Annotated in this window: 40 protein-coding genes, 1 tRNA gene and 1 pseudogene (2 of these 42 only partly in view); 24 read left to right on the top strand and 18 right to left on the bottom strand. The window is 67.9% G+C overall.

What is annotated here, in order from left to right:
• Positions 1-2624 carry the 5' portion of a penicillin acylase family protein gene (locus ACFW3L_RS01860; protein ID WP_378735394.1) on the bottom strand. The gene continues 253 nt to the left of window position 1, outside the view, so the window shows 2624 of its 2877 coding nt (coding positions 1-2624); the start codon lies at positions 2622-2624; its stop codon lies beyond the left edge, outside the window.
• 317 nt (positions 2625-2941) lie between these two features.
• Between ACFW3L_RS01860 and ACFW3L_RS01865 the strand changes: the two genes are divergently transcribed.
• Entirely contained in the window at positions 2942-3451 is a 510-nt protein-coding gene (locus ACFW3L_RS01865) for a hypothetical protein (protein WP_378735237.1), read from the top strand.
• Positions 3452-3979: 528 nt separating this feature from the next.
• Positions 3980-4055, top strand: a tRNA-Arg gene (locus ACFW3L_RS01870).
• Between the two features lie 67 nt (positions 4056-4122).
• On the opposite strand, the gene ACFW3L_RS01875 is transcribed toward ACFW3L_RS01870, so the two are convergent.
• Complete coding sequence (locus tag ACFW3L_RS01875) at positions 4123-4338, bottom strand: hypothetical protein (protein ID WP_378735239.1); 216 nt, start codon at positions 4336-4338, stop codon at positions 4123-4125.
• Positions 4339-4705: 367 nt separating this feature from the next.
• The gene (locus ACFW3L_RS01880; protein WP_378735241.1) at positions 4706-5062 is read right to left on the bottom strand and encodes a hypothetical protein; all 357 of its coding nucleotides are present in this window, start codon (positions 5060-5062) and stop codon (positions 4706-4708) included.
• Between the two features lie 674 nt (positions 5063-5736).
• Here ACFW3L_RS01880 and ACFW3L_RS01885 point away from each other — a divergent pair.
• From ACFW3L_RS01885 to ACFW3L_RS01895, 3 genes are read left to right on the top strand one after another with little or no spacing between them, the layout of a single operon-like run.
• Complete coding sequence (locus ACFW3L_RS01885; protein ID WP_378735243.1) at positions 5737-6411, top strand: hypothetical protein; 675 nt, start codon at positions 5737-5739, stop codon at positions 6409-6411.
• Between the two features lie 48 nt (positions 6412-6459).
• A complete protein-coding gene (locus ACFW3L_RS01890) occupies positions 6460-7425 on the top strand; it encodes a NaeI family type II restriction endonuclease (RefSeq protein WP_378735245.1) in 966 nt (321 codons plus the stop codon).
• Positions 7422-7913 (top strand): very short patch repair endonuclease, encoded by a 492-nt coding sequence (locus tag ACFW3L_RS01895; RefSeq protein WP_378735246.1) that lies wholly within the window; start codon positions 7422-7424, stop codon positions 7911-7913. The genes ACFW3L_RS01890 and ACFW3L_RS01895 overlap by 4 nt, the downstream gene beginning before the upstream one ends.
• Here the strand turns inward: ACFW3L_RS01895 and ACFW3L_RS01900 are convergent.
• On the bottom strand, positions 7869-9008 hold the full coding sequence (locus ACFW3L_RS01900) for a DNA cytosine methyltransferase (RefSeq protein ID WP_378735247.1): 1140 nt from the start codon (positions 9006-9008) through the stop codon (positions 7869-7871). The two genes, ACFW3L_RS01895 and ACFW3L_RS01900, sit on opposite strands and share 45 nt — an antisense overlap.
• Before the next feature lie 256 nt (positions 9009-9264).
• On the bottom strand, positions 9265-10104 hold the full coding sequence (locus ACFW3L_RS01905) for an HNH endonuclease (RefSeq protein ID WP_378735249.1): 840 nt from the start codon (positions 10102-10104) through the stop codon (positions 9265-9267).
• Positions 10105-11299: 1195 nt separating this feature from the next.
• Between ACFW3L_RS01905 and ACFW3L_RS01910 the strand changes: the two genes are divergently transcribed.
• Entirely contained in the window at positions 11300-12112 is an 813-nt protein-coding gene (locus ACFW3L_RS01910) for a Hachiman antiphage defense system protein HamA (protein ID WP_378735251.1), read from the top strand.
• Positions 12109-15057 carry a DEAD/DEAH box helicase gene (locus ACFW3L_RS01915; RefSeq protein ID WP_378735253.1) on the top strand — a complete coding sequence of 983 codons (2949 nt, stop codon included), beginning with the start codon at positions 12109-12111 and terminating at the stop codon, positions 15055-15057. Before ACFW3L_RS01910 ends, ACFW3L_RS01915 begins: the two co-directional genes overlap by 4 nt.
• A 1799-nt stretch (positions 15058-16856) precedes the next feature.
• Here ACFW3L_RS01915 and ACFW3L_RS01920 read toward each other — a convergent pair.
• From ACFW3L_RS01920 to ACFW3L_RS01930, 3 genes and pseudogenes are all read right to left on the bottom strand, one after another.
• A pseudogene (locus ACFW3L_RS01920) lies at positions 16857-17213 on the bottom strand (tyrosine-type recombinase/integrase); the annotation flags it as partial.
• Between the two features lie 544 nt (positions 17214-17757).
• The gene (locus ACFW3L_RS01925; RefSeq protein WP_378735256.1) at positions 17758-24009 is read right to left on the bottom strand and encodes an RHS repeat-associated core domain-containing protein; all 6252 of its coding nucleotides are present in this window, start codon (positions 24007-24009) and stop codon (positions 17758-17760) included.
• 466 nt (positions 24010-24475) lie between these two features.
• Entirely contained in the window at positions 24476-27973 is a 3498-nt protein-coding gene (locus ACFW3L_RS01930; protein ID WP_378735258.1) for a LamG-like jellyroll fold domain-containing protein, read from the bottom strand.
• 442 nt (positions 27974-28415) lie between these two features.
• Here ACFW3L_RS01930 and ACFW3L_RS01935 point away from each other — a divergent pair, with 442 nt between their 5' ends.
• Positions 28416-30161, top strand: coding sequence for a stealth family protein (locus tag ACFW3L_RS01935; protein ID WP_378735260.1), 1746 nt, complete (start codon positions 28416-28418; stop codon positions 30159-30161).
• Positions 30162-30657: 496 nt separating this feature from the next.
• Here ACFW3L_RS01935 and ACFW3L_RS01940 read toward each other — a convergent pair whose 3' ends face one another.
• Positions 30658-30903: a hypothetical protein gene (locus tag ACFW3L_RS01940; protein WP_378735262.1), complete on the bottom strand. Its 246-nt coding sequence runs from the start codon at positions 30901-30903 to the stop codon at positions 30658-30660.
• 214 nt (positions 30904-31117) lie between these two features.
• Between ACFW3L_RS01940 and ACFW3L_RS01945 the strand changes: the two genes are divergently transcribed.
• The 3 genes from ACFW3L_RS01945 to ACFW3L_RS01955 are packed head-to-tail and all read left to right on the top strand — an operon-like array spanning position 31118 to position 33470.
• A complete protein-coding gene (locus tag ACFW3L_RS01945; RefSeq protein WP_378735264.1) occupies positions 31118-31690 on the top strand; it encodes a copper resistance protein CopC in 573 nt (190 codons plus the stop codon).
• Positions 31687-32250 carry a copper chaperone PCu(A)C gene (locus ACFW3L_RS01950; RefSeq protein WP_378735266.1) on the top strand — a complete coding sequence of 188 codons (564 nt, stop codon included), beginning with the start codon at positions 31687-31689 and terminating at the stop codon, positions 32248-32250. Before ACFW3L_RS01945 ends, ACFW3L_RS01950 begins: the two co-directional genes overlap by 4 nt.
• The gene (locus tag ACFW3L_RS01955) at positions 32250-33470 is read left to right on the top strand and encodes a Dyp-type peroxidase (protein ID WP_378735268.1); all 1221 of its coding nucleotides are present in this window, start codon (positions 32250-32252) and stop codon (positions 33468-33470) included. Before ACFW3L_RS01950 ends, ACFW3L_RS01955 begins: the two co-directional genes overlap by 1 nt.
• 134 nt (positions 33471-33604) lie before the next feature.
• On the opposite strand, the gene ACFW3L_RS01960 is transcribed toward ACFW3L_RS01955, so the two are convergent.
• Together ACFW3L_RS01960 and ACFW3L_RS01965 are read right to left on the bottom strand one after the other, a co-directional pair.
• Entirely contained in the window at positions 33605-34537 is a 933-nt protein-coding gene (locus tag ACFW3L_RS01960; RefSeq protein ID WP_378735269.1) for a DUF2797 domain-containing protein, read from the bottom strand.
• 331 nt (positions 34538-34868) lie between these two features.
• Positions 34869-35714, bottom strand: a complete 846-nt coding sequence (locus ACFW3L_RS01965) for a universal stress protein (protein WP_378735271.1) — start codon at positions 35712-35714, stop codon at positions 34869-34871.
• 410 nt (positions 35715-36124) lie between these two features.
• On the opposite strand from ACFW3L_RS01965, the gene ACFW3L_RS01970 reads away from it, so the two are divergent.
• Together ACFW3L_RS01970 and ACFW3L_RS01975 are read left to right on the top strand one after the other, a co-directional pair.
• Positions 36125-36544, top strand: a complete 420-nt coding sequence (locus ACFW3L_RS01970) for an Hsp20/alpha crystallin family protein (RefSeq protein WP_378735273.1) — start codon at positions 36125-36127, stop codon at positions 36542-36544.
• A gap of 65 nt (positions 36545-36609) precedes the next feature.
• Positions 36610-38976 carry a glycoside hydrolase family 65 protein gene (locus tag ACFW3L_RS01975; protein WP_378735275.1) on the top strand — a complete coding sequence of 789 codons (2367 nt, stop codon included), beginning with the start codon at positions 36610-36612 and terminating at the stop codon, positions 38974-38976.
• Between the two features lie 78 nt (positions 38977-39054).
• Here the strand turns inward: ACFW3L_RS01975 and ACFW3L_RS01980 are convergent, their stop codons facing one another.
• On the bottom strand, positions 39055-40089 hold the full coding sequence (locus ACFW3L_RS01980) for a universal stress protein (protein WP_378735277.1): 1035 nt from the start codon (positions 40087-40089) through the stop codon (positions 39055-39057).
• Positions 40090-40401: 312 nt separating this feature from the next.
• Between ACFW3L_RS01980 and ACFW3L_RS01985 the strand changes: the two genes are divergently transcribed.
• The 3 genes from ACFW3L_RS01985 to ACFW3L_RS01995 all read left to right on the top strand — a co-directional run bounded on the left by ACFW3L_RS01985 (position 40402) and on the right by ACFW3L_RS01995 (position 42926).
• Positions 40402-41082: a helix-turn-helix domain-containing protein gene (locus tag ACFW3L_RS01985; RefSeq protein WP_378735279.1), complete on the top strand. Its 681-nt coding sequence runs from the start codon at positions 40402-40404 to the stop codon at positions 41080-41082.
• A 162-nt stretch (positions 41083-41244) separates the two neighbouring features.
• Positions 41245-41916 (top strand): response regulator, encoded by a 672-nt coding sequence (locus ACFW3L_RS01990; protein ID WP_378735281.1) that lies wholly within the window; start codon positions 41245-41247, stop codon positions 41914-41916.
• A 110-nt stretch (positions 41917-42026) separates the two neighbouring features.
• Complete coding sequence (locus ACFW3L_RS01995) at positions 42027-42926, top strand: universal stress protein (protein ID WP_378735283.1); 900 nt, start codon at positions 42027-42029, stop codon at positions 42924-42926.
• A gap of 84 nt (positions 42927-43010) precedes the next feature.
• Here the strand turns inward: ACFW3L_RS01995 and ACFW3L_RS02000 are convergent, their stop codons facing one another.
• Positions 43011-43766: an HAD family hydrolase gene (locus ACFW3L_RS02000; RefSeq protein ID WP_378735285.1), complete on the bottom strand. Its 756-nt coding sequence runs from the start codon at positions 43764-43766 to the stop codon at positions 43011-43013.
• An 85-nt stretch (positions 43767-43851) separates the two neighbouring features.
• Positions 43852-44862, bottom strand: coding sequence for a zinc-dependent alcohol dehydrogenase family protein (locus ACFW3L_RS02005; RefSeq protein WP_378735287.1), 1011 nt, complete (start codon positions 44860-44862; stop codon positions 43852-43854).
• Between the two features lie 145 nt (positions 44863-45007).
• On the opposite strand from ACFW3L_RS02005, the gene ACFW3L_RS02010 reads away from it, so the two are divergent.
• Positions 45008-45862: a universal stress protein gene (locus ACFW3L_RS02010; protein WP_378735289.1), complete on the top strand. Its 855-nt coding sequence runs from the start codon at positions 45008-45010 to the stop codon at positions 45860-45862.
• A 119-nt stretch (positions 45863-45981) separates the two neighbouring features.
• On the opposite strand, the gene ACFW3L_RS02015 is transcribed toward ACFW3L_RS02010, so the two are convergent.
• A complete protein-coding gene (locus ACFW3L_RS02015) occupies positions 45982-46944 on the bottom strand; it encodes a universal stress protein (protein WP_378735291.1) in 963 nt (320 codons plus the stop codon).
• Between the two features lie 417 nt (positions 46945-47361).
• Here ACFW3L_RS02015 and ACFW3L_RS02020 point away from each other — a divergent pair, with 417 nt between their 5' ends.
• Genes ACFW3L_RS02020 through ACFW3L_RS02035 form a run of 4 tightly spaced genes read left to right on the top strand, consistent with a single transcriptional unit; the run spans position 47362 to position 50913 of the window.
• The gene (locus ACFW3L_RS02020; protein ID WP_378735293.1) at positions 47362-47748 is read left to right on the top strand and encodes a universal stress protein; all 387 of its coding nucleotides are present in this window, start codon (positions 47362-47364) and stop codon (positions 47746-47748) included.
• A 31-nt stretch (positions 47749-47779) separates the two neighbouring features.
• Positions 47780-48790 (top strand): Bug family tripartite tricarboxylate transporter substrate binding protein, encoded by a 1011-nt coding sequence (locus ACFW3L_RS02025; protein WP_378735295.1) that lies wholly within the window; start codon positions 47780-47782, stop codon positions 48788-48790.
• Between the two features lie 25 nt (positions 48791-48815).
• Complete coding sequence (locus tag ACFW3L_RS02030) at positions 48816-49361, top strand: tripartite tricarboxylate transporter TctB family protein (protein WP_378735297.1); 546 nt, start codon at positions 48816-48818, stop codon at positions 49359-49361.
• Between the two features lies 1 nt (position 49362).
• Positions 49363-50913, top strand: a complete 1551-nt coding sequence (locus ACFW3L_RS02035; RefSeq protein ID WP_378735299.1) for a tripartite tricarboxylate transporter permease — start codon at positions 49363-49365, stop codon at positions 50911-50913.
• Between the two features lie 74 nt (positions 50914-50987).
• On the opposite strand, the gene acnA is transcribed toward ACFW3L_RS02035, so the two are convergent.
• Complete coding sequence (acnA, locus tag ACFW3L_RS02040) at positions 50988-53750, bottom strand: aconitate hydratase AcnA (protein ID WP_378735301.1); 2763 nt, start codon at positions 53748-53750, stop codon at positions 50988-50990.
• An 81-nt stretch (positions 53751-53831) separates the two neighbouring features.
• Between acnA and ACFW3L_RS02045 the strand changes: the two genes are divergently transcribed.
• Positions 53832-54512, top strand: a complete 681-nt coding sequence (locus tag ACFW3L_RS02045; protein WP_378735303.1) for a GntR family transcriptional regulator — start codon at positions 53832-53834, stop codon at positions 54510-54512.
• 222 nt (positions 54513-54734) lie between these two features.
• The gene (locus ACFW3L_RS02050) at positions 54735-54929 is read left to right on the top strand and encodes a hypothetical protein (RefSeq protein WP_378735305.1); all 195 of its coding nucleotides are present in this window, start codon (positions 54735-54737) and stop codon (positions 54927-54929) included.
• A gap of 415 nt (positions 54930-55344) precedes the next feature.
• Here ACFW3L_RS02050 and ACFW3L_RS02055 read toward each other — a convergent pair whose 3' ends face one another.
• On the bottom strand, positions 55345-55635 hold the full coding sequence (locus ACFW3L_RS02055; protein ID WP_378735307.1) for a hypothetical protein: 291 nt from the start codon (positions 55633-55635) through the stop codon (positions 55345-55347).
• Positions 55636-55810: 175 nt separating this feature from the next.
• On the opposite strand from ACFW3L_RS02055, the gene ACFW3L_RS02060 reads away from it, so the two are divergent.
• Positions 55811-56839, top strand: coding sequence for a LuxR C-terminal-related transcriptional regulator (locus tag ACFW3L_RS02060; protein WP_378735309.1), 1029 nt, complete (start codon positions 55811-55813; stop codon positions 56837-56839).
• Positions 56840-56858: 19 nt separating this feature from the next.
• Here the strand turns inward: ACFW3L_RS02060 and ACFW3L_RS02065 are convergent, their stop codons facing one another.
• A protein-coding gene (locus ACFW3L_RS02065) for a BTAD domain-containing putative transcriptional regulator (protein WP_378735311.1) crosses the window boundary here: on the bottom strand, positions 56859-57671 show its 3' portion. 9 nt of this gene lie beyond the right edge of the window; only the last 813 of its 822 coding nucleotides appear in the window; its start codon lies off the right edge, out of view — the gene reads right to left on this strand; its stop codon occupies positions 56859-56861.

Below are 57671 nucleotides of genomic sequence, written 5' to 3' on the forward strand. Positions count from 1 at the left end.
GTGCCGTCCACCTCCTGGCCCAGGACCGAGCGCAGGTCCTTGTGCACGTAGGACCACCAGCCGTACTGGAACGCCGAACCCCGGTGCGCCTGGCTCTGGTTGACGCTGCCGGGTTCCCCGCCGCCGATCGCCCCGGAGGGTGACTCGTCGGTTTGGGCGGCGCGGGTCAGCTGCGTGTACAGGTCCTCGCCCAGACCGGGCTCGAACTGCGCCCGGACCAGCAGCGGCCACCAGGCGTCCAGCACGCGGATGGCGTCCGCGTGGTCGTAGTACCCGGCGTCGCGCCGGGGTTCGCGCCGCAGGGAGCCGGACTCGGTCCAGGCCCGCAGCGACTCGACCGTCCCGGCCAGTTCCGGATCGTCCACGGCCTCGGTGTCGATGACCTCCAGGAGCAGGGGGAGGACCTGTTCGGCGCGCAGGTCGGCGACCCCGGCCTCCATCATCGTGGCGGTGAGCGAGGCGGGCGTGAACTGGTGCCCGTCCCCGATCAGCCCGGCCACCCGGCCGTCCAGCAGGTCGTTGCGGTGCACCGACCCCGTGGACCAGCCCGACGTGTACCCCTGCGCGGGCTTGTTGTTCCAGTTGACGATGTAGTCCGGATTGATCTCCTGCGGGTGGTCGGACTGCGGGTGGTACTCGGCCTCGTTCGTGGCCGGGTCCCAGCCGGACCAGCCTGAGCCGGAGTAGGCGTCGATCGGCAGGGTCGGGTTGGTGCCCGCCAGCCGGACCGGGTTGGCACCGGAGTTGATGAAGGCGATGTCCGTGTCGTCCACGTAGTGCCAGTTGAACGCGTACCCGATGTCCTCCGCCGCCTCGGTGAAGGTCGCGGCGGACGTGACCTGCTCGGGGTCGTTGAACCGCTGGAACCCGAGGATGGAGTCCACCTCGCGCATGTAGGTGGACCGCAGCTCGGTGAAGGCCACCGGCGCGCCGTCGACCGTGGCGAACGACCGCACCAGCCCGAACTCGGACCGCAGGGAGGTCAGGGTGTAGCCCCCGGCCGGAGTCCCGTCCGCGATGGTGGGCGTCCAGTCGTTGCTGACGCTCAGCTCCTCGAACTCCGAGCACCCTCCCGAGGAGTCCACGTAGGCACGCGACGAGGTCGACGGGGCGGAGCCGTCCGTCTCACACAGCTCCACCGCGAAGGTGTCGGTGATGTCCTGGCCCGCCGAGGTGGCGCTCCAGGCGTAGTCGGCGCCGCGGCCCATCTGCACGTAGAAGCTCACGCCCGCGAAGGAGGCGCCCCGGGCGCTGATACCGGGCCCCTGGAGTTCCTGGAGCATCAGCAGCTGCGGCGAGAAGTAGCCGGTCTGCGGGCCCATCACCGCGACGGGGTTGCCGCTCTCGGTGTGCTGTCCGGAGACCAGCAGGGCGTTGGACATCCCGCGCGGGTCGAGGAAGCCCTCCGGCAGGACGCCGTCCTCGAAGATGCCCTCGGCGGCGGACAGGTCGCCGTCCTCGACCATCTGCTCCAGCTCGGCCCGCTGCTCGTCGGAGAGCTCCTCCACGGTCGGGGCGTCCGCGCCGGGCGCCTCGCTCTGCTCGGCCTCGGCCCTCTGCGCCGTGGCGGCGGCGGACCCGTACTCGTCGTGGACGATGCTGTAGGGCTCGACGGAGCCGTCGTCCGGGACGACCTCGCCCACCGGGTCGTCCGGGGTCTGGGCGTAGGGGAACTCGCCGTCGACGCTGACCACGGCCTCGGGGTCGTTCTCCATGCGCCAGGCGTGCCAGAGCTCCAGGCCCTCCTCGGCGCCGTAGCGGTCCTGGAAGTTGGCCAGGACGACCGCGGCCTGGACCTCCCCTCCCCCGCCCCCGCCGAAGATCCCGCCGACCATCGCGGCGATGCCGACGACGTCCGTGGGGGTGAAGGGCTCGATCTCCCCGCCGTTGGTTATGGCGTCCTTGTGACCGGTGAGGACGTACTCGCCGGGGAAGTACCGGCCGCTGTCGGCCTCGTCGATGTAGGCGTTGACGCCCGCGAGATAGGCGTCGACGTCGGCCAGTGCCTGGGCGCCGCGTTCACCGCTGTCCGCGACCCGGTCGATCTGGGCCTGCTTGTCCTCCTCGGTGTAGGGCGCGGTGCCCCACAGGTCCTGTTCGAGCCCGCGGTTGCCCTCGGCACCGCCGGCGAAGGAGGTGAGCTCGCCCCGGCCGACCCGGCGCAGGACGTCCATGAGGAAGAGACGGTCCTCACCGGCCGCGTACCCGGCACCGAACATGGTGCCCTCGCGGGTGGTGCCCTGGACGTGCGGGATGCCGTGCTGTCGGTCCCGGGTGATGGTGACGTCGTCGCGCGGCTGGTAACGGCGGTCGACGTCGCCCTCGTCGACACCGAAGGTGGCGTCGATGAAGAAGTCGTCGAGGCTCTCGTCCGTGAGCCCGTCGTAGTGGTGGACGAGGTTGTCGTACATGTCGAGCTGGCTCGACGAGTGCTTGGGCCGGGTGCCGAAGACCTGGTGGCCGAGGATCTCCACCAGGGTGGCGCTGCCGTTCTGGCCCGGCGGCAGGATGTCGAGGCAGGCCCCGGGGGCGCAGTAGTCCTCCGGTGCGGCCAGGGCGGGGGTGGCGGGAAGCGCGGCGACCAACGAGGCGGAGATCGCGAGGGCCGCTCCCGCGGCTCCCATGCGGAGCCGTCGGGGCGGTGCGGGTCGGAGGTACGGGGGCATGTGGGGTCACCACCTGGGGGTGCGGGCGATGGATCAGCCGCATGGTACGTAGAGGGACGCAAAGTGCGAAAGACTTTCACGTTTTTCCACAGAAACTGGACCCCGGTACCCGAGGAGTCGGGTTTGCGGTGACCCAGGCCACACCTGCGGAAACCCGTAGGAGCACCCTGCACCGCCACTGACACACACCGTGGACACTGGCCACATCCGGCCACAACCCGTCGCCCGCCCGGGCGGACACCGGACACGGCCACGTCCTTTGACACAATCGGCCCATGAACCAGTACCCCGACCCCCATCAGGGTGAGCCCTGGCAGCAGCCCAGTGGCGGCACCCCCGGGTGGGGCCCGCCCCCCGATCCGCACACCGGCGGCCAACTGGAGCCCTACGGCACACCGACGGGCGGATACCAGCCCTTCGGCGGCGGCACGCCGCACGAACCCACCCTCGACACCATCGGGGACATCGCGATCACGCAGAACACGGTGATCACCCCGTCCGGCCGTTTCCCCATCCAGGGGACGGTGTGGACCGTCAGCGACATGAGCCGCACCGAGCGCAGCACCCCCGTGTGGGCGATCATCGTCGCCATCCTCATCTTCTGGTGGACCTGCCTCCTCGGCCTGCTGATCCTCCTCGTCAAGGAGGACCGGACCACCGGGCACGTCCAGGTCACCGTGCAGGGCGCGGGCCACTACCACTCCACGCAGATCATGGTGAGCAACCGGTCCTACGTGCAGCACGTCAACCAACAGGTCAACTACGCGCGCGGTCTCGCGGCCTGACCCGCCAGGATCGGCCACCACGGCGGCCGATCCTGGATTCCAACCCCACCGGCGTTCGAGCACCCTCCGCCGGCCAACACGTCACCAAACCCCGGCAAACCCATGTTTGCCACGCATTGTATTCGCTCATACACGTAGAGCAGCCTAGAGTCTTTCCTGAAGGGGAGCGCATGCTGTTCACGGTGGCGTCGCTCGCGATCCTGCTCGGCCAGTGGTGGATCTTCTGAACCGGGGCACCCCGACGGGGCCAAGAACCCTGGAGTTCACGAAACGCCCGCCACACAGCAGCACACCAGGGGTTAATCACCGGTAACGTGGTGCGCGAAGCCCATAGCGCCCGGTTTGGTGGAACACACGTGGTAACGAGACGCAACTACGAATCACCGTAGTTGGTCAGACTTTGCCCTCTCTTGGGTGACATCCTCCGAATGCCCTAGGATGTCTCCCCGAGGGCAGCAGCCACGCAGGTCGCCACCCCCGGGTCACGATCCGGGCACACAGCGCGACCAGGCGCTACAACTTAAGCGAGCACCCATAGCTCAGTGGATAGAGCATCGGACTTCTAATCCGACGGTCGCAGGTTCGAATCCTGCTGGGTGCACCATAAACCCCCAGGTCAGAGCCTTATCTGAAGGTGTCCTAGCCTCGGCACTCCTGTGGTCGGACCAGCGTCAAGCCCCGCCGACCGGCCCTACCCCGCCCTGCCGACGAATCCGGCCCGCGTCCCGCAACACCAGCGAGGCCGTGCATTCCGCTGCCTCGCGCGCCACCTGCGGCAGCACGCTGGTGTAGGTGTCCGCGGTCAGCACGATGCTCGCGTGCCCCAGCATCGCCTGGACCACCTTCAGCTCCACCCCGGCCGCTAACGCCAACGATGGCCGCACCACGGCGTAGATCGTGCAACCGGACCGGCGGCAGGCCGCTGGAGGTGTTCAGCTTCCGAAACTAGCGCGAGAGCCGCTCCGGGGCCAACACCCCGCCACCCACCGCCGTGAACACGTACCCGCCCCGGTCCCACACCTGGCCGTGATCCCCAGCTTCCTTCTGTTGACGCCACCGGTGGCGGCGTGACACACCCACCGTGGTGTGGTCCACCATAAATGTGCGACGGCTCGCCATACTCTTGGGCGCCATCTCCACCAACCCCGCACCGCAGTGGGCCTAGAGCTGACGCACGACCCGCACCATTCCCCGCTCCAGGTCGACGTCCTCCCACCGAAGCCCCACGATCTCGCCCCCGGCGCAGCCCTGTCATCAACGCCAGGTGAAACAGTCGTACAACCGGTCCTGGGACACCTGATCCAGAAAAGCGCGGGTCTGCTCAACCGTCCACACCGCCACCGCCGGCCGCACACCGCTACTGCGCCAATCCGCGACGGCCTGCTCGGTCCACACCACCGGCCGCGCATTCTGCCCGCCCTCCAGCCGCAACCCGTTCGCCGGATTAGAAGGCAGCAACCGCTCGCGCACGGCGGTGTTCAACGCCGTCCGCAACGTGGCCCGCACCCGCTGCACCGTCGCCGCAGCCACCCGCTGACCCCTGGGCGTGACGCGCCCGGCGATCCCTTCGAAAGTCGGCTGCACCCGGACGGGCGTCAATTTCTCCAACACCGCCTCACCCAGATGCGGGACCAGGAAGCGGGCGATGTGCTCCTAATAGCTCACCCTGGTATGCGCCCGCAACCGGCTCCGCCCGTCCAGCCAGCCAGTGCTGCAACCAGGTGGCCACCGTCCACACCACCGGCTCCCCAGACCCAGCCTCGTCGCCTCGGGCCCTGTGCAAGGCCGCACGCGAGACTTCACGGGAAGCGAACCCGCCCCGCCGCACCCGACACCGACCACTCACGGCCCGCTCCGACTCCAGCAAGAAGTACCAACTCCCATGCCCACGGGAGCGCAACCGCGGACAACCACTCCCCCACCTGCTCGATGACCCGGCCGCCCAGCACCCGCACCGCTTGAAAACCGAACCCGACCCGAACATCTCCGCCACCTTCAACCTCGGTCTCACCCCGAAGAATCGGTGTACATCAGGGAGGGGTAGCGATCCCATCGCAACAGGGACAATCCAGCGCGCTTGGATGTAAGAGGCCGGTGTTGTCCGCGGAATGCTCTAGAGTCCCGCTCGGCAGGCGAACCCCTATCTCCCGGGAGCCCTCATCGTGCCGGATCCGAGACCGACCACCACAGCCCAGGATGTCCTCGACCACTTCGCCCGTACCCCAGGAACCGAACGCAAGTACAGAGCCTGGGCCGGATTCAAACCACGTGTCACCGAGCGCGTCATGGCCCACAGCACCCGCGCCGTCTACGGCGTCTCGTCCTCCGACGTGGAGAAACTGACCTCCGACCATCCGCTCGGTGACATCAAATCCCGGAACGCCTACAAGTTCGAAGGCGTCGCCGACTGGCGGCCCGACTTCGCGTTCGCCCACCTCTTCCACTTCGCCCTGGAGCAGATCGGCGGGGTCTTCTCCTTCCAGGACTTCCGCACCTGGGCAGGTGATCCGGACAAGAGGTGGATGATCTGGGACCCCGCACACCGAGTAGTCAGCGAGGAGCAGCAAAGGACCGGCGCCGACTGGTATGAGGTCCGCGACGCCATGAGCTGGCGGGTGGGCCTTTTCTACTACTCGTTCCTGCGCGAGCTCTACACGGTGGCGCGCCTGCGCGAAGCCGGGCTGGACATGCGCGTGCACCCCTTGGCCGACGCACTCTTCCGAGTCGACGCCTGGCACGGCCGCGTGGTGTTCGAGATGTACGTAGCCAACAAGAGGTACCGCTCCAGAGGCGCAGGACGCAAGAAGAGCGCTCAGGACATCCTGGCCCCCGGGCGCCCGGACCTGAGGTTCGTCCCCTTGGAGATGGAGAAGCAGCGCACCTACGGGCGTGTTCACCTACCGGAAGAGGCACAGCTGCAGGAGTGCGCTGAGCAGATCCGGGCGTTCACGGCATCCTGACTTTCGCCCCTCCCCCTTTGCCCCCGGGGAGCGGCTAGCCTTCGAGGCGTGCACGACTCCGAACTCCCCTTCCAAGAACCCCCACCGCCGACCGCCCACTCCCCCGGCCTGGACGGCGACCACGAGCTGGAGAAAGTCGTCGGCCACCTGACCTCGCTGGACCCCGACGGCAGCCGGATCGCTGCAGCGCTGCGACGGACCTTCGACATGCTCCTGGACGGACAGCACACCGGCCGCTACCGGTGGGAGCAGCTCTACAAGACCGAGAAGACCCACTTCGGGACCCTGGTGGAGATCAACCTCCAGCGAGAGTTCGACTTCCCCGGCGGCGACGTGCTCGACTACCGCATCAGCGGCACCGAGGTCGACTGCAAGTACTCCCAGGACCTCGCCCGCTGGATGGTACCCCCGGAAGCGGTCAACAGGCTCTGCCTGGGGCTGTGGGCCAGCGACAGCAAGTCCCTCTGGTCCGCGGGGCTGTTCCGCGCTGAGGAGCACCTGCTCGGCAGGGGCGGAAACCGCGACGCCAAGCGCACCCTGTCCAAAGAGGGCCGAGAGACCGTGCGGTGGCTCTTCTACGACAAGCCCCTGCCGGTCAACGTGCTGCTGCACCTGCCCCCGGGGGACGTGGAAGCGGTCTTCGCCCCGGACTCGGGATCCGCACGCGTGCGCGAACTGTTCCGACGCGCCCAGGGCCTGCCCGTACGCAGGGCCGTGGTGGCCACCGTGGCCCAGCAGGAGGACTACATGAAGCGCGTGCGCGGCAACGGCGGCGCCCGCAGCACCCTGCGCGCCGAGGGCATCGTCATCCTGGGCCAGTACAACACCCACTGCGCGATCGCCCAGGCCCTCGGGCTGGTCGAACCCGGACCCGGCGAGTTCGTCTCCGTCCGCCTCGCCCCCGCAGACAGCGACACAGCAGAGGTCCGCCGGGCTTTCATCGACGGGGCCTGGTGGCGCCTGGCCCGAGCCGAGGACCCCGTCACCCGCGCCCCGCTGCTGCCCAAGGTATGAGCCGACCGGACGAAACCGCAGGGGCCGGAGGGTGGGCGGCTCCGGAGGGGTCGTGGGCCTCCTCGGCTGCGAACAGGCGCAGCATGCGCGGCAACCGCAGCCGTGACACCAAGCCGGAGGTCGCCCTACGCCGTCTGGTGCACGCAGCCGGGCTGCGTTACCGGGTCGCGGCCAAACCCCTGCCGAAGATGCGGCGCACCGCCGACCTGCTCTTCCGCCCGGTCCGGGTGGCGGTGTTCGTGGACGGGTGCTTCTGGCACGGCTGCCCCGACCACTTCGTGCTGCCCAAGACCAACCCGGCGTATTGGGAGGAGAAGATCGCGGGGAATACCCGCCGCGACCGCGACACCGATACACGCCTGCAGGAGGCCGGGTGGCTGGTGCTGCGCTTCTGGGAGCACCAGGACCCGGCCTCCTGCGCCGCAGCCGTGGTCAAGGGCGTTTCAGCCCGTAAGGCTGAGCTGGCGCGGCCCCGCCTCGACCAGTAGCCCCTTCGCAACGCTCTCCGGCGGCTCCTGCCCGGCATCGGCTGCACGCAGCGCGCTGATGATCGCCTCCCCCACCGCCCGGGCCACCGGCGGCGGGAAGGCGTTGCCGACCTGCCGGTAGGCAGCCGTCTTGCGGCCCTGGAACTCCCAGTCGGCGGGGAACCCCTGGATGAGGGCGGCTTGGGCCACGGTCAGCTTCGGCCCGAGGTCGCCGAACAGGTCCCGGTCCTCGTCCACGGTCTCGCCCAGCGCGTTGGCCACGCCCATGCCGTCTACCCCCAGTGCGGCCCAAGCGCGCTTGGCGCGGGTGGGCCCCAAGTCGGCGCCGCCGTGCTTCTTGGACCCGCCGACCAGGGTCGGTGCGACCGTGCCCCGTTCCTCGGCCTTCTTCTTCCACCTCAGGTAGTAGTCCATGGCGTCGGGCCTGTTCGAGGCCAGGTAGCGCTCCTGCATGGAGGCGTCCAGGGCCTCGGCGACGGTGACCTCGTGCTTGACCCCGCGGGGCGCCTGGAAGTACAGGGCCTCGGGATCGCGCATGGCGACCAGGATCGAGCGGGGGCGCAGCTGCGGCACCCCGTAGTCGCGGGCCTCCAGCACGTCCCAGCCCAGGATCCGGTACCCCATCGCCTCCAGGCGGGCCTTGATCCTGTCCCGGTAGGGGGCGAATTTGTGCGCGGGCTCGAGCAGTCCGCGCACGTTCTCGATCATCACCGCACGCGGTTTCAGCTCCTCGGCCATGTCGAGCATGACGGGGAACAGGTCGCGCTCGTCGTCCTCTCCGAGCTGCTTGCCGGCCAGGGAGAAGGGCGGGCAGGGAACCCCTCCAGCCAGGAGGGCCGGGGTTTCCTCCCGCAAGACCTGCTTGAGGTCGCCCATGTCGAAGTCGGTCAGGTCCCAGGAGAGGATGGCACAGTACTCGTCTTTGCTGTTCTTCCAGTCGGCTCTGCGGGTGTTGTGCTCCAGGGTGCGGACGGCGTGCGGGTCGACCTCGATCAGCGCGCGGTGGCGGAACCCGGCCTCGTGCAGGCCTACGGCCTGCCCGCCCGCTCCCGCGCAGATCTCCAGGGACGTGTACTCGCCCTGCTGGTCCGGCATCCTTGTTCCTCTTCCTGTCCTGGTCGCCCCACCGGCCGCGCACGCGGCCGACGATCCGGCAATGATCGAACACCTGACCGAAGGGCGGTGTCCGACGACGATCGTGCCATGGGTCCGTGCCGACCATCCAGCGCTTCGGGGAAGGTTCGCGCCACAGATCCAGGGGTGGCCCACCAGGGGCGATTCTATGTGCGGAAACGGGCGGATATCCGCTTGTCCACAGGCCCGTTTCCGGGCTTGCTGTCCGTACAGGTGCTTAGCCCGACCTCTGCTTCTTGCTGCGCCTGCGCTCGTTCTCCGCTCTGCGGACCACCGGCCCGGGACCTTCGTCCGGCCAGAGCTCGGCGTGTTCGAGGGTGTAGTAGGAGAGTGTGCGCTTCCCCTCCCTCTCCTTGCGGACCGTGACGGTCCATCCGAGGATGCGGAGCTCGCGCAGCCGCCGGGTGGGGTCCCCGCGGTTCTCCTCCCGGGCCACGAGGTTGATCAGGTCGATCGGAACCTCGGTTCCCTTCAGGGCTTTGAGGAGTTCGCCGATGCGAAGGTGGACGTCATCGTGATTGATCGCCTTGCTTATAGCTTCGGCGCGGTCCTTGTGCTCGGCGAAGCGCGCCTGTTTGGCGTGGTTGTCCTCCTCGCACAGCAGCTGGCAGTTCTCCTCCCTGTCGGGCCCGCCCAGGTCCAGGGGCACGATGTGGTCGACGACGATCTTGACCTCATCCTCCTTCGGCGTGCGCCCGCACCAAGCGCACCTGGCCCCGTATGCCTGGAAGACCCTCGCCCGGGCGGCGGCCGACAGGCCGCCCCTCCTGTCCCGGGGCTCCGATCGGCGCCCCTTGAGGAGGTAGAAGTGCGTCCTGCCCTCCTGCCAGGACTCAACATCGAATACGTCCCGCAAGTCGCGCACACGCCGGTCGGTCTGGGAGTGGCTCGTGCCGTCCAACGCGGTGACGCGCTCACGGATCTGGTTCATCGTCAGGGGCTCGCCACGGCTCTCGAACAGGACCCGGTATACGGCCCGCAGACCATTGCGGGTCAACAAGCTGGCGAGCTCGTCACTGTCCGGCAGCGGGAGGTCTTCCCCGGAAGGTGGGGTCATGGGCTCTACTCCGTGTGCGAGGTGTGTTCCAGAAGCGGAGTCGCAGACTAGCCGCGCCGGAGGACTTTCCGAGGCGAACGCCGGGGGACGACAGGGACGGGCCTGCAGAAGAACAGCGGCCTGCCCTTCCTTCCGCCCGGCATGCACCGGAAGGACACCGTTCCAGTGCAGGCGCCGACAGAGGAGGGCTGGCTGTATCTGCAACGGACTCTGCCCGGTGCGCCCTGTTCCCCGTGTGCTCCAGGGCTCTTGACTGTCAGACTGCGATGAGTTCGCTGTCCCTCCTGCTCTCCCCTCCACCAGCTTTCGCGGGCTCCGGGGCGAGCCACTGACTGCTGTGGATGGATCGTCCTGCGGCAGTCCGAGCACAGCAGGGCCCGGTCGGCTAAGCGGGTCTCGCTCTCACCGATGTGGTGCAGGGGAACGACGTGGTGGCACTCGATGTACCCCGCACCGTGCGGACCGTATAAGCGCTCGGAGTCGAACTTACAGACCTCGCAGGCGATCGCAACCCTTTGTCGCCTTCTTGGGCCTCGGATCACGCTGACGAACCTGTGCGCTCGAAGGAGGGGGCGCCCTTCCATCGCATTACCCTCCTCGGACTACTCTGGGCGGCTGACCAGTTGCTTCTCCCTGAACTCGTCTACCCGCGCGCGTATAGCCAACATCCTCTCCGGTTCCCTCCAGAAAGCGAACACGGCCCCTGTGTCCAACTTGCCGCCCCCTGGTCTTGGCCCCGGAGTATCCAGGCCAGCGGTGGCCAGATCGGTGGTCTTGCCGAAAACGCTGGTGGCCCCCGGAACGCTTCAGATCTCACATTCCGCGTGTGCAGGGAAGTCCGCGCAGGAAAGCCGACAGCTCGGCCGTCCCACTGGTCCCATCAGCTCTCCTTCGCACCGCGCAACTGTGGGGCTCTTACAGCAGTCCGTTTCGACCTTGCTAGTCCCGGTTCGAAGTCCGGATCCGACGGACCCGGTCCCGCCGATTCGTCAGCGAGGGGCAGGGTTGTCCCAGTACGGCGCGAAGATATCGACACTGGTCACAGCCCCGCAGCGGTCGCACTCGCCAGGCGGATGACGGGAGGTGGGCCCGGCATACGCCGCAGCCTCCACCAACCTCGATACGAGACACTATCGTGGTGACGGCGGCTGGCAGATAGCGAAGCCGGTCCTGGTTTGGGAATAGGTGAGTCACGGTGCAGGAACTGGATGTTGACCTCGAGTCGTTCGGGGATATCTTCGCCACAATCCAGAGTTCTCCGTTCATTCTCGTTGAGGTCGAAGCCGGTCAGGTTTCGCTTCTTGCGAAGCAACTCGGTGTACCGGTCCGCCGTTGCTACATCTCAGATGAGAGGCTCCAAGATCGGATAACGCGGACGTCGGCCTCTGCCCAGGAGATCATCGCCGCGAAGCTGCCGGATCGGGGCTCCACGATGGCTGGCGACTTCGGTGAGATACTCACCGCGCTGTTTCAGGCCGCTCGCGAACACCCGAACGAAGTCCTCGACCCTAAGAAGTGGCGGCTCAAGCAGGACCGCACCAAGGCTGCGCCGTACTCCGACGTTGTGCAGATGATCTTGCCGCACTGGCCGGTGGCATCGGATGAAGATCGCATCATCTGTTCCGAGGTCAAGACCAAGTCGACAAGTGGCCACTCGGAGCCGATCACGAGCGCGATCGAGGACTCAAAGAAGGATAGTTCTCAGCGTTTCATCAAGACGCTCAACTGGCTGAAGGAACGGGCCCTGGATACGGGCCTCTCAACTGTGTCAGTCGACCAGCTGGACCGCTTCATCCGCGCGATCGACCACCCGACGGCGCACCGCGAGTTCCGGGCGGTGGCGGTCATCTCGACCAGCCTGGTGGCAGCCGAGATCCAGGATGTGGTGGCCCCTCCACCGGATGAGAGGGCGCTGATCGTGATCTCGGTCCCCGACTTGAAATCGAACTACGAGTCGGTCTATAACGCGGCACTGCTGAGCGCTGACGAGTCCGAGGCTGTGGCATGAGGGAGACGCTGGGGCGATGGATCGCGGACGCGGAGACCCACTACGCCATCGAGGACTTCAAGCTTGCAGCGCATCTAAGCCAGCTCGACTACCTCGACGGCCGCACCATGGACCTGTACTACTCCCTTGTCGGGGAGTTGTTCGACATGGTGCGGAGTGGGGACGCCGATCCGGCGGACTGGGCTTCCCTCGGCCGCGCACTGGACTCAGTTAGCCGGGAACTACAAGCCGGTGCTCGAGCCGATGCCTTGTTCTTCGCCTCGGTCGCGTTCTATTTGGGTGGGTACCCCGCGTCGGCGGTGATGACGATGCGTCGCACTGGCCCTCAATATTGGGAGACGGACGAGCAGAGGGCAGCACACGAGTTGCTAACCCGCTCTGCGAGCCCGGCTTCGGCTCTCACCCGCACGCTGGTCGCCTCGCTTCGGAGTGGGAACGCTCAGGTCATCGATACGGCAGTCGCCACAGCCGAACTCGGCGCGGCGCGAGCGCTTGAAGTCGGACCGGAGGAGTGGGTGTCGCACCGCCTCTACCTGGCGTTGCTCCAGCGATTCCGGCAAACCCACCTGCGAGCGATTCTGCCAGACGGCGCGACCCGCAGATGGGATCCGCTTGTCGAGTCATTCCTCGATCGATGGCAACCCGTCTGGGACTTCTTCCCCTCCCAGATCGAGGCCATCAATGCTGGGCTGCTCACCAGCGCCCACTCGTACTCGCTGCAGATGCCCACAGGTGCAGGCAAGACCGCGCTGACTGAGACGCTCATCTTTGACCACCTGACACACTCAGCTGAGCGCAAGGCTGTACTCCTGGTCCCGTACCGCGCGCTGGCCCGTGAGCTGCGAGGAAGCGTCGGCCGACACCTCACCAAGATGGGCCTGCGCTCACGGACTGTCTACGGGGGCACAGTGCCGGGCATCGAAGAGAGCGAGGACCTCGAGGACGTCCGCGTCATCATTGCGACACCCGAAGCACTGACCGGCTTGATCGGCTCCCACCCCGAACTCCTGACAGCGATTTCCCTCGTCGTCTGCGACGAAGGACATCTCCTCGACAGCGGGGCTCGAGGTGTAGGTCTTGAGCTTCTGCTGGCCCGACTGAAAGCACGGAACCCAAGCCCGCGGATCGTGTTCGTCTCCGCGATCGTGCCGAACGTCGAGGAGATCAACACATGGCTCGGTGGATCCGACACAACCGTCGTTCGCAGCGACTACCGACCGTCGATCGCTGAGTTCGCGGTGCTACGATCTAACGGCTCCGGGAGCCGGGCCACGATCGGGCTAGAGCTGCACGAACCATCCACCTCGGTACCGGCCCACACGCTTCCAGAGTTCCTACGCCCTGCGGATTTCCAGTTCACGAACCCGTCCACCGGTCGACGCAACACCTACGCCTACTCCTCGACGAAGACGCGAGCTGTAGCGGCCGCGCGTAAGGCGCTCACCCTCGGTCCGGTCGCGATCTTTGCCACCGAAAAAGGGGGTGACCGTGGGGTCGTTGGGTTAGCGAGCGAACTCCTCAGGCAGATTGACTCGGGACTTAGCCTTCCCCTGCCTCAGAACTACGTTAAGGACACTGCTCTCGTCGACTCCGCAGTGGCTTATCTCGCCGGTGAGTTCGGAGACGATTGGGTGGGCACGAGATTGCTTCAAGCGGGGGCGATCGTTCACCATGGCGATGTGCCGCAGGAGACCCGCGAAGTTCTCGAGGAGCTCGTTTCGGATCGGAACGTCCCGATGGTCATGTGCACCAACACGCTGGCTGAGGGTGTCAACCTCCCGCTTCGAACGATGGTGCTGTACTCCGTGAAGCGAAGCTCGGACGGGAGCGCTCCGCGGGCAATGCTGGCCCGCGACATCAAGAACCTCGTCGGTCGGGCCGGCCGGGCTGGCAGCTCTACCAGAGGCCTGGTGATCTGCGCCAACCCCGACGACTGGGCGGCGGTCAGCCCGGTTGCCGCAGGCCAACCCGGCGAGCCAGTCGAAGGCGCAGTCATCGAGCTGATCCGCCGACTCGAACGAGCATTGGTCAGCAACCGGTTGCAGCTCACCAACGAGGTGATCGAACAGAACGCGCCGCTCTTCCCGCTGGTTGACGGCGTTGACTCCGCGCTGATCGAGCTCATCCGCGACGAACTTGGGGCCAACGAGTTCGCGCAGATCGCACAACAACTGGCCGCCGAGACGTTCGCCGCGACAAAGGCGAACACTGGCGAGCAGGAGCTGCTCCAACATGTCTTCGAGCTCCGGGCGCGTCGGATCGTTGATATGCGGTCGTCAGGACGCCTTGCGCTGGCGCGGACGACCTCCGCTCGACCTCGACTCGTGGACCAGGTGATCGACAATCTTCTCCCGCGCTACACGGCCTGGAACACGGCAGACTCGCCCCTAGATCCGGATCTTGTCCGCGTCCTCGTGGATTGGGCCCTCGAGCAGCCGGGGTTTACAGAGGAGGCCCAGGCCGCTTACCGCCGCACCCAGGTGACCGACATCGGAACCTCCCTGTCGCAGCTCGTGCTGGCGTGGCTTGAGGGTCGCACCTTCAGAGACATCGCGCAGCGCGTCGGTATCGACATCGACGCCCTACTTCGCATCCACGCGAAGATTGTCCTGTTCGACCTCGTGACACTTATCGAGCAAGCAGTCGCGCTAATACAGGAGCACACCACCGAAGCGGGCAACGAGCTTCCCCCAGCGATCGCAGCATTCCCGGATTTTCTTCGCTTCGGGGTCCCCACGCCCGCCGCGCGGGAGCTGATGGCGCGCGGGGTGCGGCACCGCTTGGCAGCGATCGCGCTCGGCTCCGATCAGGCGATGGAGTCAACCACAAACATCTTCGCCACCCCGTGGGTGACCGCACGAGACCTGCTGACGGATGAAGACACCTGGCTTCCTCGCCTAGGTGAACTCGTTTATCAGCGCACCGTCGCTGATGTAGCAATCTGAAGATCCGTCTAGTATTGCAACGACATCTTTCAAAAAAGATGGCCACAGAGGGCAAATAACCGTGTGTGGCCATCACTGACCTCGGAACCTGGTCACGGTCCTTCTCCGAGTTCACCTCGTCCTTCGTCCACCACTTCTCCCGCGTTGAGTCCCGCAGACAGGCCACTTCCTAGCTACGCGGACTCCTCAGCGAACTGGAGCGCAAGAACGGGTAGACCCCGGCCAAGATGTAGCGGCGTTCACAAAGAACAAGAGAGCAATCGCCCAAAGATCTCGCCATCGACCATCGGACGCCGCCAGGGGCCAGTGTGTGCTCCGTTTGCGCTCCGCAGTTTTGGACCGGGGCGTCGTCGGGCGGCACCCCTTGACACGAAACGACAGCAGTGATCGGATGGATTGGGACGAAACGGCACCCTGCGACACGTGCGGGAACGAAAGCATCGGACTTCTAATCCGACGGTCGCAGGTTCGAATCCTGCTGGGTGCACCACAAAACCCCAGGTCAGAAGGGGTACACGAGGACCTCCGAGGAGGTCCTCGCGGCGTTTCCGGGGCTTGTGTGCTCCTCAGTACAAAGGGTCAGGCCCAACGCCTGTGCGATGCGCGGGGGTCAGCCCCTCACCTGAACGAAATGCCACCCAGAACCGCTGCGGAGATCAGACGCCTGTTTCGCAGGTCCACTTGTTGCACGCTTTGAGCTTGATCTCCAGGCAGGAGCTTTGCCACGCCCATAGTGCCTGAACGTCTCGCTACACCCCCGGGAGGCGTCCCTAATCCACCAGCTAACCGCCACCGCTGAGTGCCGCTCTAGCCACGTGACTAGGCCATGGGACACCCGGGTGCGATGACCTCCATCGCCCATACAGCATGAGGTAGACAGGACTGACATGACGGAGATCACTTTTTGGCGAGTTTCCCGTTCATGCCAAGGGGAGGATGCACATGAAGAAACCCACGACCTGCACCTTTAAACACTCGACAATCCGGGTGCGTGTGAGGAAAAACACATCCAAATAGGCTTGACCCAGTCAAATGGCAGGGTAAAATTGAGGAGAGATACCTCGCTACCCACATCTTTGGTATCGTCGACGCAGAGGCAGACGCCTCTGCGTTTTTCTGTGTAGCACCTCTGCAAACACGAAAGGCGACGGCTGCGCCGTCGCCTTCGGCCCGTGCACCTGCGCCAACAGGACACGGTCAAGCAGATGAACCACTGCATTGGTTCTATCAAGGTGATCAGGAGTCACATATTGTGTGAAGCCCCAGCCCCTCGCATGAGCGGCTCGGAACACAACGATAACCAAAAACTGGCTACTCAGTCAACAAAAAAGACGCAGGTCACAGCAACCCTGCTCAACAGGCCTCATGGCCGCCTTCTCTTTCGATGCTGCGGACTACGTCATCGTCTGTCTGGTCGGGGGAACCCTACTCTCGATTCTCTTGGCATGGGCCGTCCTGATGACAGCTCAGGTGATGCCAGCGGACTCAGCTCATCGAGTCGACGTCTTCCGCATGATCATGGAAAAACGACGCCAGCGTAGGCGCAAGCGCAAGCGCTAATTCGAGGCGCGATCCACAAGGTGTGGGGTTGGTGTTTTTACGCACCGACCCCATCAGATTGTTCCAGGTTCAGAAGCTCTCTGTGCGAAAAGCCTGGAATCTTCGATCACAGCGGACCTTTGATCCGATGGTCAACACGCCTTGGGCACGAGGAAACCCCAGGCCAGGACGGGCGAACCCGTGTCCTCACCTGGGGTCGAAGCGCCTCGGGGTGCTCCTGGCGTACCCCCCTGAACCGGCTACTGCACCGGCACCAACCCACCCGCCTCAGCAGGGGCCGAATCACCGCGTAGCAGGGCGGCGGTGGCCTCGGCTGCCGCTTTGGCCACGTCCGGGAACACCGTTTGGTAGGCGTCCTGGGTGAAGTGCGTGGTGGAGTGGCCCAGCTCGGCCAAGACCACCTTCACGTCCGTTCCCGCCGCCAACGCCATCGAAGCCGCCCCGTGCCGCAGCCCGTGCAACGTGATCTGTGGGAGTCCGGCTGCTCGGGCGATGCGGGTGAACCAGTCGCTCACGTGCGAGGGGTGCCACCCTTACCCGTTCTGGCGGGTGAACACCAACTCGGAATCCACCCACTCCGGCCCCGCCTTGGCTCTCCTCACGGTCGCACCTCGGTTGCCCCAGCACCGTGCTCCTTCCTCTCCATCGAATAGCGATGAAGGAGCACGCGGAGGTTAATCAACTAAGCGACCAAGGGGGCCTCGAGACTCTTCAAAGAGTCTCGCGCGACCTTTTCCTTCTCATGATTTCAAAACCAAGAAGAAGGACCGAGGACAAAAGCACGAGAACTGCAACAATAAACAACACAACAGCAATCCAACTTGAGCCCAAGTACCAGAACAACCACAGTGTTACAGCAAGCAGAGAGACGACAATCAAATAGATGAATACATAAAGCAACCAAAGCCACCCTAGAGCCTTTTCCCTGAAAGGTATCACCACAAGAGCAGTGGCGATCATCACAACGGCAAATACAGCTAGAGCCGCAGCTAGTACCACATCCGAAATCCCGCCTCGATACTGATATTGAGCAAGACTAGACGAAGCGAGAAAGAGGACCAGAGACGCAGTCGCCAAATTTAACGGCCTCAATTTATTCCTTCACAAAACGAGTGGAGCCGTGAACACAGAAAGCATATATCAGAAAGCACGAATCAAGGCACAAGCCCCCATCCCTCCCCCGATTCCCAAGCCCGCACCGATTCCTGCCCCAGCAGCAGCGCCAGCCTTGGCGCCGGCAACTCCACCGACAGCACCGCCCACTGCAGCACCCGGAGGCCCGGCGATTAGACCGCCGCCCGCAGCTCCAGCTGCACCACCACCGAGAGCACCACTAACACCCCCGTAAATGGTAAACACGAAAGCCGTAGCTCCCCCAACAATGGCGCCATTTGCTACACAGTCAAAGTGATAATGGCCGTTCTTGTTAGAAAAGCGATCTGCAAAGGTGTCGCCTTCCGGCCTTGAAGGTATAGCTTGCCTTCCAGGGCGATCTCTTCTGGGTCCACCGTCTCGACTCATGAAACCACCCCCTGGCCTTCTCGCTCCAAGACTGTCAGGCCAAGCGGGACCGTCATAGGGACCCAAGTGTCTGGGCTCATCGTTTCCCGTGTACGGACCCAGGGGCCGGGGGGTCGCTCGCGGACCATCGTGCAATACACGCGCAGCGAGCCTTCTTCGCACTTCGGCAGCTCGAGCTGCACGTTCACGCGCAGCTCTCTGCGCTGCTGCTCTACGAATGGCAGCCGCCCTCATCGCCGCTGCCCTGCGCTGGGCCGCACGGATGCGTGCCGCGCGAATCTGGGCTGCACGGATACGAGCTGCGCGGATCTGTGCTGCGCGGATTCGTGCGGCGCGAATGGCGGCCTGTCGGATGCGCCAGGCGCGGATCGCCGCCATACGGACCTGGTAGGCACGGATCGCGGCCTGGCGGGCGCGCTGCGCCGCCCAAGCCCTGGCACGGGCGAAGGTCCTGCGCAGGAACAAGCCGTCGGGGTCGGTGAAGGACACAGGGCTGTTGTTCGCGTAGGAGAACGCGTGCATCTGCTGTGAGTCGCTGTAGTCGATCACCGGGTCGGGGGAGATGAACGAACCCAGCTCGTCGTCATAGGAGCGTGCGCCCAGGCGGGTCAGTCCCGTCCCTTCGTCGACCACTCCGCCGACGAACCCGCGGGAGTTGGGCCAGGTACCGCCAGTGGTACCGCGGTCCGTACCGAACGCCGTGAACCGGCGGCGGATCGGTTCGCCGGTGACCGAGTCCAGGGCCAATTGGCCGGTGTTGTGGTGATCCGAGAAGGTCCAGTGCACGTCCCCCGTGGAGGACCGGCTCGCGACGACCTCGTCGTTGTGCTCGTAGAACCGGGTCCCGTTGAAGACCAGCTCGTCCTTGCTGTAGCTGATCTCCGTACCGGGCAGGAAGAGGGTCACGGTTTTGTCGTCGTTCCGGATCAGGCGCTCGCCCTCGGCGTCATAGATGAACGACGAGGTGTGTCCCTCCTGACTGACCTCGACCAGCTGTCCTTCGGCGTCCCATTCGAGGTTCTGCGAGCGGTTGGCGTTCTCTCGGGAGACCATGTTCCCGGCCTCGTCGTAGGCGTAAGTTGAGGTCCCGTTGCTCCCGTTGGAGTCGACCTGGGTGACGGCGTGCGGCCGAGCCTCGCCTCCCTCGGGGCGCTGGAAGGTCCTCACCACGTCGTCGCTCATGATCCCGTGCCGGGTCTCACCGGTCCGGTTGCCGAGCGTGTCGTAGGTGTAGTCGTACCAGTAGGGTGCGGTACCGCCTACGTTGTCGGTGGAAGGCCCGGAGGCGCAGGCGTCCTCACCCTTGTTTCTGGAGGTCCACTCGCTGGTCAGTCGGCGCATCTCGTCGTAGGCGAAGCACTGAACGTCCGTCTGGTCCACTGCGGTGGGCTCGTCACGGATGCTCAGTACGTTGCCAGCTGCGTCGTAGGAGTAGTGCTGTTCGACCAGTGAACCCTGGCCGATCTCGTGGTGGACTCGGGCGCTGAGGATCCGGTTGGTGGCGGGCTCGTAGGTGCGAGTCGACCAGGTGCGTTTGGGAGAGGCCGAGCCGTCGGCGCGGTGGAACTCGCGCTGCAGGATCAGGCCCAGTTTGGAGTAGGCGGTGTCGTTGACGTAGTACAGCGACTCGATCTCGGACAGTCCGCGAACCCGGGTGGGCATGCCCAGCTCGTTGTAGGTGTAGCTCACCACTTCTTCCGGGAGCCCACCGATGGCAGGGAAGGTGTTGGTCCTGATGGTGCCGTCGGAGTTGTAGGTGGTGCGGAAGCGGTAGGAACCACTCAGCGCGCCCAGCCCCTCGTCGGAGGGGATGGTGTAGGTGGTCGAGGTCGGACGCCCCAGGGAGTCGTAGGAACCGATCGACGTGGAGTAGGCGGCCCCGTCCACGTAGCGTGTGGCGCGGGTCAGCTCGCCCAGGGAGACACTGTCGAAGGCCCAGGAAGCCAGCAGCGGCCCGTCCGTGTCGCCTTCGTGCTGTGCGACCTTGCGTCCCAGCGCGTCGTGGACCTGCGTGACCGTCTTCCCACGGGCGTCGGTGGTCGACACCAGCTGGTCGGCGTTGTCGTAGACGTAGGTGGACGTCCCGCGGTCCGGGTCCTCCGTCTTGATCCGTCGACCACGCATGTCGTAGTGGTTACGCCAGACGTTACCGTCGGGGTCCGTCACGGTGTCCAGCTGGCCGTTGGGCGTGTACGTGTAAGTGAGGGCGGTGTAGTCGGCCTCCGGGGTGTCGCCCTCGTGTTGGCGAAGCTCCACGGTCTGACCACGCACGTTCTTGATGGTGGTCGTGGGGATCGCGCCCTCCGCCGGGGTGACCAGCTGCCGGTCCCCGCGGTCCTCGGACGTGGTCCGCCACAGCTCCCTGCCCCTGGAGAAGGTGATGACCTGGGTGGGACGTTCGGCTCCGTCACGGATCGTTTCGGTGTACCGAGGGATCTCGTCCTCGTTGTTGGCCACGAACAGGGACTGTCCGGGGTCGGTCTCGTTGTAGTAGGAGTGACGTGCCTTGGATTCCAGGCCTCGACTGTCGTAGAAGGCCTCAGAGATGACGCGTCCGCCTCCCGGGGCGGGGTTCTGGACCTGGCGTTCACGGAGCAGACCGTCGTAGATCTGGTAACCGGATACGTAGGTACCGTCGTCACGCCGGGTTCGGGTGATCACGACCGAGGGCTGCTCGTTGCTGATGTGGTATTCGAACCGCATGGCGGGGTCGGCGCCGTGGGAACGCTGGTTGTCGGGGGTCCACACCTCAGTGAGTCGACCGAACGGGTCGTAGGCGAGGTCCGTTCTATTGCCGTTCGCGTCGATCTCGGTTGTCGGAAGCCCGCGGGCGGGTTCGTGGTTGACGGTCTCCGTGTGGCCGAGCGGGTTGGTGGTGACGACGGACGTGGCGGTCCCACCGGGAACGTCCGTCTCGTAGACCGTCGTGCTGGTGTTGCCGAGCGCGTCCGTCTCGGAGACGGTGCGCCCGTACTGGTCGTGTTCGCTCTCCGACAGCACCTGGTAGACCGGGGTCGTCCCGTCGTGGTCCTTGACTCGTTGTTCGACAGTCGTCAGCCCGCGGGTGGGTGCGTCCCCGAAGGCCCCTCCGTCGAACAGCGTGCGCTCATCGCTGAGCACGTCGTCGATGGTGGCCTCCACACCACAGCCCACCGAGACCTTCCGGCTGCGCGACACCGCATCCAGGATGTGCAGGTCGAGATTGTCCGCGTAGGTGTGACTCACACACTGGTCGTCATCTGGGTCGCCGGGGTCACCGTGGTCATGGACCTGGGTGATGCGTCCCAGCGAGTCGTACTCGGCGGTTTCCCGGCTGCGCATCCACCCACTGTCCACCGCCGTGTACTGGGTGCTGTCGGCCATGGCCGTCATGCGAGCTTCGAGCTTGCCCCAGGAGTAGGTGCGCTCTCCGGTGACCTGGCTCCAAGGGAGGTTGATGGTCTTCTCCACCACGTCCCCGCCGGGCCCGTTGAGAGTGGTTTCCTCCAGGGTGAACCCGTTGTACTGGTTGTGGTCGGTGTGCTCACCTCCCTCGGAGTCCTTCACCTTCACACTGCGAGTACCGCTGGGCAGCTTGTCACCGTGCATTCCCCGGAAGAAACGATGTTCGGTCTGGGATTGGGTCTGGTTGGGAAGTCCTTCGGTGACCAGGACCCGGCCGTAGCCACGCCAGTCGGACCAGGTCCGGTACTTCTCCTGGCTGACACCGTCCGCGTCACGGAACCTCCAGGCAGGGTCTCCGGCGTACTCGTAGGTGACGATGTTCTCGGGCTGGTCCGTCACCAGGTCGAGCTCGCTGACCTGGGTTACCGCGTACTTGTGGAACCAATCCGTGTACTCGCTCTTGCCGTCGGCGGTGGAGTTGATGACGGGGAAGCAGCGCGTTCCGTTGGAGTGCGGGGCAGGGAAATCGCCAGGGTCGCACTCACCTCCGGAGTAGCTGACGTCGATCTGAGCGCCGCTCTCAGTCAGGATCGAGGTGATGCGCCACTTCATCATGGGCGCGAATCCGTCATCCTGGGTGTCGACCCGGTTTTCGAACTGGGTCCCCCCGAACTTCAGGGTGGGCATGCTCTCGCTGCCCCCGACATGGCCCTTGTGGACGATGGACTCCAACCAGAGGTCGGGCGGGGTCCCGTCACCCGTGCGCGGGTAGCTGTGCTCCAGGTTCCAGGAGTCGACGCTCTGGTAGGTGGATCCGTCGTGAATCTGCGTGGTGACGGAGTCCAGCTTCTTCCGCGTCCAGAACGTGGGCGCGAGCCTGTTGGTGCAGTTCTGACCGGACGCACAGTGTCGGTCGAAGGGGGCGTCGGGCCAGTGCTTGGCGTTGGCGCTCGTGTACTTGTCGGGGGCGCAATCGAAGGAGTCCGTGGGGATGCAGCGCTCGCTGACACCGAAGGTCACCCGCGCCGGTGCGGTGGCGTGGACGTCGTCGGCCCGCAAACCGTAGTCGATACGTCGCAGGTATCCGCCGCGGTCGTAGGACGTCGGGGAGTTGGCCTGGCCATTGCGGCCGTAGTGGTTGCCCTCCTTGGAGTAGTGGAACGTCATGGCGTTGCCATGCGGGTCGACCACATAGTCGAGGTTCCACCTCCAGCCCTGCTGGCACCAGGAGTTGGCGAAGTTCGATCCGTTGCAGGGGTCACCGGACTTGCGGCCGTAGACCGGGACCGTCCAGGTGGAGTTGGTCTCGGAGCTTCCGCTCTTGTGTCCGGGGAGACGGTTCAGGCCGAAGAAGTACTGGATGCCATCGGTCGTGGTGATCTTCCAGTGTTCACCGTCGTTGTCGCCGTTGGTGGCTCCGGTCAGGCGTTCGATCTTGGAGGCGTCGTCATGCCTCATCCTCCAGGTGCCGCCCTCGTCCTGGAACATCTCGCCGGATCGACCGTTCAGGGAGAAGGTGGCGTTCTGGTGTGACCAGCACAAGTCGCCGGTCTTGGCGGCGTCGGGCTGTTCGTCCGCGCAGGGTACGTACTTGCGCTCGATGAATCCCGGTGTGTAGCTGAATCCCTCTCCCGCCCAGGAGGTCTGGTTGTTGGAGGAGGACACCCTACCGTCGACCGAACCGGAGGAGTAGGCCAGCTCGACGCTGGGGGTCAGGTCGCCCGCGATCGGGGGCGTGTCCATGGGGTAGGTCCAGGAGAAGTCTCCCGTCTGGAGGCCCACCTCCCAGCTCGCGGAGGCCGACAGGTCGGTGGCCTTGTAGTCGCCGTTGGAACCGTCTCCGTCAGCGGCGACGGCTAGCAGTACTCCGGTTTCGCCCGACGTCAGTACCGTCGCCGTGACCTGTTGGGTGAGTACGTCGTTGTCGCTCTCCGGTTCTCCGAAGGTCGACTCCTGGCATTCGACGGCGTCATCCAGGAGGCATTCATCCATCTCGACGAGTTCGAGGCGGCCTCCGTAGTCACCCCCGTACGCCTCAGCGAAGTCCGAGTAGTCGACGGTGACGTCGATCGGGCCGGCCACGGTCTCGTCGTCGGCCCTGGTCACTCTGAGCAGGAGTCCCTCGACTCCCGCGTCCTCCGCGAGGGCCTGATCGAGCACCTCCACACGTACCGCGTCGACACTCACGCTGGCCGACGCGGACTCGGTGTTCTCGACGTCCTCCACCTCGTCGGATTCCTCGATCAGCGGAGGATCTTCCCGAGCGGCTTCGGGCTCCGTCTCCTCAGCGGCCTCCGTGTCGTCAGCCTCTGCGGTCTCGGCCGGGCTGGAGTCCTCCTCCGGCGCGGATTCGTCGGTCTGGTCGTCCGTGTGATCAGGTTCGGCGACGTTCTCCGAGTCCTCAGGGGAAGCATCGGCGAGGATCTCCGTCCATTCCGCCAGGACCTCCTCCGACACCCGGGAGACACTGACCGGGCTGCCTGCCACAGGGATCTCCGCGCCGGGTTCGGAGAGACTGACCTCGTCCTGGGTAGCAGAAGGCCATTCCGCGGCCATGGGTACGTCCACGGCTGCTTCAGCGGTGTCTCCGACGGTGGAGACCTCCGTCGAGGAGAGTGCTCCCTCAACGTCATAGCCAGTAACCGATTCTTCGTCCACGGCCTCCGGGCGGACGTTGAAACTGGTGGACGAGGCGGGAACCGTCTGGAGCAGGGTCCCCACCATAAGGAGGACCGTCGCGTAGGCCCCGGGACCTTTCAGGATGCGGATGACCCGGCTGTTGGCCATGGTGCGGGTACGGGGAACTTCCGGTTCCGCGGTGTCGGGTGGAGGCGGTCCTTGCTGCGAACCAGTCGACCCTTGAGGGGTTTCGGACACGAGAAGCCTTTCTGCTGGCAGCCCCGAAGGGCGCCTGAACAAAAATGGGGGAATCAGGCGAATCGCAGGAACTACGTCAGAGGGACGGCGCGGGAGAAATTCCTTCCAGTACCGTTCGGATCTCGTCCTCGTCGAGGACACCCTGGTAGAGGTGGACATCGCTGATGTCACCGGACCAGGGATCGAAGAACGACTTCTCGAACTGCGCGCCACCGATCACGACATCGCCATTGGCGTGCCAGGCCGTGGGAACCGCGACCGGTTCCTGAGCGATCCCGTCAACGAAGAGCGTGGCCTCTCCACGGGTGTGGTCGTAGGTGGCAGCCAAATGGGTCCAGCGCCCGAACTCCACGGTCTGGTTGGAGAGCGATCGGTGCCAGCCGACGGCACCGGTCCGATCCCGCGGCGGCAGCTTCATCACCCAGTTGTCGTGATCGAGAGTGTGCTGGTAGCCGAGGTAGAAGGCGCTCTGTTCCTCACCTTCCTGGGCGATTGCCGTCGAGTTGTGTCCGACCTCGTCCAGACGCACCCAACTCGCGACGGTGTAGCTCCGGTCGGTTCGAACAGCAGGGGCGTCCGTGCGGACGTGCTCTTCCCGTGTCGCGTCCAACGTGACACCAGGAGCGAGCGTCACCTCGTTAAGCGTCTCGTTCCAAGCAGTGAGGGGGTCGGCGTGCAGGGTGGCGGTCAGGCCGTGGTCGGACGAATCCGCCACAGCGGTCCCCTCGGTCTCATCGAGCCTCCAACGGCCTTCCAGGGCGAGGGGACGATTGGCCAGGCGCCACACCTCCGACTGTTCACCGTCGGTGGCGAAGTGCGCGTCATCCGTCAGAACGCGGTCCCACACACGTACGTCATCGATCCCGCCACGCCAGTGTTCGGTGTTGTTGGCGGAGGTTCGGCCACCACCGACCATGAGAGGGCCTTCGGCCTTCCAAGGAGTACTGAGGTGACCGGTGGCTTCCTGTCGCACTCCGTCGACGTAGAGGACGAGGTCCCCGGTGGCAGCGTCGAAGGTACCAAGTAGATGTGTCCACATGCCGGTCTGTGCGGGTTCGTCCGAGAGTGCACGGGACCAACCACTCGCACCAGTCACGTCAGAGGGTGCCATCTTCAGTACCCACCGGTCGTGCCCGAGTGTCTGTTGGTATCCGAGGTAGAAGCCGCTGTTCTCCAGGCCCGTCTGCGCGACGGCGCTTCGGTTGCGGTCTTTGTCGTCCATCCGTACCCACGTCGAGACGGAGAACGACTTCGACGTGTCGATCACCGGCTCATCCGAGACGAGGCGAGCGTTCTCCCCATCGATGTCGATCGCCGCACCCTCGAGCCGGTGCCCACGCTGGGCACGCTCGGCCACGCGCCCGCGAGTCCAGGAGAACTCGCCGGTCGCCGTCAGTACGCGGTCGGAGTTGGCGGAGTCCGCGACGGTGTCACCCTGCCCCTCCCCCAACGGGAGATGGGAGATCGGGCTACTCGGTGGAGCTACGAGGAAGTAGTAGGCGAGCTCACACTCGGACGAGTTGCCATAGGCGTCCACCGTTCGCGCGTAGATCATGTTGGCGCCGCCACGACTGGGAGTGATGGGAACAGTCGAGCTGGCTCCGGGTTGATCGAGCTTCACCTCGGTCGTGCAGGAGGTGTCGTTGAGGCTGTAGTAGTACGAGGTAGCTTCTTCGACCCCGTTGTTGTCGAAGGTGAAATCACCCGTGCGTCCGACGCTGCCGTGCAGGTCGTCGTCGGCGGGATAGGCAGTCGAGGTCACCTTCGGACCCGTGTCGGGTTTGGTGGTGTCGATCTTGATCCAGCACCAGCCGGACCAGGAGGGACTCCATGCGACCTCGTCGTGTGCCATCGCCCGGTACCCCAGGAGCTGGTTCTCTGGGAGGCCGGAGACGGTGACCGCCCGTTCCGATCCCTCAGGCCAATAGCCGACATCGGCATAACTGGAGTCCGCGTTTCCGAGTTGGTCACCCTCGCCGTCGGCCCACCAGGCGACACGCGCCTTGAGTTTCTGGCCGCCCCAGGCCGCCCGAGCGTCGTAGTCACGAACGGTGGCACGGAAGGTCGTCGTGGTGTTGTTGATCAGCCGTGGCTTGGACTTATCGGTGGAACACGCTCCGCCAAGAGAGTCGGACATGGTGGCGGTGCTCACCTGTGCCGGCGGATTGTTGTAGTTGACGACCAGAACCGGCGGCTTGCTCTTGGTGTTGAATCGGCGCCAGGCGGCGGTGCCCTGTTCGTCCCGCTCCTTGAGCCGCAGATAGATGTGCGAGGCGTTGTTGTTGACACCCCATCGATAAGCGGATGTGGCGTCGAACTCCACCCCGCTGCTCGACGGACAGGTCGCCCATCCGCCCCTCACGTTCTGGGTGTCCACCACCCCGCCCTGAGTCGCGGGCGCGTTCCTCCATGTGGAGTTGCGGTTGAAGGCGCTGACTCGCTGCAACTGGATCCGGGAGTCGCTGTTGCAGTTGTAGGCCCAGTCGACCTCGGTGCGCAGGGTCGCGGAGTTGATGGTGGTGTGCGCCTGGTTGGTGCGAGCCATCACCGTGAACTGGAAGAACGCACGTCGAGTGAACGTTCCCTCAGGCCCCGAGTAGCGGCCCACGCCAACCGAGTCGCGGGAAGGGTTGAAGTAGGACTGGTTCACGTAGGCGCTGTCCACGTAGCCCCAATTGGGGCGGCTGGCGTTCACCGAAGGATCGATGTAGACCGGGAACTCGGTCGCTTCGTCCACGAGCATGCCCTGGTCCGGAACCAGACGGATGGCGTCCACCGTCACTGAGGTATCCACGGACTGCACCCGGGCTCCCAGCGGAGCCGCGACCGTGGGGTCGTCGGCTCCCTCTTCCTCGACCGTCGAGTCCCACATGGCCGGCGCCTCGGCGGAGAAGACACTCTCTCCGCCCAGATCACCGACCGCGTCCAGATTCCCGTGCTCGTCCGCAGTCATCGTCACACCCGTGGTGTCCAGCGGGAGTTCGAGCTCAGCCAGTTCAGGCAGCTGTGCGGCCTCTGGGGTGTTGACGACCAGAACCTGGGTGAAGCCCTCCACCCCTGCGGTCAACACGAGGTCCACGTCCGGCAGAACATCGGGATAGGTGGCCTGATCACCGTCCAGCACCGGCTCGGGGAGATCCCCGATCCAGCCCAAACGAACGCTGTTGGAACCGATCCCGATGTGGACCATCGCGTCGTCACCACCTCCGGAGAAGGCGATGTCCATACCTGCGGCACGTGGTCGAACCAAACCGTCATCGGACTGGGTCAGGGCGGTGTCCACATCCATCCAGCCGCTCTCGGAACGAACTCGGACCGGCAGCATCGAGGCTTCCGCAGTGAAGGTGCCGTCCGGATTCGCGAAGTGCTGGGTCTTCTCGTCGGTCAGCCCAGGGATCGCGACGGGCTCCCCCGTCTCCTTGGCCACCTCCAGCGCGTCCATATCCTCAGTCGCTTCGTCGACCGTGCTGTCTGGTGGATCAGGATCAGCCGCCGCTGGGGGCGCGAAGAGCAACGAAAGAGCCAGAGCGACAGCGGTGGAGACCGCTGTCGCACGGGTCACGGAGCGACGCATGGGGGAGACCGTTCAGTTTTGAGGTACGGGGGATGTGAGGACCACCAGCACTGATTCACTGTTGCGATCCGAAAGGGACGCTAACCAAGACATTCATCCCACCACAAGCAAGAAAGGCGCAGCACCGAGACCGCTCGCGAGAAATGGAACCGGGAACCATCATTGACATGCATGTCTCTGATTTGGCCACATCTGGCCAGGCCAACCGGTCAACCAAGCTGACGTTCCCTCTCGACGACACCACCGGACACCCCTTGACCTTGCCGGTAACACACCTGGTCAGAGCATCCTGACGGAACGTAGGAGACGAAACCGTCTCGATGCCAGAAAACAGACAACGGACCATCCGACCAACCCGTCTTCGTGCTGATCCCAGACGGAACCCGGTACCGCCGCGTTCCACGTCCACAAGCGCGCAGCACACACAGGAGGGTCGAGGTCCATGCCCCTGGCATCTCGTATCAAGAGCACCGGAGAACGTCTCCTGCCCCAGGCAACCCGGGAACGCCTGGAGACCGATCGTCAGGACGCCGCTGCTCGTGTGGCCGAGGAGCGGCGTCTGGCCAAGATCGCCAAGCGCCGTGAAGGGCTTCTCACGAACGATGCGACGGTGCGGGCCTTCTCCCTGGACGAGGGAGAGTTCCTGGGTCGAACAGTGGAGCGGTTCACCGCCGCAGGCGCCTCGGCCCGCAACCTGGAGCTGGTCACCGACGCCCTTGAGCACGCGAAGGTCGACTACTTCCTGGTACGGGGACGCTCACCCCTGCGCCACGTGGTGGGGGTGCACAGATCCGAGCGCAAGCGGATCCTGGATGCCATGCGTGAGCTGTACGGCAACAGTCCCTTGTTCGCGATCAAGCCGGGTAGTGGTGGTGTCGTCAGCGCCTTCTCCGCCTACGTGGACGGAGCCCTGGCGGAGGAGGTCAAGTCGGGCCTGATCATCCGCTTCGCCGAGCCCCTGCTCTCCCCCGGCGGTCAGGTCCTGGCAGGGTTCGAGTACGGCTGTGACGTGCAGTTCTGGCGCGACGGCGCGAAGCTGCTGGAGCGGGACAACGTCGAGGAACTCCTGGGAAGGTTGCGTGTACAGGCATCGGCCGAGGTGCTCGCAGACTCCCTGGTCGGCCCCACCCGGAACAAGGTCACGGACGTTCTTCCCAGCTCCCAGCGCAAACCCGCCACACTCACCGTGCACGGACGCGAGTACCCCACCTTCGAGCCGTTCACCTGGAAGCTCCCCGACGACATCGACTTCCCGATCGACGTGGTCTACACCTGGGTGGACGGTGCGGACCCCGAGCACGCCACGAAGCGAGCGCGCCACCAGCCGGAGACGGCTTCCGCGCACGAGCATGCTTCCAACGCCTCGCGCTTCACCAGTCGTGACGAACTGCGGTACTCACTGCGTTCACTGGAGGCCTACGCGCCATTCGTGCGCCACGTGTACCTGGTGACGGATGGCCAGGTACCGAACTGGTTGGACACCGAGGCCTCGGGCGTCAGTGTGGTGGACCACCGGGACATCCTGCCCGCCAGCGCGCTGCCCACCTTCAACTCCCACGCGATCGGCTCCCGGCTGCACCGCATCCCCGGTCTGGCCGAGCGCTACCTGTACCTGAACGATGACGTGTTCATGGCGCGTCCAGTGCGGGCTGGCCAGTTCTTTCATGCGAACGGAATCGCTCAGGTGCCGTTCTCTCCGTTCCAGTTCGGCACCGGCGCTCCGGTCTCGGGCGAGCCAGCACCGAACTCCGCGGGGAAGAACGTACGCGCGCTCCTGGAGCGGGACTTCGGCCGCTCCATCACGAACAAGTTCAAGCACGCCCCGCACCCGCAGATCCGCCAGGTCTGTGTGGAGTTGGAGGAGCGCTACCGCGAGGAGATGGAACGCACCGCCCACAGCCGGTTTCGTTCCCTGGACGACGTGGCCGTGGCCGCGACCCTGCACCATCACTACGCGTTGTTCACCGGGCGCGCCGTGCCCGGTGAGTACCGGATGCGCTACGTGAACATCGGGCTCCCGGACGCAGCCGAACGGCTGGAGGCATTGAGGTCCGCTGAGGAGGTGGACTTCTTCTGCCTCAACGACGTCGACACCCCGGACGAAGCCCAGGAGGCTGTGGCCCGGATGGTCCACGAGTTCCTGGAGTCCCGTTTCCCGTTCCCCTCCCGCTACGAGAAGAGTGTCTGACTGGACTTTCCGTGGTGGATCATCGGATCATCGCGTCGACTGCGTGATCCGTTCGTGATCGCGGTTTCGGAATTCCAACATCAGCCAGCGGGAACTCCTCCAGTGTCGAAGTGGCGCCGAAACTGGAGGGCCGCCCTCTCACTTGAGAATTCCAGACCTGGAAACCACCAGACACGTCAAAACTCCTCGACCAAACGCGGCTCCTGGATGAATGCCGACCCAACAAAATACCCTTGCCCCAGATACGGAAGATCAACTTCTCCCGCCACTATCCTGGCCAAAAGTTCACAGACCCCACCCTGAAACTGCCATCAGAGACCCCCACTGCCCAGCACCACCGTCCAGCTCGAGAGATCCGGGTCATAGAAGATATAAACGTTCTCTCCGAACATCTCCCGCATGAACAAATTATATGGGTTTCGACTAGAAATCCATGATGCGCCGACCCGTCGAGAATCATTCATGAACGCAACTCGGAAACCTCTTCCGCCAGGAATTAAACAGGATGGTTTCCCTCCTCGATAACCTCTCTGGGGTCCGCACCATCGACGCCAGCAACACTGAAGAGTAGTTCCGCGTCGTCGATCGTCGAAACGACACCCCCGTATTTGTTCATGAGGCGAACACAGTCCTGTGGGAGAGGCCGGCCCCGAACACGCTCTATCGATTCTGCGGCGAACCACTGTCCAGACACCGAATCTCCCATCATCCGACTGATCTCCTCGAAGTACTCATCACTCATCGGGTCCTCCTTCGTGTCTTGCTCCGCTCCCCCGGTACGCGGCCGGACACCTCGTTTCGCTGATCCCTGCGACGGCCAGTGTGATCCCTCCACGCCCGCCGATCGCGGTCCCGCGGCTCCACGGGAATCGATGGGAACTGCCGGGAACTCCTGGCGGCTGACGGACGACTTCTCGTAGTGCCGACCATGTGGTCGCACACGACGAGGAGGATCCATGCGGGGCACCCTCGCCCTACTCTGCGCCGTCACCACCGCCCTGGTGCTCACACCCGCACCAGCCCTCGCCCACGACACCCTGCTCTCCTCGACCCCGGAGGACCAACAGGCGCTGCCGTCCGCTCCGGACGAGGTCCGGCTGACCTTCAGCGGTCCACCGATGGACGTCTCCACCGCCGTGCTGATCCTCGACTCCGCAGCGGAGCCCGTCACCACCACGGAGCCGCTCGTGGACGGTCACGAGGTCAGTGTCGAGCTTCCCTCCGACCTGGCGGACGGCGGGTACGCGGTCCGCTGGCGGGTGGTCTCCAGCGACGGACACCCGATCAGCGGTGCCCTCACCTTCCAGGTGGGCGAGGGCGGGCCACCCCCGCCGGACCTGGAGGCCGCTCCGCCCGACGAGTCCGACGACGGGGGCGCGGTCGCGGGCCCCTCCACGACCCTCGCCCCTCCACGCGAGGCCGTCCTCGCCCTGGTCGGCGCACTGATCGGGGTCCTCCTCTATGCCGCTGCCCTGCGCCTGCGGCGCCCCAGGTCCCAGCACACTCCAACCGAACAGGAAGTCCGATGACCCTCACCGCCCGCTCGCTCCTGATCCCGACCGCCCTGGGCGTCTCCCTGCTCCTGGGCTCCTGCGCCTCCACCACTCCGGCGGAGGAGGACACCGCCGTCCAGGAGGGGTCCGCCGCACAGGCCGACCTGGTCTCCGTCTCCGACTCGTGGGTCAAGGCCGCCGCGGCCGACGACGGCATGACGGCCGCGTTCGGCGTCCTGACCAACGAGGGCGGAGCCGAAGCCGTCATCGTGGCCGCGAGCGCTGAGGAGGTCTCCGACATGGTCGAACTGCACGAGGTCGTCAGCGGGGACGACGGCACCATGGTGATGCGGGAGAAGGACGACGGCTTCTCCGTTCCCGCCGGATCCGAACACGAGCTCTCCCCCGGCGCCGACCACATCATGATCATGGGTCTGGCCCGGGACCTGGAGCCCGGCGCGGAGGTCACCGTCACGCTCGAGTTCGAGGACGGCTCCACCCACGAGTTCACCGCCCCGGTGAAGGACTTCGAGGGAGCGAACGAGAACTACGACGGTGACCACGGGGACTCCGACGACGGCCACGGGGACCACTGATGGATCGCCCCGAGGAGGAGGGCGCCCGGCCCTCGCGCAGAAGCGTCCTGTGGGGTGGTGCGGCCGCCGCCGGAGTGGGCGCGGTCGCGCTCAGTGGTGGTGACGCCCTCATCCGTTCCCTGCGTTCTCCCGGGGAAGCGGTCTCGGCGGACCAGGTGCACGGTGATCGCACCCACCCCTTCCACGGCGCCCGTCAGGCGGGGATCGCGACGCCGCCGCAGGCCCACGCCAGATTCGTCGGTGTCGACCTGCGCGAGGACGTCGACTCCGACGGGGTGCGTCGGCTGCTCACCCTGCTCTCCGACGACGCCGCACGGCTCACCCAGGGCAGATCCGCCCTGGCCGACACCGAACCCGAACTCGCCTCCTCCCCCGCCGGACTGACCGTGACCCTGGGCTTCGGCCCCGGCCTGGTGGAGCGGGTCGACCCGGGGCTGGTCCCGGACTGGCTGGGGCCGCTGCCGGAGTTCGACACGGACCGGCTGGAGGACGGCTGGTCCCACGGAGACCTGCTGCTCCAGGTGTGCGGCGACGACCCGTTGACGCTCTCCCACGCCGTGCGGATGCTCCTCAAGGACACCCGTGCCTTCGGTTCGGTGCGCTGGTCCCAGGACGGCTTCCGCCGCTCCTACGGCGCCGAACCGCAGGGGACCACGATGCGCAACCTCTTCGGCCAGGTCGACGGCACGGTCAACCCCGAGCCGGAGGAGGCGGACTTCGACCCCCTGGTCTGGTGCGGGGAGGGCGCTCCGGCCTGGCTCCGGGGTGGGACGGCGATGGTGCTGCGGCGGGTCTCGATGGACCTGGACGAGTGGGACCGCCTCGACCGCCCCGGCCGGGAGGACTCAGTGGGGCGGCGTCTGGACAACGGTGCCCCGCTCACCGGGGAGGAGGAGCACGACGAACCGGACCTGGAGGCGATGACGCCGCTCGGCTTCCCGGTGATCGCCGAGTACGCGCACATCCGCCGCGCACGCTCGGAGGACCCCGACGAGCGGATCTTCCGTCGCGGCTACAACTACGAGTCGGAGGGCGACGCCGGACTGCTGTTCGCCTGCTACCAGCGGGATCCGAGCCGGCAGTTCGTACCGATCCAGCGTCGCCTCGACGAGTTGGACCTGCTCAACGAGTGGATCACCCACATCGGCTCGGCGGTGTTCGCGGTCCCTCCGGGCTGCGCGGAGGGCGGCTTCGTCGGGCAGACCCTGTTCGAGGCCTGACCGGGTCACCGAGACGCGGGGCGACTCCTGGAAACCCACCCCTACCAGTGGGCTTTCCGGGAGTCATGTACCCCGGGGTCGGCCCGGGGCCGCGTCCCCGGGCTCGTGCTCCCCCGGCCCCACGGCTCCCGGGGTCAGAACAGGGTGAGCGCGCCGCCGGGCGCGTCGTCGGCGGTGACCGGGCGAAGGGTCCGGCCGACGAGTCGGCTCAGGTCGGCGCAGTGGCGGGGCGCGTCCGGTCCGGGTTCGGTGGAGAACACGGCCACGGGGCCAGCAACCCCGGTGACGTGTGGCCGGTGGGTGCCCCGCGTGAGGTCGCCGGGGTAGGCGAGCACGGGTGCGGTCGCGAAGACGGCGGTGGAGCAGGCGGGCCGAACCCAGGGTTCGGGGGCGGCGAGCACCTCGGTGCCGGACCCCTGGTCGGTGACCGTGTCCAGGTAGGGGGTGACGCGGGCGGCGAGGGCCGTCAGCTTCCCGAGGAGCGCGGTGGTGTCGACGCCGGTCTGGAGGCCGAGGACCTTGCGGCGGGTCTGGACCTGCTCGGGCAGCCCGAAGTGCCGGGAGACGGCCGATTCCAGGGTGCGGACGGTGAGGCCGTCCGTCGTCCGGGCCAGGTAGAGGGCGGCGACGGGTCCCTGTTCGGCCAGGCGGCTGTGGCGGCGCGCGTCGGCGGCGGTGCCGACCTTGGTCGTGCCGTCGGCGAAGACGTCCAGGTAGAGCCAGTGCGGCTGCCGCAGGTAGTCGCGGATGTTCTCGGGCAGCGCGTCGGGGGTGCGGTGGGCCTGATGGGCGGCGACGAACCCCTCCCTGTACTGGCAGCGTCGGCACTGCCTGCCCCGGGTGACGGTCTCGTCGGTACGGCAGCGCACGTGCCTGCCCTCGGCTCCGGTCAGGTCGAACCAGCCGACGCAGCGCCGCTGCTCCCCCTCCACACGGAAGGAGTGCTCGCCCAGGAGGGGGTGGAGCAGGCTGTGTCCGGGGCGGTCGGGGTCGCTGGTGCGCAGGCGGGGAGTGTCGGGGTCGCTCCAGTCCAGGCCGAGAAGGGTGAGGGGTGCGGTCGGGTGCATACCGGGCTCCGGTGCGGGGTCGCTTGGATACGAGGTGGGGCGTACGGGGCTTGGTCGAGGATGCCGATGTGCCGGGAGGAGTGTGCGCGGGCGGTCGTCGTGGTGAGGTCCCCGCTCCGGTCCTCCGGTTCACCACGACGAAGTGTGCCGGAACTCCGGAGGAGGAACGCACGGGGTGAACCAGGAGGGCTCCCCTCCCCGTGGGGGTGACGAGGAGACGTGAGTCCCCTGACAGGCTGGGTGCCGCCGGGTTCAGCCACGCCGAGAGGTCCGCCCCGAGAGCGAGGATGACCGCTGGCGGTTGCACACGTTCCCTCACATGACCCGCCCGTCAGTCCCTGGAACCGTGCACCACCATCACCGGCCGATCGGACCGGTTCAGGACTCCGCGGGCGACCCCTCCCAACGCGAGTTCGGCGAATCCGTGCTCCCCGCGCGCCCCCACCACCACCATCCGCGTGTGCCGGTCGTCGGCCAACAGCGCCGTCACCGGGTGCTCACGACGGACCTCGCGCAACACGACGACGTCGGGGAACTCCTCCAACACTGGCTTCAGTGCCGTCTCCAGGTTCTCCCGGCGCCAGCGTTTCAGTTCCTGTTCCGCCTCCGACCCCCTCGGGACCATGGACTCCGGAGCAGTCCAGGCCCACACCGCGCGGACCCGATCTCCGTGTCCTTGAGCCGTCTCCACGGCCGTGAGGGCCGCGTGCTTGGAGCGGGATGAACCGTCCACCCCCACCACGACGTCGCGAGCCTCCGTCGGCACCGGCTCGTGCGGGACCAGGACCACCGGGACCGGGGCGTGGGCCGCCACCTGGTCGGCCACGGTGCCCGGCCAACGGCCGGGGAGGTCACTGGTGCCGTGTCTGCCGAGCACGACCAGCGAGACCGACGCGGCCCGCTCCAACAACACCTTGGAGGGTGAGGAACCGGCGAGTTCCTCTCCCACCACCTCGACACCGGGCATGAACGCCGACATGCGGTTCCTCGTCCGCTCCACCACGCTCTCGGCCTCCTGTCTGAGGCGTTCCGTGGCCCGGGCCGTCGGCCAGCCCGGGTCAAAGACACACACGACGACGGCCCTGGCTCCCCGGTCGCGCGCCTCCTCACTCGCCCACACCGCCGCTGCCAGCGCCGCCCGTGATCCGTCGGTTCCGACGAGGACGTCCCCGCTCATCGGCCACCCCCTTATCTGCCCTGGTGTCCAGTGTGTGCCCGAACACGCGCGCCCCGCCCAGCCCAACGTCCGCGCCGACGGGCCCTGTGTCCCTCTCCCTCGGGACCGTCGTCCCCTTGGTGGGGCTCCGCCCGGTGTGCCGCGCGGCGCACCCGCGCACCGTCGACGAACGCCTGGGCTGGGAGACACCCCGACGCCCGTGGCGCTCCGGAACGTGACGTCGCCGTCCACACCAGCGCCGGGCGCCCTCCCCCGGCGCCCGGAACGCAGGCCCGCGTCACGACGAAGGTCCCGGTCGCTCACAGCCTTCGCCCCCTGACGGAAACGTGGTGGGAGCGTTGAATGGGAGATCAGCGGTCGGGACCGACCGGCCCGAGGAGCCCGCCGGGCCCTGACAGAGGAGGTGCGACATGAACGCGGTCTCCCGTGGAGAGGGGCTGACACGCTTCCCGGATCCGTGGGACGTGGATCCTCCGTCCCCGTCATCACGTACGTCGTCGTACCTGCGGGTGGAGACCTCGGTCAACGATCACCTCTACGTCGTTCGAGTGGAGGCACCCGGCGTGGACCCGCAGCGCGACCTCAAGGTGACCGTCGAGCGCGGCACGATCACGATCGAGTGCGTGCGTACTGAGGGCACGACCGCACCGCTGTACACGGAGTTCCACTACGGCACCTTCAGCCGTACGCTCGTGCTGCCGGCCGAAGCCGACTGGGAGGACGTCACCGCGTCCTACGACCAGGGCATCCTGGAAGTGCGCGTGGGCCTCTCGCGGGAGCCCGGGAGCAGCCGCACCGTGCCCATCTCCCGTGAGTCTCCGGAGGAGTAGCCCTCAAGCGCCAACGGTCGGGGCGGCGTTCCTGGTCGCGCGGACCATACGCGGGAGGTGACCTCGTGGACCCCTGGACACTGGAATACGAGGGGCCGGATCCGCAGGGGGCTCTGGTGCGGGAGACCCTGTGCACCTTGGGCAACGGTTACTTCGCCACGCGTGGCGCGCCCCCGGAGGCGGGCGCCGGTTCGACGTGTTACCCGGGGACCTATGTGGCGGGCTGCTACGACCGCGCCGTTTCCACGGTCGCCGACCGCCGTGTGGACAACGAGGACCTGGTCAACGTGCCGAACTGGCTGCCTCTGACGTTTCGCCCGGAGGACGGCGACTGGTTCGGAGAACCCGCTGCGGGCCTCCCCCAACGCACCGAACTGGACATGCGTCGCGGAACACTGACCCGTACCTTCCACACGGTGCACGCGGGCAGGAGGACCCACGTGACCCAGTGTCGGCTGGTGTCGATGGACGACCCCCACCTGGCGACCCTGCGGACCACGCTGACCCCGGAGAACTGGGCCGGGACCGTGGTCGTGCGCTCGGCCCTGGACGGCACCGTGTCCAACCGTGGGGTGGCCCGCTACCGGGACCTGAACGGGAGGCACCTCGCCCCGCTGGGTGCGGGGTCCGAGAACACGGGGACCGCGTGGCTCCGCTGCCGGACCCTGACATCGGGGGTAGAGATCGTGCTCGCCTCCCGGACCCTGGTGACGCGGGACGGACGTGCCACGAGCTGCGCGACGCCGACCTCGGATGACTGGGCGGCCACGGACCTCACCCTGAACGTGCGCACGGGCGAGCCGACCACGGTGGAGAAGACCGTGGCCCTGTACACGTCCCGCGACCGCGCCGTCGGCGACTGCCTCGACGCGGCCCTCCACGCTCTGGACCGGGCCGGGGACTTCTCCGAGCTGGCCCGTCGCCACGAGGCCGCGTGGCGGCACCTGTGGGAGACCTGCTCCGTGGAGGTGGACTCGGAACGGGACCAGCGTCTCCTCAACCTCCACCTCTTCCACCTGCTCCAGACCCTGTCCCCGCACACGCCCGACCTCGATGTCGGGGTCCCCGCGAGGGGGCTGCACGGCGAGGCGTACCGGGGCCACGTGTTCTGGGACGAGGTGTTCGTCCTCCCGTTCCTCAACCTGCGGTTCCCGCAGACCGCTCGTGGCCTGCTGAGGTACCGGTGGCGAAGGCTCCCGCGAGCGCGTGCGAGCGCCCGCGCGGCGGGGCTGCGGGGCGCGCTCTTTCCCTGGCAGAGCGCGAGCGACGGTCGAGAGGAGACACAGGAACTCCACCTGAACCCGCGATCCGGTCACTGGCTTCCCGACAACTCCCACCTGCAGAGGCACGTCGGCCTCGCCGTGGCCTACAACGTCTGGCAGCACTACCGGGTGACCGGCGATGTCGCCTTCCTGTGCGAGTTCGGCGCCGAGTTGCTGCTGGAGGTCGCACGTGCCTTCGCGGACATGGCTGTCTTCGACGAGGAACTGGACCGCTTCGTGATCCGTGGCGTCATGGGTCCCGACGAGTACCACGACGGTTATCCGGGGAGGGCGGTTCCCGGCCTGGACGACAACGCCTACACCAACGTCATGACCGTGTGGGTTCTCCTGCGCGCTCTCGACATCCTCCGAATGCTGCCCGGCCCGTTCCGCGAGGAGCTTCAGGAGTCCCTCGGCCTCGAAGCCGACGAGATCGCTCGGTTCGAGTCGGTCTCACGCGGGTTGCACGTCCCCTTCCATGAGGGAGTCATCAGTCAGTTCGCCCACTACGAGGACCTGGACGAGCTCGACTGGGAGGCGTACCAGGGCGTCCGGCGTCTGGACCGCGCGCTGGAGGCCGAGGGGGACGACTGCAACCACTACCGGGCCGCCAAACAGGCCGACGTCCTCATGCTGTTCCTCCTCCTCTCCGAGGAGGAGATCACCGACATCCTGGAACGCCTCGGACACGCCCGCGACCCTGAGCTCGTCCCTCGCACGATCGACCACTACCTCGCACGCACCGCCCACGGGTCCAGCCTCAGCTCGGTGGCGCACGCCTGGGTACTCTCCCGAACCGATCGCGAGGCCTCCTGGGAGTTCTTCCGCGATGCGCTGGGTACGGACGTCGAGGGCGCTCCGGACGGGAGCACGGCCGAGGGCATCCACATGGGGGCGATGGCGGGCACGGTCGACATCCTGACCCGGTGCCACACCGGACTCGCCGTTCGGGAGGGCGTCCTGCACCTGAGCCCGCGGCTGCCCGCCGACCTGGACAGGCTCTCCTTCGACCTGCGCTGCCTCCGGCAGGGGCGGGTACGGGTCGAGGTGTTCCGGGACCGCGTCCGTGTCTCCGTCCCCGCTTCGGGCGGACCGCCGGTCACCGTGCGGGTGGGGGTCCACCTGGTCCGTGTCCGTCCCGGAACGGCCTGTCTGCTTCCGTTGGCGTGAGCGTACTTCCGTAAGGTGGCGCGGTCGTCCGTGGCGCGCTCTCCGACGGCCCGGAGCACCACCGGTCCCCCGTACCTCTCAGGGGTTCGGCACGACCACGACCGGCACCCGGGAGTTCTGCAGGACGGATTGGCTGACGGATCCGAGCAGGAGCCCGGTGATCCGACTCCGCCCTCGTGATCCCACGACGATGACGGCCGCGTCGGTCCGGCTCAGGAGCGCGTCGACCGCCCGTCCGGTGACCACTTCCACGTTCACGGGGACGTTCTCGGTGTTCGCACGGCGTGCTTCGTCCACCCACGCGAGGATGCGGACCCTGGCGGTCCCCTTCCAGCTTTCCTGTGCCGCGGCGTCGATCTCCGGGTCCAGTGTGGTGTCGTCGATGGGCATCGGCAGCTCCAGCGCGTACAGCGCCACCACTTCGCGTCCGGACCGGGCCGCCTCCTCCAGCGCGAAGCGCAGGGCGACCATCGAACCGGAGGATCCGTCCAGACCGACCACCACGCGCCCCCGGCCGCCCCCCGCCGCCGGTCGTGTGTCCGCGTCCGCGCCGCGTTCGGCCCCCTCCTCCGGTGGTGTCTCCACACCCCCGTGCCGCTCGGGCACCACGGCCACGGGGCAGTGGGCGTGGGCGCTGACACGTGCGCTGACGGAGCCCAGCAGGACCGCGAAGGCGCTCCCTCGGCCACGGGCGCCCACGACCACCAGAGCGGCGCCCTTCGAGGCGTCGATCAGGGCACGCGACGGCTCGGAGGACGAGAGCTCGGTACGCACCGCCAGTCCGGGACGCACCGGCGACGCGACGTTGTCGACGGCTTCGCGCAGCAGCTGTTCCCCCCACCCGTGGAGTTCCCGCCGCAGCGTGCTGATGGTGAAGCCCGGGGGCGTGGGGACGTCGGGGGTCCACACAGCGTGCAGGACCACCAGGCCCACACCTCTGGCGTCGGCCTCCCGGGTCGCCCAGCGGAGGGCCTCCAGGCTCGGCGCCGAACCGTCCACGCCCACCACGACCGGTCCGTCGTGGCGCGGTTCGTGACGGATCCCGTCGTCCTCGGCATCCGTGGACGCGGCGGCCGCCGCGTCCGCTCCTCGACTCTCAGGGCCGGTGATCATGGTCCCCCCGTTCCGTCACCACGCTTCCCGACGAGGCGCGTGACCGTCTCCGTGGCTGAGCCTCCCTCCCATTCTTCTCCCTCGCCCCGCTTCGGGGCCCGGGACGGAGGTCGCCGGGCCCGGGGACCGGCGTCCCGAGCCGCCCCTGTCACCAGCCACTCGGCGTCGTACCAGGGTGATACCGAAAGCGGACCGGGACCTCCGGCGCACGCGTCGGGCCGAACGCCTCGTGTACACGCACCTCGCAAACGGTGAGGACCCCGAGGGCAGGGCCCGGGCGAAGGGCCGTCAACGGCCAGGGAGGGAGTGGTCATGAGCCAGGAGGCCGACACGGACGGATCAGGCAGCGATCTCGGTCGCCGGGCGGCGACGCGCCGCAGAGAGCTGGGATTGACGAGGGAGGAGGTCGCCCGTCTCGCTGGCATGGACCCCGGATACGTGGCCTACCTCGAGGAGCACGCCTCCCGGATGACCCGGCCGACACTGGACCACCTCGCCGGGGCACTGGACACCACCCAGGACCACCTGTTGGGCGCGGACACCGATCTGCCACCCGGGACCGCGACCACCGCCGCGCCGGTGGCGACCACGACCTCCCTCCCGCCCTCACGGTGCATGCGCCTGATCGGCCCGGGGGGTGTGGGACGCATCGGATTGAGGTCGGACTCCGAACCCGCCCCAGTCATCCTTCCGGTGAACTTCCTGGTCCGCGACGGCGCCATCGTCTTCAGGACCGCGGTCCACGGACTGATCGCGGGGAACCTCCCCGACGAGGTCGCCTTCGAGGTCGACCGCGTCGACGCAGCGACCAGCGAGGGGTGGAGCGTGCTCGTCGTCGGCCGCGCCGAACCGGTGACGGAGGAAGCGGAGACGGCTCGCCTCCGCCAGAGTGCCCCCCTGCGTCCCTGGGCGGGGGGCGAACACGACCTCTACGTGCGGGTGACGCCCCGAGACGTCAGCGGGCGGAGGGTGGGAGGTCGCGCGCTCCACTGAAGTGCACCCGCCGGTGCCCGCACGCGACACGAAGCCGCAGGTCAACGGATTCCGCGCCATCGACATGGGTATGAGCAGTGAAGACGTGACGCGACCCGGTCCCGTGGTGGGATACGGCCAAGCAGGCGTGTGAGCCCGTCACGGGTGGGAGAGTGTCGGCTGATGTCCGGTTCCGGTGGAGCTATCCGTGTCTTTCTCGTCGACGACCACGACGTGGTCAGACTGGGACTCCAGGCCCTCCTCCAGGGAGAGGAGGACATGACGGTGGTGGGTGAGGCCGCCACGGCTTCGGAGGCTCTGGGGCGCATACCTGCGGCGCGACCCGACGTCGCCGTCCTGGACGTGCGCCTACCCGACGGGGACGGGGTGGAGGTCTGCCGGGACCTGCGGGCCCGACTCCCCCGGTTGGCGTGTCTGATCCTCACGTCGTACTCCGACGACGAGGCCCTCTACGGTTCGGTGATGGCGGGTGCCGCGGGCTACGTCCTCAAACAGATCCACAACTCCGAACTGGTCGACGCCATCCGCACGGTGGCCTCCGGGGAGTCCCTGCTCGATCCCCACAGCACCACCCTCGTGTTGCGTCGGCTGCGTGAGGGAGCCGAGGCAGACGACCCCCTGAGCGGATTCTCCGAGAAGGAGCGCCGCGTGTTCGAACTCATCGGTGAGGGCCTGACCAACCGGCAGATCGGGGAACAGATGTTCCTGGCGGAGAAGACCGTCAAGAACCACGTCTCCAGCGTCCTGGCCAAGCTGGACATGCAGCGCCGCTCCCAGGCCGCCGCACACGCGGCGCGTCTGGGCGTTCGTCCTCTGCCCGACCGGCGTACGTGACCCCTGGTACGGACGCACGGGCCACCGCGCCGGGACGTCCGTCTCTGGAGGGGGAGTCCCCGCGCTCCTAGCGTGGTGTAGGGAGTTCCCGTTCGATCTGGGAGGCAGGAATGGCGGGAGGGACCCACGCGCCCGTCGTGGCGGCGGTCAACGGGTCACCAGCCAGTGAGCGAGCTGTCGACTGGGCAGCGGACGACGCCCACCGGCGCGGCCTCGGACTCCGCGTCGTCTACGCCTTCGACTGGCCGCTCTACCATTCGACACCGCGCGACCTTCCCGGCGGCTTCGACGCCGAGGAGTACGCACGGCGCATCGTCGACGACGCACGTCGGCGTGCGCTGGAGCGCGCGCCCGCGCTCGCGGTGGAGGCGGCCCACGTCACCGGCGGCCCGGAACCGGTCCTGCTGGCCGAGAGCCAGCGGGCGCACAGTCTCGTGGTCGGCACGCACCACTTCTCGACCGTGGATCTCGTGATCCCCGGTTCGCTCACCATGGCTTTGCTGCTCTCGTCCTCCTGCCCGGTCGTGGCCGTACCCGACGTGGAGACCCTTCCTCTCAGGAATCGCGTGACCGTCGGCGTTGACGGTTCGGAGAACGCGCGGACGGCGTCCGAGTGGGCGTTCGAGGCGGCCGACGCCCGCGGCGCGGAGCTGTGCGCGATGTCCGTGTCCGAGGGGGTGTCCTGGGAACGGTTCGGCGGGGTCGAGGAACCGCCCGATCCCGGGATCGTCGACAGCCTGATCGCTTCGGCGGTCCAGGAGACCCACAGGATGCTCTCGGAGTCCATCGCGGGCGACAGGGACCGGTGGCCCCGGGTCCGGGTCGAGGAAGTGGTCAGGGTGGGGCACCCGACCGAGGAGCTCCGGACCGCCTCGGGTGACAGCGACCTCCTGGTCGTGGGATCGCGCGGTCGCGGGGGCTTCGCGTCGTTGCTCCTGGGGTCGGTCAGCAGGAGCATGATCTCGCACAGCCGCTGCCCGGTCGCGGTGGTGCGGACGCCCCGGCCTTGACGTCCGTCCAGGGGCAGGCTCGGACCGGGTCTGCCCCGCGTGACTTCGGCTCGGTACGCGTCCGGTCGCGGCGCCCGCGCCCGCTCACCCGCTCAAGGGCAGTAGTTCGGCCAGGTCGGACACCACCACGTGCGCCCCGCCCGCCACCATCTCCTCGCGAACTCCGCCGCGGTCGACCCCGATCACCAGACCGAATCCGCCCCGCACTCCCGCTTCCACGCCGACCACCGCGTCCTCCACGACCGCGGACTCACGCGGATCACGGCCCATCCGCCGGACCGCCTCCAGGAAGAGTGCCGGGTCGGGCTTCGGGGACAGGCCCAGCCGGGCAGCCTCCACACCGTCCACCCTGACGTCGAAGAGGCCGTCCACCCGGGCCGCGCGCAACACCCTCGCGCAGTTGCGGCTGGCCGAGACGGCCGCGACCGGAACACCCCACGAGCGCAGCGCGCGTACGAAAGCGACGGTTCCCTCGAAGGCTCGGACCCCCCTTCGGCGCACGAGGTCGAGGAAGCGGCGGTCCTTGCGGGCGGCCAGCTCCGCCACCGTCACCGCGTCGCGCTCGCCCGGACCGGCCTCCTCGGGCAGGTGGAGTCCCCGTGACGCGAGGAAACCGCGTACCCCCTCCTCGCGCGGGCGACCGTCGACATGGAGAAGGTAGTCCCAGCGGGAGTCGAAGGGACGGAACGGAGGCCCCTCGGAGACCGACCGGTCCAGGAGGTAGGCGTCGAACACCTCCTTCCATGCCTGCGCGTGCACCGACGCGGTGGCGGTGATGACGCCGTCCGTGTCGAGGACCACGGAGCGTAGGCGGTCCCACGGCACACCCGTGTCACGCATGGGCTCCGTCCCCCCTGGTCGTCGCTCTCTCTGATCGCGGACGCCGGCGCCCGCTCCCCCGGTCTCGTAGCCAGGGCGTCCCGTCTCAGGGCAGCAGCACCGCGGCGCCCCTGACCCGGTCGGCGGCGAGGTCGGCGAGTGCCCGGTCCGCCTCGTCCAACGGGTAGGGCGTCGTGGCCACGGTCAACGGGTTCCGCGCGGCGAAGTCCAGGAACTCCCGGGCGTCCGCCCGGGTGTTGGCCGTGACGCTGTGCAGTGTCCGTTCCTGGAACAGGTCCCTCTGGTAGTCGAGCCGGGGGATGTCGGTCAGGTGGATCCCGGCGACGGCGAGTGTCCCGCCCCGGTCCAACGCCCTGAGCGCGGCGGGTACGAGGTCACCGACGGGAGCGAAGAGAATCGCCGAGTCCAGCCGTTCCGGTGGGTCGTCGTAGGCTCCCGTGGCCGAATGACATCCGAGTTCCAGGGCCAGAGCACGGGCTTCTCGGGACCGTGTCATGACGTGAACCCGAGCGCCTCCGGCCAGGGCCACCTGCGCCGTGAGATGAGCGGACGCGCCGAAGCCGTAGATGCCCAGGACCCCCTGAGCGGGCAGCTCCGCGCGCTTCAGTGCCCTGTACCCGATCACACCGGCACAGAGGAGCGGCGCCGCCTCGATGTCGGAGAGGGTGTCAGGGAGGGGGTGCACGTACCTCTCGTCAGCGGTCAGGAACCGCGCGAAACCGCCGTCACGGTCCCACCCCGTGTAGGTGGAGTACGGACACAGGTTCTCGCTCCCACGGCGGCAGTAGGCGCAGACCCCGCACGTGGAGGCCAACCAGGCGACACCGACCCTGTCCCCGCGTGCGAACAGGCTCGCTCCTGGGCCACGAGCCTCGACCCGGCCGACGACCTCGTGTCCGGGCACCGTCCCCGGGTGCCGGGGCGGGAGGTCGCCTTCCGCCAGATGCAGGTCCGTTCGGCAGACCGCGCAGGCCAGGAGCTCGATCAACAGCTCACGATCTCCCGGTGCGGGAATCCGTCGGCTCACCCGTTCCAGGGGTTCGGTCTCGATCGCGCCCGGGGCCGTCACGGCCCAGGCCTGTGTCAGGCGTTCCACCCCTCAAGCGCACCATACGAGCGCCGGTGGGCCCAAGGGACGACGGTCCCGTGCCCGCAGGCCCTGTGGCCTGGCCTCCGGAACCTTCGTTCGTGTTCGACTCCGTGGCCCGGGAGTGACACTCGAGATGAGGAGAGGAGACCACATGACTGGGAACATCCTCGTCGGGACGGACGGCTCCAAGGCCGCCAGGACCGCCGCCGACTGGGCCATCGCCGAGGCACGGAGGAGCGGTGCCCGACTCACCGTCCTCTGCGTCTACGACCCCGACGCGTTCCACCGCCACGTGGTACGCCCCGCCAGTCTTCTGGAGGAGGAGGCGCGCAAGGCCGTGTGGGTGACGTCGGATCTCATCAGGGAGGTCGCCCCCGAGGTCGACGTCACCGGAGAGGTGCTCCCCGGGGGATCGCCCGCCAGGGAGATCCTGCGCGGGGCCGAGTCGAGTTCCCTGGTCGTCCTCGGCACCCATGGACTGAGCTCACTGCCCGGAGAGTGGCTGGGTACGGTGGCCGATCAGGTGGCGGCGCACGCGGCGGTTCCCGTCGTGCTGGTGCGCCCCGAGCCGGTACCCGAGGAGGCCCGCGACGTCGTCGTCGGAGTGGACGGATCACCCGGTTCCGCACACGCGGTCGAGGTGGCGCTGGAACACGCCGCGTCCGGCCGCGCTCGCGTCCGGGCGGTCTGGGCCTGGACCGCTCCGGAATCCCTGGTCCCAGCGGGGTCCACCGAGGAGGACGAACTGCGGCGGTGGCGGCACGAGAATCTGGAGTCGGTCCTGGACCCCCTGGTGGCCCGGGTACCGAGTGTCGAGGTCGTGCGGGAGGTCCGGCGCCAGCATCCGGTGAGCTCCCTGCTGGCGCACCCCCGCGACACGTGCCTGGTCGTAGTCGGCGCCCGTGGAGAGCACGGGTTCGCCCACCTGGCGTTGGGCGGTGTGGCCAGCGGTGTCATGCACCGGTCGATCCGTCCCGTCATGGTGGTGCACAGGCCCAGAACCTGAGAGGCCAGGGGCACTGTCCGACACGGTGTCGGATCCGGGCGTCTCGCCCCTCGCCGTGACCGACGAGGAAGCCGAGGCGAGAACCGGTTCCAGGGGGTCCTCACGCTCCGCGCCGGGGATCAGGCGGGAGCCCGAGCGACCACGACCGGTACCGTCGCATGGTGCAGGACCGTCCGGCTGACCGACCCCAAGAGCAGTCCGGCGAAGCCACCGCGTCCTCGGGTACCCACGACGATGAGGCCCGCCCGCTCCCCTCGGACCAACAACGCGTGGGCGGGTTGGTCACGGACCACCTCGACACTGCAGGGGACCTGCTCGGTGTGGGGCCCCCGAGCCTCCCGCACCATCGCCCGCACACTCTCCTGAGCGCCCGTTGCCTGGGCTTCGAGGACGGCTGTGTGAGGAGCGGGGTCCCACGTGGAGCCCCCGATGAGCACCGGCGCCTCCCAGGCGTGCACCACCACGAGGCCCGTCTCCGTACGCGCGGCCTCCTCGAGTGCGAACCGCAGGGCGACCTCCGCTCCGGACGATCCGTCCACGCCCACCACCACGGGTCGCCCGCCACCATGGCCTTCCGTGCCGGAGGCCGCTGAGGCGGGGACGACCGCGACGGGCGAGAAGGCGTGCGCACTGACCCGCGTACTCACCGACCCCAAGGAGAGTGGTGCGGCTCCGTTCGAGCCCCGCGAACCCACGACGACCATCGCGGCCGTGCGGGAGGCGGAGACCAACGCCTGCGTCGGAGCCAGGTCGGAGGTCTCGGCGCGCACATCCAGGCCGGGTCCGAACCGGGTGGCCACCCGCTCCGTCGCCGCCCGAAGAAGTTGCCTGGCCACGGCAGCGAGATCCCGTTTCGGGCTGCTTCCCTTCACGGAACCCGGTAGGGCGGGAACGTTGACCGAGTGGAGAACCAGCAGTCCCAGGCCACGGCTCTGGGCTTCGCCCGCTGCCCAGTCCAGAGCGGACTGACTGGCGGATGAATCGTCCACCCCCACGACGATGGCGTTCTCGCGGTTCCGAGGTTGGCCCCGCCCGTCGTCACGCGTACTCATCGAGAACTCCTTCCTCCGATTCGCGCGCATCCACCACCGCGCCCTGGAAGAGCGTCCGCGTCGGCCTCCGGCTCCTGCGGGAGCCCGCGAGAAAGCATCGCCACCGTGCACGGGGCCCCTCCATTCTCGCCAGCACTCCCCCTCGCGTTCGGGCGACGTCCGTCCCCGGATCACGCGACCTTCGTCCCGCGCCGTGTTCCGCGCCCGATCCGGAAGGGCACGCGCGAGCCCCCGGCCGCAGATGCGCCGGTGCGACAGACGGTCGCGCCGGGTCCACGACGGCCGTGGCCTTCGGCGCCGCAACACCTACGAGCGACCAGGGCGCACCGTGACGTTCCACGACGGTTTCCGCACGTTTTCCAGGGAGTTGACGAGATGCGACAAATGATACAGCCTATACACTACAGGCTGTGACGCTGGTCACGGCAGTGTTCGAGGAGGAACAGGATGACGGTTGTACTGGCCCACGCCCCGGCGGACTCCGCCGAGGCCGCGTTCGAGGCCGCGGTGCGCCAGGCCGCGCTCCAGGAGTGGGAGCTGGTGATCGCCAACGCCGTCTCGAACGACGCCCCGGCCGATACCCACGCGGTGGACGGGGCGGCGCTACGAGACCTGGCCGAGCGGGCACGGGGGGAGGGCGTCCGGGCACGTCCGGTGCACCTGACCGACTCCGACGCGGCGGCGGCGCTCCTGGACCTGACCGAAGACGTCGAAGCGAACCTCCTGGTCATCGGCGTCCGACGCCGCTCCGCGGTCGGCAAGCTCCTCATGGGCAGCACGGCCCAGCGCCTGATCCTGGAGGCCCGGTGCCCGGTCCTCGCGGTGAAGTCATGACCGGCGTGGCGACGACGGGGAGGGAGGGCTCATGATCGGCGACAGGGGACTCATCGCCCCCGCCGTGGGCGCGGTCCTGGTACTGACGACCGGCTTCTTCGCGGTCCAGGACGCGGTGGGCCGGGAGGACGGCTCACGAGCCCGTTCCGCTCTGACCGTGATCGCCCCGGCCGCTGCCGGGGGCGGCTGGGACCTGGCCGCCCGTGAGTTCCAGCAGGCGACCAGGACCGAGTCGATCGTCAACAGCGTCCAGGTGGTGAACGTCCCCGGCGCTGGAGGCACCATCGGTCTGGGCCAGTTGCGGCGGTTGGAGGCCGACCCCACCACGGTGATGATCACCGGAGCGGCGATGGTCGGCGGCGTGGAGATGGGCGGCTCCTCCGCCCGGCTCAGTGACGTGACCCCGATCGCCCGGCTGACCGACGACTTCCAGGTCATCGCGGTGCCCGCCGACTCACCGTGGGAGACGCTCGACGACTTCCTCGAGGACTGGCGGGAGGATCCCGACATCCCCGTCGGCGGAGGATCGGCGGGCTCCCCCGACCACCTGGTCGCCGGTCAGCTGGCTGAGGCGGCCGAACTCGACCCTGCCGGGCTGCACTACACCCCGCACGCGGGCGGCGGCGAGCTCACCCTGTCCCTGCTCTCGGACGCCCACGGCACGGTGCGGATCGGCGTGAGCGGGTTCAACGACTTCCGTGACCTCATCGAGGGCGAACGCCTGCGCGCCCTGGCCGTGGTCGCCCCCGAGCGACTCGAAGGGGTGGACGTACCCACCGCCGCCGAGCTCGGCTACCCCTCCGTGAACCTGGTCAACTGGCGCGGCGTCGTCGCGGCCCCCGGCATCTCCGAGGAGGAGCGGTCCGAACTGCTGGAGATCACCGAGGAGATGTACCAGGCGCCGTCCTGGCAGGAGGCGATCGACCGCAACCGGTGGGACCCCAGCTGGGCGGGGCCGGAGGAGTTCGGCGGCTTCATCTCCGAGGAGGAGACCCGCATCCGCGCGCTCATGATCGACCTCGGCCTCATCGACGAGGCCTGAGGACCAGGACCCCACGGAGGAGAACATGTCCGACACCACGCTCGACCAGTCCCCAGCCGCCGACCCTCCGGAGGAAGCCGGACCCGCCCGCCCCCTCTCCTTCTGGGAGGGGCGCGGCGAACTGCTTATCGGCGCCGTCCTGCTGCTCATGGCCGTCGTCCTGACCCTGGGCAACCTCGGGATGGACGTCATCGGTGACGGAGGCCCGCTGGGCCCGCAGGGCTTCGGCTGGTTCGTCGCCGCGCTCGCGACGGTCATCGGCACGCTCCTGATCGCCGCGGCACTGCGGCGCACCCCCGAGCGCCGTCGGGCCCTGGCCACCCAGGAGCGCACCAACTGGCGCGCCGTGGCCCTGGTGATGCTCGGCCTCGTCGCCTTCAGCGCGCTGATCGACGTCGTCGGCTGGCTCGTCATGGCCACCGTGATGTTCGCGGCCGTGGCCACCGGGTTGGGAAACCGCAACCTGACGCGCAACCTCACCGTCGGCTTCGTCATGGCGGCGACCATCCAGATCGTCTTCAGCGGCCTGCTCGACCTCAACCTCCCCTCCGGCCTGCTGGGGGGTTGGTGACATGGACCAGCTGACCCACCTGCTCGGCGGGTTCGGGGACGTCCTCACCCCGATGAACCTGGTGTGGATCACGCTCGGCGCGTTCCTGGGCACCGCGGTGGGCGTGCTGCCCGGCCTGGGATCGGCCATGGCGGTGGCGCTGCTCCTGCCGATGACCTTCACGCTGGACCCGCTGGCGGCCCTGATCCTGTTCAGCGGCGTCTACTTCGGTGGCCTCTTCGGGGACTCCACCGCGGGCATCCTGATGAACACCCCGGGCAACAGCACCGCGATCGCCACCACCTTCGAGGGGCACGCCATGGCCCGCGCGGGGCGGGCCCCGCAGGCCCTGGCCACGTCCGCCATCGGCGCGTTCCTCGGCGGCCTCCTCGCCACCGTCCTGGTGGTGTTCTTCGCTCCGACCATGGCCGACCTGGCGACCCGGTTCGGCCCCGGCGAGTACTTCGCGCTGGCGTTGTTCGCCTTCGTCGCCATCTCGGCGATCGTCTCCGAGTCCCCCCTCAAGGGCCTGGCCGCTCTGGCGATCGGCCTGGCCCTGGCCCTGGTGGGCACCGACCAGTCCACCGGCACGGCACGCTTCACCTTCGAGGTCCCCGCGCTCTTCGACGGCATCAGCATCGTGGTGATCACCGTGGCCGTGCTCGCCGTGGGCGAGGTGCTCCACGCCGCCGGACGGGTGGGCCACCGAGGCGCGCACGAACTCGTCTCCTCGAAGGGACGGCCCTGGCTGTCGGGGCGGGAGTTCCGGGCGGCGCTGCCCGCCTGGCTGCGCGGCGCCGGCATCGGGGTGCCCTTCGGCATCATCCCCGCCGGCGGCGCCGAGGTCCCCACCTTCCTCGCGTACAGCACCGAACGCCAACTGGACAGGCGGCGCGGGAAGCCGCAGTTCGGCAAGGGCGCCATCCAGGGCGTGGCCGCGCCCGAGGCCGCGGGAAACGCCACGGCGGGGAGCGCCATGGGGGCACTGCTGTCCCTGGGCCTGCCGACCTCGGCGACCGCCGCCGTCCTGCTGGCCGCCTTCCAGCAGTACGGGATGCAGCCGGGCCCCCTGCTGTTCGAGCGCAACGGCGACGTCGTCTGGGCTCTGCTGGCCGGGCTCCTGCTGGCCACGGTGGTCCTGCTGATCATCAACCTGCCCTTCGCCCCGCTGTGGGCCAAGCTGCTGTTGCTGCCGCAGTCCTACCTCTACGCCGGGATCACCGTCTTCGCCAGCCTCGGTGTCTACGCCACCGGCGCCAGCAGGACCGACCTGGCCATCATGTGCGTCCTGGGGGCGCTGGCCTTCGTCATGCGACGCACCGGTGTTCCGCTGGCCCCGATCCTCATCGCGGTCATCCTGGGCCCGCTGGCCGAGTACTCCCTGCGTGACGCCATGGCCAACTCCGGCAACGACCCGCTCACGCTCATCAGCAGCCCCATCACCATCGCCCTGTACGGCCTGCTGCTGCTCGGGCTGGTCTGGACGGTGTGGCGACGGCTGCGTCCCGCCCACCCGGCCCGCCCCGTGGCCGAGGGCGAGACGGAGGAGACGGGAGAACACGACAGGGTCTGACGAGGACGCGCTCCACGTCGAGGGCCGCCCGGAGCGATCCGGGCGGCCCTCGGGTGTGCGAGGTCATGGTGGGGTCAGTCGCTTCGCGGCCCCTGAAGCGCCTGTTCCAGGATGTAGGGCAGGAGTCCGCCGTGGCGGTAGTAGAGCTGCTCGCGCGAGGTGTCCAGCCGGGCCCGTACCGTGAACTCCACGACCTCACCGGTGCCCAGACGCCGTGCGGTGGCCCGCAGGACGGCCGGGACCTCCCGGCGCCCCTCCATCCCGGTGAAGGCGTACTCCTCCTCACCCGTCAGGCCCAGGCTCCGAGCGCTCTGGCCGTCCTCGAACTGCAACGGGAGCACTCCCATCCCGACCAGGTTGGAACGGTGGATGCGCTCGAAGGACTCGGCGAGCACGGCCCGCACGCCCAGCAGGGTGGTGACCTTGGCCGCCCAGTCACGGGAGGAGCCGGTTCCGTACTCCCTTCCGCCGATCACGATCAGGTCCTGGCCCCGCTCCATGTGGCGGTCCGCGACCACGTGGACGGCGTCGACGACGCGGTCCCGTCCGTCGGCGCCGAAGTCCACGGCCCTGCCGCCGGGCAGGTCCGGGGTCATGCGGTTCTCCAGCCGGGGGTTGGCGAACCCGGCCAGCCGCATCACCCGCCAGTTGCCGCGCCGCGAGGCGTAGGTGTTCAGCTCCCGCGCCGCCACGCCCGCGTCGGTGAGGAGGGTTCCGGCCGCGCTCGTGGAGGGGATGCGACCAGCGGGACAGATGTGGTCGGTGGTCACCGAGTCACCCAGGAGTTGCAGGACCCGGGCCCCGACGACGTCACGGTGCCCACCGGGTCCGGTGGCTGCGGAGCCCGCCGCGCCGTCCAGGAACGGGGGGCGCTGGAGGTAGGTCGACGCGGGGTCCCAGGCGAAGACCGGCCCCTCGGGGGCGGTCAGCTCCCGCCAGTTCTCGTCGCCGTCGAAGAGGGTGCGGTAGACCTCGGTGTACATGGACGGTTCGACGGAGGCCGAGGACACCGCCGCCACCTCGGCCTCGGTCGGCCACAGGTCGGACAGCATGACGGGTTCCCCGTCCGACCCCGTGCCGAGCGGTTCCTTCGTCAGATCGGCGTCCACCGTGCCCGCCAGGGCGAAGGCCACCACCAGGGGCGGTGAGGCGAGGAAGTTCAGGGAGACGTCGTTGTTGACGCGACCGTCGAAGTTGCGGTTCCCGGAGGTCACCGAGGCGGCCACCAGACCGTGCTCCCTGACCGCGGACTCCACCTCGGGGAGGAGGGATCCGGAGTTGCCGATACAGGTCATGCAGCCGAACCCGACCAGGCCGAACCCCAGGCGTTCCAGGTCGCCCATCAGGTCGGCGCGTTCCAGGTAGTCCACCACCACGCGGGAGCCCGGGGCCAGACTGGTCTTGACCCAGGGCCGGGGACGCAGGCCGCGCCGCACCGCGTTGCGTGCCAGGAGCCCGGCGGCCACCATCACGGCGGGGTTGGAGGTGTTGGTGCAGGAGGTGATCGCCGCGATCGCGACCGCTCCGTCACGTGGACCGTCGGCGGCGCCGGACACGGCGTCGGACACGGCGTCAGCCCCGGGCTCCGGCTCCACGGAGGGCTCGGCGGAGTCGTCGGACCCGGCGGCTTCGTCGGTCCCGGCCGTCGAGCCGCCCCCGGTCGGTACCCGGCCCAGCGCGGACAGGCAGCGGTGCAGCGCCCGCGCGGTGTCGCCCAGGTCCACCCGGTCCTGGGGGCGGCGCGGACCGGCCAGGCTGGGCACGATCTCCCCCAGGTCCACCGTCACCGTCCGATCGAAGCGCGGACGGTGGGCGGGGTCGTGCCACAGGCCCTGCTCCTTGGCGTAGGCCTCCACCAGCTGGACCCGCTCCTCGTCGCGCCCGGTGAGCCTCAGGAAGTCGAGGGTGCGCTGGTCGACGGGGAAGATCGCGGAGGTCGACCCGAACTCCGGGCTCATGTTGGCCAGGGTGCACCGGGTCGCCAGGCTGGTCGCCGCCACCCCGGGGCCGAAGAACTCCACGATGGACCCGACGACGCCCAGGCGACGCATCCGTTCGGTCACGGTGAGGACCAGGTCGGTGGCGGTCACCCCGGGCGGCAGTTCCCCGACCAGTTCGACTCCGACCACCGGGGGGATGAGCAGGGAGACGGGCTGGCCCAGCATGGCCGCCTCGGCCTCGATGCCGCCGACACCCCAGGCCAGCACCGACAGGCCGTTGACCATCGTGGTGTGGGAGTCGGTCCCGGCCACGGTGTCGGGGAAGGCCAGGCCGTCGCGGACCTCGACCACCCGGGCGAGGTGCTCGACGTTGATCTGGTGCATGATCCCCGCGCCGGGCGGGACGACCTTCAGTGTGTCCAGCGCCTGTTGGCCCCACTTGAGGAAGCGGTAGCGCTCGCCGTTGCGCTCGTACTCGCGCCGGACGTTGAGCCGGGGGGCGTCGGGCCGGGCGAAGAAGTCGGTGGAGACCGAGTGGTCGACCGTGAGCTCGGCGGGGACGACGCCCTCGATGCGGCCCGGGTCCCCTCCCTGCGCGGCCACCGCGTCCCGCAGCGCGGCCAGGTCGGTGAGGACGGGGACTCCGTTGGTGTCGTGCAGGAAGACCCGCGAGGGGTGGAAGGCGATCTCGTGCGCACCGGACCGGCCCTCGACCACCGCCCTCACGTCGTCAACGGAGACCAGGTCCCCGTCCTCGTGCCGAAGCAGGTTCTCCACCATCACCTTGTGCGCGAAGGGCAGCTCCCACACGCCCGGCACGGCGTCGAGACGGAAGAAATCGAGCTCGCCCGCAGGGGTTCGCAGCCGCCGTCGGCTGCGGTGTGAATCGATCGACATCGCACCTCCTAGCCTATAGGCTACACGATGTAAGTAGGCGCGCTCAGCCGGTATCCTTGCTCCGCAGAGAGGACGGGACACGTGGCACCGAAGCAGGTCTTCAGCAAGAGCGAGTACGCCTACGAGGAGATCAAGCAGCGCATCCTCGCCGACGAGTTGAGCCCCGGGGAGGCGGTGAACCAGGAGGGCATCGCGGCGGAGCTGGGCATCTCGACCACCCCGGTACGCGAGGCGTTCAAACGGCTGGCCAGCGAGGGGCTCATGGCCCTGGCCACGCACAAGGACGCACGGGTCACCGAGCTGACCCTCACGGAGGCCCAGAGTCTGTACGAGGTGCGCCTCAACATCGATCCCCTCGCCGCCCGGTGGGCCGCCGAACGGCGCTCCGAGGCCGACATCGCGCTCGTCCGCCAGGCCGTCAGCGCCCTGCATCCGCTCACCGGCACCTCCGAGCTCCCAGCGCTCATCGCCCACCGGGAGTTCCACCGGGCGATCTACCGGGCCTCCCACAACGAGCCGATGATCGAGATCCTCGACAGCCTGTGGGACAAGGCCGACCGGTACCGCCAGTTCACGCTGAAGTACAGGGCCGACACCGAGGCGGAGATCGAGCGCGTGCGCGGTGAGCACCAGGCGCTCGCGGACGCCGTGATCGACGGTGATCCCTCAGGGGCCGAGGACATCATGCGCCAGCACATCTCCCGCAGCCTCGGCCGCCAGGCGGTGGAGAAGCTCCGGGCCGGGGAGACCGCCGACGGCTGATCGCTCGGAGCGGGTGAGGCGGCCCTCGGGGCGACGGCGCACCTCTGACGACGCCCCGAGCGTGTCGAACTCCCACGGGGTGGGCCGACCAGGGGCGCGGAAACCGGGCGGGTACGCTGCTGATCAGGGAGGAGCCGCGGAGCTGACCGCGATGGACTCTCTGCCCGATTGCACTCTCGCGGCGTGTGACCGCGACCCCGGTGAACAGTGAGGCGAACGGCCATGGACAAGCCGCAGGGGAAGGACTCGTTCTCGTTGCTGTACAGGACGGGGTTCCGAATCAACTACGCGCTCCTGCAGGTCATGGGCCCGGCCGCTCTGAGCCCCGAGACCGACCCGCGCGTGCGCGCGAAGAAGGAGTTCGAGCGTCGGCGCGCACTCCACCGGGAGTGGAAGGCGCACCAGCGCTCCGCGTAGCGCGACCGCCGCCTCGGGCGGCCGGAGCTCCCGCCGCTGAAGACTCGGCCCGTGTCCCCGGGCGGTTCGACGAACCGCCCGGGGACACGGGCGTTCTGTGGGCGGTGAAAGGTCCGGGGACCCGATACCTCCGGTGATCCCACCCGCGCTCGGCGGAGGGGCTCGAAGGATGCCGGAAGGCGGCCCGGGACCGAGAAACGGACTTCTTCCGCCCCATTACCCGCAGGCCTCTCACAACGTGACGGAATGAGCACGGAACGACCTTTCTCCACTTCGGCTCACCCTCACTCGTCAAAACCGGACGGAGAGAAGGGGAACCGCTTCATGATTCACCCACCATGGCCTTTCCCGGTCTGATCTTCGGGGAAAAGCATGATCATTCCGCGTCCGTCCACGTCAGGCACGGGAAAACGGCTCACGGCCGCCCGGGATCGACGGTGCGGGCGGGGCCGACCCCCAGGACGGTCCAGGCCTCAAGAGCGGGATGGCCGCGCACAACCCTTGCCCACAGGCCCATGACGGTTCCCGTCGCGTGGCCCCCGACGTCCTCGTGGAGGAAGAAGACGAGTTCTGCCTGATCGGCGGCCATTTCGATATAGAGGTGCTCCAACATGTCACCGGGAACGGAAGAGGAGTAGAGCGCCGTCCTGATCTGTTCAGGGGGAAACGGGTCGCGGACGGACAACCGCAGGAGTATGATTCTCATGTTTTCCGACTGTTCATCGAGGCACGGGCAAGTGATTCCTGAACGGATCGTGAACCACTCTTGCGGTGGGGCCCCGCGGACTCCACACTTGGCACGAATGTTTTCGCAGGGTCTCCGTCCCGGCATGCCCGACGGCCCAGGAGATCGATAGGGAAGAAGCGGCTGGAGGAAGGTCGTGTTCGGATCGATCGGCATCGGCCAGGACGCGGTGAGTGTCTACCGAGCGATGTTCGCCGAGCCCCGCGCGGGAGTACGGGACCTCGGACGCCTCCTGGACTGGCCCGTGGAACGGGTGCGGTCGGCGCTGGACGAACTGGCCCGGCTGTCCCTGGTCCGGCGGTCCTGGGAGCAGACCGACGAGCTGGTCCTGGTACGGCCCGAGTTCGCCCTCCAGTCGCTGCTGGTCCAGCAGGAGTCCGACCTCCTGGAGCGGCAGCAGCAGCTGGCCACCGCCCGCTCGGCCATCACGCAGCTGATCTCCGAGTTCGAGGAGAGCCACCGCATCCGCGCGACCATGGACATCGAGCAGCTCCACGGGATCGACGCGATCCGGCTGCGCATCGAGGAGTTCGTGCACGAGTGCCGCCACTCGTTCTGGACGTTCGCGGACGGGGGCGCGCAGACGCAGGACAACCTGGAGGCGAGCCTTCCCCTGGACCGGATGCTGCTGGACCGGGGCGTCGAACTCCGCGACGTCTACCTCGACAGTGTGATGAACGACCCCAGGACGGTCCGGTACATCTCCCAGCTGACCGAGCTCGGAGCGCAGATCCGCACGGCTCCCACCCTGCCGACCAGGATGATCCTCTTCGACCGCACCACCGCGCTGATCCCCACGGACCCCGACGACTCCTCCGCCAGCGCCCTGGTGCTGCGCGGCCCCGGTGTCGTCACGGCCCTGCTGGCCCTGTACGAGTACGTGTGGGAGGGCGCCAACCCCCTCGGGGCCAGCGCTCCACGCGGCCGTCATGGCCTGAGCACACAGGAGCAGGCGGTGGTGAACCTGCTGGCCGAGGGCAACACCGACGAGACCATCGCGCGCAAGCTCGGGGTGTCGGTGCGCACCGCGCGCCGGATCACCGCGGACCTCAGCCGTCGGCTGGGGGCCCGGAGCCGGTTCCAGGCGGGCGTCCTCGCGACCGCGCTGGGCTGGATCGACACGTCCTCGCTGGACGGGGTCACGGAACGGGAGGGCGTGGTCTGAACGCCGATCGGCCCGGGGGTCACTCGGCGGCCAGGGTGAGAGGGGTCTCCCGCCGAACGCGGGGCCGCAGACGGCGGGTGAGGGGCACCGGGCTCTCGCCCAGCACCTCCTGGTGCAGGGACTGGAGCTCGCGCGAGGGCTCCAGGCCGAGTTCCTCGGAGAGGGCCAGCCGCAGGCTCCGGTAGGACGTCAGAGCCTCGTCGCGGCGCCCGGCTCCGTTGAGCGCGCGGATGAGCTGGCCGTGGAACCACTCGTTCAACGGGTACTCCATCACCAGGGACCGCAGCTCGCAGATCGACTCCCGCTCCCGGCCCAGCAGGAACTCGGCCCGGATCCGCAACTCCTGCGCGTGCAGCCGCTGTTCCTCCAGCCGAACCGCGTGCGAGCCGATCAACGGGCCCCGGGGGACGTGGGCGAGACAGGGGCCGGACCACAGGTCCAGCGCCTCGCCCAGGCGCCGTGACGCCGGGTCGGGGTGACCCTCCTCCAGGAGGCGGCGCCCCTCGATGAGGAGCCGTTGGAACTCCAGGGCGTCGAGCTGCTCGGGGGCGACCCGCAGGAGGTAGCCCGAGGAGCGCGTGACCAGGAGCCCGGGTACCTCCGTCGTAGCGTCCGCCCGTTCGACGGCCTTGCGGAGCTGGCAGACGTAGGTCTGCACGGTCGTCACCGCGCTCTTGGGCGGGTGGTCCCCCCACAGTTCCCTGATCAGGACACCCATGGGCACGGGGTGGTTCGCCCGCAGCAGCAGCATCGCCAGGACCTGGAGGACCTTCGGCGCCTTGGGCGTGCACGTCCGGTCCTCCCTGAGGATCTCCAGCGTGCCGAGAATCGT

Source organism: Nocardiopsis sp. NPDC058789, assembly GCF_042745575.1.
In the GTDB taxonomy this organism is placed as follows: Bacteria; Actinomycetota; Actinomycetes; order Streptosporangiales; family Streptosporangiaceae; genus Nocardiopsis; species Nocardiopsis eucommiae.

Excerpts from the sequence above, each read along its gene's own strand:
- ACFW3L_RS01865 (WP_378735237.1), top strand. The coding sequence starts at position 2,942 with ATGAACCAGTACCCCGACCCCCATCAGGGTGAGCCCTGGCAGCAGCCC.
- ACFW3L_RS01885 (WP_378735243.1), top strand. The coding sequence starts at position 5,737 with ATGGCCCACAGCACCCGCGCCGTCTACGGCGTCTCGTCCTCCGACGTG.
- ACFW3L_RS01895 (WP_378735246.1), top strand. The coding sequence starts at position 7,422 with ATGAGCCGACCGGACGAAACCGCAGGGGCCGGAGGGTGGGCGGCTCCG.
- ACFW3L_RS01900 (WP_378735247.1), bottom strand. The coding sequence starts at position 9,008 with ATGCCGGACCAGCAGGGCGAGTACACGTCCCTGGAGATCTGCGCGGGA.
- ACFW3L_RS01905 (WP_378735249.1), bottom strand. The coding sequence starts at position 10,104 with ATGACCCCACCTTCCGGGGAAGACCTCCCGCTGCCGGACAGTGACGAG.
- ACFW3L_RS01915 (WP_378735253.1), top strand. The coding sequence starts at position 12,109 with ATGAGGGAGACGCTGGGGCGATGGATCGCGGACGCGGAGACCCACTAC.
- ACFW3L_RS01930 (WP_378735258.1), bottom strand. The coding sequence starts at position 27,973 with ATGCGTCGCTCCGTGACCCGTGCGACAGCGGTCTCCACCGCTGTCGCT.
- ACFW3L_RS01935 (WP_378735260.1), top strand. The coding sequence starts at position 28,416 with ATGCCCCTGGCATCTCGTATCAAGAGCACCGGAGAACGTCTCCTGCCC.
- ACFW3L_RS01940 (WP_378735262.1), bottom strand. The coding sequence starts at position 30,903 with ATGAGTGATGAGTACTTCGAGGAGATCAGTCGGATGATGGGAGATTCG.
- ACFW3L_RS01945 (WP_378735264.1), top strand. The coding sequence starts at position 31,118 with ATGCGGGGCACCCTCGCCCTACTCTGCGCCGTCACCACCGCCCTGGTG.
- ACFW3L_RS01950 (WP_378735266.1), top strand. The coding sequence starts at position 31,687 with ATGACCCTCACCGCCCGCTCGCTCCTGATCCCGACCGCCCTGGGCGTC.
- ACFW3L_RS01955 (WP_378735268.1), top strand. The coding sequence starts at position 32,250 with ATGGATCGCCCCGAGGAGGAGGGCGCCCGGCCCTCGCGCAGAAGCGTC.
- ACFW3L_RS01960 (WP_378735269.1), bottom strand. The coding sequence starts at position 34,537 with ATGCACCCGACCGCACCCCTCACCCTTCTCGGCCTGGACTGGAGCGAC.
- ACFW3L_RS01965 (WP_378735271.1), bottom strand. The coding sequence starts at position 35,714 with ATGAGCGGGGACGTCCTCGTCGGAACCGACGGATCACGGGCGGCGCTG.
- ACFW3L_RS01970 (WP_378735273.1), top strand. The coding sequence starts at position 36,125 with ATGAACGCGGTCTCCCGTGGAGAGGGGCTGACACGCTTCCCGGATCCG.
- ACFW3L_RS01980 (WP_378735277.1), bottom strand. The coding sequence starts at position 40,089 with ATGATCACCGGCCCTGAGAGTCGAGGAGCGGACGCGGCGGCCGCCGCG.
- ACFW3L_RS01985 (WP_378735279.1), top strand. The coding sequence starts at position 40,402 with ATGAGCCAGGAGGCCGACACGGACGGATCAGGCAGCGATCTCGGTCGC.
- ACFW3L_RS01990 (WP_378735281.1), top strand. The coding sequence starts at position 41,245 with ATGTCCGGTTCCGGTGGAGCTATCCGTGTCTTTCTCGTCGACGACCAC.
- ACFW3L_RS01995 (WP_378735283.1), top strand. The coding sequence starts at position 42,027 with ATGGCGGGAGGGACCCACGCGCCCGTCGTGGCGGCGGTCAACGGGTCA.
- ACFW3L_RS02000 (WP_378735285.1), bottom strand. The coding sequence starts at position 43,766 with ATGCGTGACACGGGTGTGCCGTGGGACCGCCTACGCTCCGTGGTCCTC.
- ACFW3L_RS02010 (WP_378735289.1), top strand. The coding sequence starts at position 45,008 with ATGACTGGGAACATCCTCGTCGGGACGGACGGCTCCAAGGCCGCCAGG.
- ACFW3L_RS02015 (WP_378735291.1), bottom strand. The coding sequence starts at position 46,944 with ATGCGCGCGAATCGGAGGAAGGAGTTCTCGATGAGTACGCGTGACGAC.
- ACFW3L_RS02020 (WP_378735293.1), top strand. The coding sequence starts at position 47,362 with ATGACGGTTGTACTGGCCCACGCCCCGGCGGACTCCGCCGAGGCCGCG.
- ACFW3L_RS02025 (WP_378735295.1), top strand. The coding sequence starts at position 47,780 with ATGATCGGCGACAGGGGACTCATCGCCCCCGCCGTGGGCGCGGTCCTG.
- ACFW3L_RS02030 (WP_378735297.1), top strand. The coding sequence starts at position 48,816 with ATGTCCGACACCACGCTCGACCAGTCCCCAGCCGCCGACCCTCCGGAG.
- ACFW3L_RS02035 (WP_378735299.1), top strand. The coding sequence starts at position 49,363 with ATGGACCAGCTGACCCACCTGCTCGGCGGGTTCGGGGACGTCCTCACC.
- acnA (WP_378735301.1), bottom strand. The coding sequence starts at position 53,750 with ATGTCGATCGATTCACACCGCAGCCGACGGCGGCTGCGAACCCCTGCG.
- ACFW3L_RS02050 (WP_378735305.1), top strand. The coding sequence starts at position 54,735 with ATGGACAAGCCGCAGGGGAAGGACTCGTTCTCGTTGCTGTACAGGACG.
- ACFW3L_RS02055 (WP_378735307.1), bottom strand. The coding sequence starts at position 55,635 with ATGAGAATCATACTCCTGCGGTTGTCCGTCCGCGACCCGTTTCCCCCT.